Raw genomic sequence first — 55,974 nt, forward strand, 5'->3', positions numbered from 1 at the left:
GAAATGGCCGGTGGCTCTTACGACCTGGTCGCCACCATCGCAACCCCAGCCAGCCAGGCCTATGTCAACCAAAAGTCTGATACCCCTCAGGTCTTTATTGCTGTTTCCCAGCCGGTCAAGGCCGGGCTCTTGGCCAGCATGGAAAAACCGGATAAAAACGCCACCGGGACTCAAAACCCCATTCCTGTAGAAGGGATCTTCAACCTGGCCAAGGCATTAAAGCCGGAAATTGAAACTGTTGGCATCCTTTACAGCGCCAATGAAGTCAACTCCAATGCCACTGCTAAAGACGCCAAGGCCCAACTGGAAAAAATGGGCTTAAAGGCTGTCGAACGGACCGTTTCCAACTCCAGTGAAGTGAAGCAAACCGCTGATTCTATGGCCGCCGAAGTGGATGCCATCTTCGTGCCCAATGATAGCCTCATTCAAGATGCCATTGCCCTCGTTGTCGATGCCACCACCGCCCACAAGATTCCTATCCTGGGGAGCTCCAAGGTCATGGTCGATGCCGGTGCCCTCCTGTCAGTTGCCATTGATGACGTAGACACCGGGGCCCAAAGTGCCCGCCTGGCCATTGAGGTCTTAAATGGGAAAGCCGTTGCCGATGTCCCGGCCATTGCCATTGCCGGTGACATGGTCGACATCAACATGGCCACTGCAGAAAAATTAGGCATCACTGTACCCCAGGATGTCCAGGATAAAGCCCATTCCTTAGTGAAGTAGGAGGAATTCATGTCATTACTTGTCGGCTCCATTGAGCTGGGTATTATCTATGCCCTGCTCGTTTTGGGGATCTATATCAGCTTCCGCATTTTAGATGTACCTGACTTAACGGCCGATGGCAGCTTTACCTTCGGGATGGCTGTCATGGCCATGAGCGTAACCGCCGGCCACCCCTACCTGGGGGTCTTCATCTCCCTGGGGGCCGGGGCCCTGGCCGGCCTGGTGACCGCTCTCTTGCAAACCCAAATGAAAATCCAGCCGATCTTGGCCGGGATTTTAACCATGACGGGCCTGTATTCCATTAACCTCATGGTGATGAAGGGGACCAGTAACGTGGCCCTCCTGGATACGCCGACCCTCTTTTCCGCCTTTAGCCAGGTCATTAGCCATGAAGTCACCCGGAAGGTCCTTTATTCCGCCCTGATTGTCCTGGTGGTGATCATCCTCCTGGATATTTTCTTCAAGACGAACTTTGGCCTATGCATCCGGGCCATTGGGGACAATGAAAAGATGGCCCGGGCCTCTTCCATGAACGTGAACATGTACAAGATCACCGCCTTTATGATTTCCAACGCCCTCATCGGCCTGTCCGGCGGCCTCATCGCCTGCGACCAGGGCTTTGCCGATATGAACAGCGGGGTTGGGATGCTGGTTGTCGGCCTGGCGGCGGTCATCATCGGGGAAGCGGTCGTCCGCAAAAGAGGCGTCTTCTTCGGCCTGATCAGCTGCCTGGTCGGGAGCATCGCCTACCGGATTATCCTGGCCATTGCCATAAAAAGCGACTTCTTCCCGGCCTATGCCATGAAGCTGATTTCAGCTGTCGTGGTGGTCCTGGCTCTGGCCCTGCCGGCTTGGCAGAACTACCGGGCCAATCAGAAGTTACGGAAAGGAGACCCCCATGCTGGTATTGAATGATATATATAAGTCCTTTCCGAAGGCAGACGGCAACCCCATCCAGGTCTTACGGGGCCTGGATCTGACCGTCGAGACCGGGGAATTTGTCACTGTCCTGGGGAATAACGGGGCCGGGAAGTCGACCCTCTTCAATATTATCGGTGGCGCCCTCTGGCCCAACCGGGGGAAAATCACCCTCAATGACCGGGATATCACCTTCCTGCCCGAGCATAAGCGGTCTCACTTTATTGGCCGGGTCTTTCAAAATCCCCAAATGGGGACGGCCCCCAACCTGACGGTGGCAGAAAACCTGGCCCTGGCCTATGGCCGACAGAACCGGAAACTCTTTAACCGGGCCATCACCAAGGACCTCCGGCGGATTTTTGCCGAGAAGCTCAGTGAGGCCGGCATGGGCCTGGAAGACAAGCTGGACAACCGGATGAACGAACTCTCCGGCGGTCAGAGCCAGGTGGTGGCCCTCATTATGAGCACCCTCCGCCCGCCCCAGCTCCTGCTCCTGGACGAGCACACCGCTGCCCTGGACCCCCAGATTGCCAAAGATGTCCTGGACTTTACCTGCCGGCTGGCTGAGCGGGACAAGCTGACAGTCATTATGATTACCCATAACCTCCAGGATGCCATTGATATCGGCGACCGGCTGATTATGCTGGATAAGGGGAAAATTGCCCATATCTTCGCTGCTGAAGAAAAGAAGGCCCTAGTCCCCGATGACCTTCGCAAGCTCTACCATATTCCTTAAAACGAAAAGCGCCTTCCAAAAGGAGGGCGCTTTTTTGATGACCGGGCGGGGCCCGGATGGTTTGTGGTCAAACTAACTCAAAAGGTTGGTCCTGGCCTGCTCAGCGGCCTGGCGGAGGGCCTGGCGCAAGTGGCTGGTCAGGTCTTCAGCCAGGTGCCGGGCTGTCTCCGCCTGGGGAGCGGTGGCATAGATCTGAGCCTGGAGCCGGCGGCCGGCGGGGTCAGCGGCCAGGCTGATGTGGCTGCCCCCGGGGAAAACATACTGGAGCAGGGGGGTTGGGGCCAGCCAGAAGGTCCCCCGGCGGTAGTCTAAGACTAGGCGGACAGGCCGGCCGAAAACCTCCTGGGCCGGCATATCGGCTAGGGCGGCCAGGGTTTGGTCACTCAGGTTCTTGGGGAGGGCCATGGCCGGTTCATAGTCGAAGTGACGGTCTGTCCAGTAGCCGTAGTGGGCGTAGAGGAGGTCCAGCTGGTCCACCAGAGTTCGGCCGAAGGCCTTTAAACGCCGGGCGACCAGGGCCAGGGCGACCGCTGCAAAGACAGCGTCCCCTTCCCGGTTTAAGTTGCCGCCGACCAGGGCCCCATCGTCATAGGCCAAAAAGAGCCTGCCCCCGTCGGCGACGATGTCCCGACAGCCCTGGCCAATGCCGGCCAGGCCCTGGGGCAGGTCCCGGACCTGGAAGCGGCGGTTGAGGGCCAGCCGCTTGGGGAAGGGCGACCCGGCCAGGGGGGCCAAGATCACCCCGTTGGTCGGCTGGGGAAGGAGCTGGGGCAGTTGGTCGATGAGGAGGGCGGTGATTTGTGCCGGCGTCAGAAGGACGTAGTCGCCCTTGTGACGGACGGCGCAGCCAATCCGCCGGGCTGGTGGATCGCTGGCTAAGATCAGGTCTGTGCCCATGACATAGCCTAGCCGACAGGCCTCATCCAGGGCCTGGGCATCGCTGGGATTGGGCCGGGTCAGGTCGGGAAAGGTCCCGTCCGGTTGGGCCTGGCTTTCCACTTCCCGGAAGTCGTTAAAGCCGCATTCGGCCAGGGCATCGGGAATAAAGTTGCCCCCGGCCCCATGGAGGGCGGTATAAATAATCGAGAGGGGGCCGTCATCCTTCTGCCGGTCCTTGAGAAGCCCTTCGCCATAGAGGAGGTCGGCCAGGTAGAGGTCCCCCATATGGGGATCGACGACCTGCATTTGACCGGCCAGGTCAGCTGAGGTCAAGTCATCGATGGGCTTGGGGTCCTGGCTATTTAAGAAGGTCTGGTAGCGGTAGGCCAGGTCTTCGTCGTCATTGGTATTCAAGGGGGCCCCTTGGGCGGTGTAGCAGGTGATTCCGTTCCAGTCGGCCGGGGCCGCATCGGCGCCGATGTAAATCCCCCCATCGGCCCGGGCATAGCGGATGGCCCAGGATAGGACCGCAGCCGGGATGGGGTCCTGCCAGATGGCTACATGGTGGCCATAGGCGCAGAGCTGGCGGGCGATGATTTCTATAAAGGCATCGGTGTGGAGTCGGACCTCTCCGCCTAAAATGAGGAGCCCCTTGTCGATGCCTTTATCGACCAGTTGGGTGGCTATGGTGGCGGCCAGCCAGCGGGCGGTGCGGTCATTCATATGGGCGGGGCCGTCTCCCAGCTTACCGATTAACCGTCCGCCCTTTAAGGTCAGGGGTTCCCCAAAGGCCCGTAAAAAGGCCTCTTTGTTATCGGCCAGCCGGTAGAGGCGGCGCCGCTCCTGCATGGAGAGGGAGTCATCAGATAGCCAGCGTTGGAAACGATCATCGGCGCGCATCAAATCATCCTTTCTCTGGAGGGTAGAGGGCCTTGCTGAGCTGGGCGAATTCATTGACGGACAGGGTCTCGGCCCGGCGGGTCGGGTCGATGGCACAGGCCGCCAGAGCTCGGTCCAGGTGGTCGGCTGCCAGGCTGGTGGCCTTGAGGCTATTGCGGAGGGTCTTGCGCCGCTGGCTAAAGGCGGCCCGGACCGTTTGCCGGAAGGCGGTCGGGTCGGTAGGTATTTCCGGGGGCCGACGCTTGAGCCGGACCACCGTGGAATCCACTTCCGGCGGTGGGGTAAAGGCCTTCCGGCCCACCTGGAGGGCCAGGTCCACCTGACAGCGGTATTGGACGGCTACCGTCACCGCCCCGTAGCTTTTACTGCCCGGCTGTGCAGCCAGGCGGTCAGCGACTTCCTTTTGGACCATAAAGATCATATCTTCAGCCCCCTGGTTCTCTTCGACAGCCTGCATGAGGAGGGGGGTGGTTATGTAATAGGGTAAATTGGCCACAATGGCGTACTGGCTGGCGCCCAAGTCGGCCATGTAGGCGTCAAAGTCCAACTTTCGGGCATCGGCAAAGGCCAGGTGGACATGGTCACAGCCAGCCAGGTTAGCTTCCAAGAGCGGGGCCAGGTCCCGGTCAATTTCCAGGGCAGCGACCAGGGGGAAGCGGTTGGCCAGGGCCCGGGTCAGGGCCCCGGCGCCGGCGCCGATTTCCAAAGCGGCCGGACCCGGCGGGCAAAGACGGGCGATTTTATCTAATAAGGCCGGGTCAGTGAGAAAGTTTTGGCCGAATTTTTTCTTATGACGGAAAGAACGTTGCATCAAGGCTGCCTCCTTAGTTGTTAGGGTGTATATAGCTGAGGGCCTGGGCCGGGGTCAGGTCCAGGGCATTTAAGTAGGCCGCCAGCTGGGGGGCCGTTGCCTGGGGCAGGCCCAGGGCGTCGGTGAGGGCCTGGCGGTTCCGGGCCCCGGTTGGGCCACCGCCAAAGCCGGCCTGGATCAACTCGCTTAGGGTATCCGCCGGCGGGGCCGGTCGGCACCGGCAGCCGGCTGCCAATAGGGCTTTCCGGATGGCGGCCGGGTCGGCAAATTGGATGCCCAGCCGGCCCCTGGGCCCCCGGCAGGCCTTGGTTGGTAACTGGGCCTGGAGGGCGGTGGGGTAGGCGGCGGTGATCTTGGTCCGGAGTCGGTCACCGGGGCCATCGGGATCGGTTAAAATGACCAGGCCCCCGTGGGCAGCAAAGGGGGCCCAGCCGGTCAGGTCGGCCCGCAGGCCATTTAGGCCCCGGGTTTTAAAAACGAGGGCGGCCACCGCCTGCAAAACAGCCTGCTGGTCCCGGTTACCCTCAACAATGATGGTTTCTCTTATGTATAGCATAGGCCCTCCCCTCTCCAGTATAGCTATTGGGGGCTTTCTCTTCAACGGCAGAGACAAAAAAAGACCCGCAAAGGGTCTTTATGGCAGTTGGCAGTACCTGTCGGCATAGTAGATGGATGACAGCGGTTCTTGCCATACTGCTACTTTATAGCATAGCTAATAATCGGAGAAAAAGAAAGAGTAAAAGTGAAAATGGTCTATTGAATTCATCAATAGGTCTTATCTTTTTCAACGGCCCCTCGTCACTAGGTCCTTTTATTGGCCTGCCGGTCATGATACAATAGGTTATAGTCTATATATTCTAACAACAAGGAGGCAAGACAATGCGTTATGATATCGTAGTGATTGGTGGCGGCCCGGGCGGGTATGATTGTGCCCTGGACCTGGCAGCTGGCGGCAAGAAAGTGGCTCTCGTTGAGAAAAGCGGTTTAGGGGGCACTTGCCTGCAGCGGGGTTGCGTACCGACCAAAACCTTGCTCCACGAAGCGGCCAAGGGTATTAAGGATGGCCCTGCTTTAAATAGTCGCAAATCAGCCGTAACAGCCCAGCAGGAAAAGGGCATCGCCGGCCTTTTAAAACGGGCCAAGGTAGACGTTTTTGAGGACCAGGCCCGCCTCCTGGCCGGCCCCCAGGTGGCCCTGGCCGGTGGTGACACCCTGGATACAGAAAAGGTCATCCTGGCCGTTGGGGCCAAGCCTCGCCGCCTGCCCATTCCCGGCGCCGACTTGCCCGGGGTGGTGACCTCTGATGAAATGTTGGTCGTCGATGACCAAATCCCCGCCCGACTGGTCATTATTGGCGGTGGGGTCATTGGGGTGGAAATGGCTGCCCTATACCAGGCCCTGGGGACAGACGTCACCGTCCTGGAGGCCCTGCCCCAGTTACTCAACAATATGGATAAGGAAATCGGCCGGAGCCTGGCCGCTCAATTTAAACAAATGGGGATTAAAGCCGTCACCGGGGCCGGGGTCCAGGCCATTGAAGCCGCTGACGGGGCCCTGGCGGTGACCTACGAAGCCAAGGGAAAGAGCGAAACCATCCCGGCTGATAAGGTCCTGATGGCAGCCGGTCGTCAGCCGGCCACCGATGACCTTTTTGCCGAAGATTACCAGCCGGAGATGAACCGGGGCTTTGTCCTGGTGGATGAGACCTATGCCACCAGTCTAACCAATGTCTACGCCATCGGCGATGTCATTGGCGGCATCCAGTTGGCCCATAAGGCCACAGCAGATGGCCGTGCCTTGGCGGCCCGCCTCCTCGGTGAAGACGCCCGGCCGGTCGACCACATCCCTGCCTGCGTCTATACCCTGCCTGAAATTGCCACCGTTGGCCTGGATGAAGGCCAGGCCAAGGAAGCCGGCTATGACCCGGTGGTTGGCAAGGCTGTCATGGGCGGGAATGCCAAGACCGTCATCGATGAACTCCCTCGGAGTTTTATGAAGCTGGTCTTCAACAAGGAAGACGGCATCCTGCTCGGTGCCCAGCTTTATTGCGGCCGGGCCAGTGACCTGATCACCGCCTGTGCCTTTGCCCTCCGGGGGCAGCTGACAGCCAAGGATATCGCAACGACGGTCCTTCCCCATCCCAGCTACGGGGAAGCCTTTATTGATGCCGCCCTGGCAGCCTTGGCCAGCATGAAAGGACGATGAAGAGATTGCCAATCGATAGTCAAGAACCATTTCCCCTAGCGGCTGACCAGTGGCGGGCAGATGAGCCTATGGCCAAGCACACCACCTTTCAAATCGGTGGTCCGGCCGACCTCATGGCCTGGCCGGCCGGCCCGGAAGACCTGGCCCTGGTCTTAGCCTGGGCCAGAAAGGAAGGGGTACCGGTTTTTATCCTGGGTCTGGGGTCTAACCTCCTGGTTAGCGACCGGGGCATGGACGGCCTGGTCATCAATATGGCCCGATTCAACCAGCTGACCTGGCCGGAGGGAACCCTCTGCCTGGCTGCCGCCGGCCTTCCCCTGGCCGAAGTCAGCCAGGCGGCCCAGGCCAAGGGGATGACCGGCCTGGAATTTGCCTGTGGTATTCCCGGCAGCCTGGGGGGCGCCGTCTTTATGAATGCCGGCGCCTATGACGGGGAAATGCGGGATGTCATTGAATGGGTTGAGGTCATGGATGGCCAGGGGCGGGTTCGCCGCCTGACCAATGAAGAAATGGCCTTTGCCTACCGGCACAGCCGGCTCAAGGAAGAGCCCCTGTATTGCCTGGCTGCCGCCCTCCGGCTCAAGCCCGGCGACCCGGCGGATATCGCCCTCCGGATGGCCGAGCTCACCCACAAAAGAGAGAGCCGCCAACCTCTGGACATGCCCTCTGCCGGTAGCGTCTTTAAGCGGCCACCCGGCCACTTTGCCGGCCCCCTCATTATCGAAAGCGGCCTCCAGGGCTACACCCTCGGCGGGGCCCAGGTATCTATGAAGCACGCCGGCTTTATTGTGAACATCGGCGGGGCCACCGCCCAGGACGTTTTGGATTTAATTAGCCATATCCAGCAGGTGGTCGCTGAAAAAACCGGCATTACCCTGGAAACCGAGGTCCGGCCGGTCGGTCGTCCCATGGATGGAGCCCCCTCAACAAAAAAATAAAAAAACAGCTTTTGGCCCTTTACAGGGGTAAGCATATCTGATATAATCCGTGTCAATCTCAAATGAGATCATTTATCAAGAGTGGTGGAGGGAACGGCCCTGTGAAACCCGGCAACAGCCTTCGGGTGATGTGCTAAATCCGACAGACGAACCGTCTGGGAGATAAGTGGAGAGAAAAAAGACAAGCCATTTCACCTCCCTGGGTGAAGTGGCTTTTTTTTCTACCGACAGATCACTCCCGGTATAAAGGAGGAACCCTTATGACAAATGATGAATTACGCCAGCTGGCCTCTGACACGCGATGCGTGCAGGCCGGCTATATCCCCGGCAACCATGATCCCCGGATCATGCCGATTATCCAATCGACGACCTACAAGTTTGATACGGCAGAAGACCTGGGCGATGCCTTTGACTTAAAGACCGATAGCCCCATGTATACCCGTTTGGGCAATCCCAGCCTGTCCTGGGTAGAGGAAAAGGTTGCTGTTTTAGAAGGCGGGGTCGCCGCCCTGTCCACCTCCAGCGGCCAAGCGGCCAACTTCTTCGCGGTGGCCAATATTGCCAAGGCCGGCGACCATGTCCTGGCCATGAGCAACCTCTACGGCGGGACCCATACCCTTTTCGCTTCCCAGCTGAAAAAGTTCGGCATTGAAGTGGAATTTGTCGACCCTAAGCGCTCCTTAGAGGAACTGACAAGCCACCTGCGGCCTGAAACCCGCTGTGTCTTTTCAGAAATGATTGGGAACCCGGCCCTGGACGTCCTGGACCTGGAAAAGGTCGCTGCCTTAGCTAAAGCCGGCGATGTTCCCCTCATTGTGGACAATACCTTCCCGTCCCCGGTCCTTTGCAATCCCTTAAAGTGGGGGGCCAACATTGTGACCCACAGTGCCACCAAGTACTTAGACGGCCACGCCACCTCTCTGGGCGGCTTCATCGTCGATGGCGGGACCTTCAACTGGAATAACGGCAAGTACCCTGAACTCACCGAACCGGACCCGGACTACCATGGCATTGTTTACACCGACCAGTTCGGCCCGGCCGCCTATGTGGCTAAGATGCGGGCCGGCCTCCTCCGGGACTTTGGGTCCACTATGAGCCCCTTTAATGCCTTCTTAATTAATGTAGGGATTGAAACCCTCCACCTGAGAATGCAGCGGCACAGTGAAAATGCCCTGGCCATTGCAGAGCACCTGGCCAAGCATCCGGATGTGGCCTGGGTCAACTACCCCGGCTTAAAGGACAGTCCCAACTATGACCTGGCCCAGAAATACCTGCCCAAGGGTCAGTCCGGTGTCGTTTCCTTTGGTCCCAAAGGCGGCGTTGAAAGAGCCCGCCAGGTCATCAACCATATCAAACTCATTACCCTGGTCACCCACGTTGGTGATCTCCACAGCCATATGATCCACCCGGCTTCCACCACCCACCGCCAGCTCAGCGACGAAGACCTGAGAAAGGGCGGCGTATCCCCGGATATGATCCGCTTTAATGTAGGGATTGAAGCCATTGAAGATATTATTGCAGATGTTGACCAGGCCCTAGCCGCCACCCGGTAAAGGCCTCATATAAACTAGAAGGAGATGCAGCTGTGCCGGTTATTATACCCAAGTCGCTTCCTGCTGCGGAAGCCCTGGCTGAAGAATACATTCAAGTTATGCATGAGTCCCGGGCCCTGCGCCAGGACATCCGTCCCTTGCGGATTGCCCTCTTAAACCTCATGCCCCTTAAAATTGTAACCGAAACGCAGTTCCTGCGTCTGATTGGGAATACCCCCCTCCAGGTCGATGTTGATCTCCTGATGGTTTCCCACCATAAGAGTAAAAACACCCCGGAAAAGCACCTGTTTAAGTTTTACAAGCGCTTTGAAGAAGTCCGGGACAAGCGCTACGATGGCCTCATCATCACCGGCGCCCCGGTGGAAATGATGCCTTTTGAATCCGTCAGCTACTGGCAGGAACTGACAGAGATCCTCGACTGGGCCAATAGCAATGTCTATTCCACCGTTTTTATTTGCTGGGCAGCCCAGGCCGCCCTCTACCATTACTACGGTATCCCAAAAGTCCTGTTGCCGGAAAAACTCTTTGGCGTCTACCGCCACCGGCTCATCCGGAACCGGGATATCACCCGGGGCTTTGATGATGAATTCGAGGCCCCCCATTCCCGGCACACCACCAACCGGCCGGCAGATATTGTCGGCGAGAAGGACCTCAAGGTCCTGGCCCAGTCCGATGAAGCAGGCGTCCTGCTCTCTTCAACCCTGGACCAAAGGCAGTACTTCATTGCCGGCCACCTGGAGTATGACCCCCTGACCCTCAAGGGCGAATACGACCGGGACCTGGCCAAGGGGATGGACAATGTTCCTCTACCGAGAAATTACTTTCCGGGAGATGACCCGGGCCTGGCCCCGGTGGTCACCTGGCGGAGCCATGCCAACCTGCTCTTTTCTAACTGGCTCAACCACATTGTCTATGCCCATACCCCCTATGATTTATCCCGCCTGCGGCCCCGTCACGGGCTAGAGCGGGAAAAGGAGTGATTTGATTGGCAGCTTCTGCTTCAGACGAGCTCATCCGCCTATATGATTTATCCAAGTCCTTTCGTCTGAAAGGCAATACCATTACCGCCCTGGAAAACATCAACCTTTCCATCCATGAGGGGGAAATATTCGGCATTATCGGTATGAGCGGGGCCGGTAAGTCCACCCTGGTCCGGTGCATTAACTTTTTAGAACGGCCTACCGCCGGTGGCGTCATCTTTGACGGCCAGGACCTGGGGACCCTATCCCCGGCGGCTCTCCGCCAGGTCCGCCGGCAGATGGGGATGATCTTTCAGCAGTTCAACCTGCTCATGCAGCGGACTGCCCTGCAAAATGTTTGCTTTCCCTTGGAAATTGCCGGCATTAGTGGCCAGGAAGCGAAAAAAAGAGGGCTGGAACTTTTAGAAATCGTTGGCCTGAGTGAACGGGCCAACGCCTACCCGGCCCAGCTATCCGGGGGGCAAAAGCAGCGGGTGGCCATTGCCCGGGCCCTGGCCTCTGACCCCAAGGTCCTCCTCTGCGATGAAGCCACCTCCGCCCTGGACCCGGAAACCACCGACGCCATCCTCAACCTCTTGAAGGACTTATCCAAGAGGATGGGGCTGACAGTCATTGTCATTACCCATGAAATGCGGGTGGTTGAAGAAATCTGCTCCCGGGTGGCCGTCATTGCCGACCACCAGATTGCAGAAGTGGGGACGGTGAAGGAGGTCTTTACCCAGCCCAAGACAGAGGCGGCCCGCCGCCTGGTCTACCGGGTAGAGGGAGACCCCATCAATTTCCAACAAACCGAAGGCACCCAGCTCCGGATTACCTTTGAAGGCGGCGATGCCTTTGAACCGATCCTGGCTGAACTCATTTTAGAAACCCGGGAACCTGTCAATATTCTCCACGCCGACACCCGGACCATTGACGGCTGTATTTACGGGCAGATGGTCATCCAGCTGCCACCCCGGTCAGATGTCTACCGGGTCAGTGAGTACCTCCGGGGTCAAGGGGTAGCTGTAGAGGAGGTGGCCGCCCATGTTTGATGCTCAATACATTCAAATGCTCTGGGACAACACCCTGATCACCATCGGGGTCACCCTGGCCACCACCCTCATTTCCTACCTGATCGGTATCCCCCTGGGCGTATTCCTGATCACCAGTGCCAGAGATGGGATCCACCCCCTGCCGGCTCTCAATTGGTTGGTCGGCGGCCTGGTGAATGTCCTCCGGTCCGTCCCCTTCCTCATTCTCTTTATCGCCATCACCCCCCTGACCCGGGCCGTGGTCCAAACCACCATTGGCCCCAAGGCCATGACCTTCGGCCTGGTCGTCAGCGCCGCCCCCTTTGTGGCCCGGCTCGTTGAACAGAGCCTCCTGGAAGTGGATGCCGGCGTCATTGAAGCGGCCCAGTCCATGGGGGCCTCCAATGGACAGATTGTCCGCAAGGTCCTCCTGGTGGAGGCTGTGCCCTCCCTGATTACCGGGTCCCTGGTGGCGGCAACAACCATCCTAGGCTATTCCGCCATGGCCGGCTTTGTCGGCGGCGGCGGCCTGGGGGACGTGGCCATCAAGTACGGTTACTACCGCTATGAAAATGTCACCATGATCATTACCGTGGTCATCCTGGTCCTCCTGGTCCAGGCCATCCAAAGTATCGGCATGCGGATTGTCAAGAAGAGCGATAAAAGAAGTAAAGAATCTGCTTAGCTCTAAACCATACCGGGTATAAAATAGAAAATTGTTTTGCAAAAAGTTGTGCAAAAATAAGGAGGAAAAAAACATGTCTTTTAAGAAAACCCTAGCCAGTTTTTTAGTTGCGGCCCTGGCCCTAGGCACCCTCGCCGCCTGCGGCGGCCAAGACCCGGCCGGCAGTGAAGCCGGCTCCGCCCCGGCTGCCTCTAGCGATGATAAGGTCATCACCATTGGCGCCACCCCGGCCCCCCACAAGGAAATCTTAGATGCCCTGGCCCCGGAATTTGAAAAAGAAGGCTACACCCTGAAAATCCAGGAATTCACCGACTACGTCCTGCCGAACAAGGCCTTAAACGACGGTGAAATCGATGCCAACTTCTTCCAACATAAGCCTTTCCTTGATGACTTCAACAAAGAAAATAAGACCGACCTCAAAGATGTCGTTTTCGTTCACTACGAACCCATGGCCATCTTCCCCGGTAAAGTCACCACTCTGGATGCCTTAAAAGAAGGCGACAAGATTGCCGTCCCCAACGATACCTCCAATGAAGCCCGGGCCCTCCTGCTGCTTCAAGAAAACGGTTTAATCACCCTGAAAGAAGGGGCCGGCCTGACCGCTACCGTGCGCGACATCCAAGACAACCCCAAGAAACTGGAAATTGTTGAAATGGAAGCTGCCCAAATCCCCCGGGCCCTGCCGGATGTGGCCCTGGCTGTCATCAATGGGAACTTCGCCATCGCTTCCGACATTGACTTCACCGGTAACCTGGCTGTAGAAGACCCCAACTCCATCGCCGCCAAGGCCTATGCCAATGTCGTAGCCGTCCGGACAGCAGATGCTGACAGCGACAAAACCAAGGTCCTGGTCAAGGTCCTAAGCTCCGATGCCGCTAAGAAACTCATCAGCGACAAGTACCAAGGCACCGTCATCCCGGTTAACACCGCCGATGTCCAAGCCTATTTTGATGAAGCCAAATAAGTGACGGCTTAAATAAAAAAAGCCTCATCCAATCCTCTGAGAGGACTGGATGGGGCTTTTTGCTCGGCTTGAAATAGGAGGAGGGGGTAGGCCAAAGCGCATTCAACCTTTAACCAGCGAGTGGTTGGACAAAAAGACCCAGCTGACCTGAGAAAGAGCTAGGTCAGCTGGGTTGTTTTATTCAAGAGTCTGGTTAGCTGCTCAGCCCGGGCGCTGGTCAACCAGGGCGGCGCTTTCCTGGACGATCCGCCGGGCTTCGGGGAGAAGCTGGAGGGCGGCTTGGGTCCGGAGGTAGGTCTGGTCCAGGGCGGCTTCGCCAAAGCGGAGCCGGTCCAGGGCATCGGCGTCTTTTAGGAGCCGCCAGACGGTGCGCTGGTTTTCGGCATCCGGGGCATGCTGGAAGGCCTTGAGGGCCAGGGCGTCGTCCCGGTCATGGAAGGCGATGGCGGCGTAGACCGGCCGGCTGAAGGGGCGGCGGTGGGCGTTGGTGTACTGGCGGTAGTAGTGGGCGGCCCGGAGGCCGTGGCCGACGTCAAAGCCATCATCCAGCCGGCGACTATCGTGAAAAACGGCGGCCAGGGCGGCGTCATGGATCCGGTCTTCGGCCAGGCCCTCTAGCCGCCCAATCATCAGGGTGAAGAGGAGGACCCGGGCGCAGTGGTGGTAGGTATGGTCCCGGCTGCCGGTCCAGCCGAACTGGACTTCTTCCCGTAAAAAACGGTAAAAAGCCCTAAATGAAGGGGCGAAAGCCTTGGGGCTTTCAGCTGTAAGGTAGTGGTCAAAGGCAGTGACAGGCGCTTGTAGTAGGATACTCATGGGTCCCCCTTCTGGTCGTATGGTCTCGTCTCTCTTTAGGATAACGTAAAGCCGGGCCGGACAAAAGGGCTTTGGGGCCTCCCATCAAACTTTTACAAGGGCCATATCTCTTATAAACCTGCCGGCGGGTGTATTTCACGCTGAGGCTAAGTGTGCTACAATATGAGGGATATGATCACATGTAAAGAGAGGTTACAAATAATGCGGAAAAATTGGCTGGTATGGGCTGAAAGAGGGGCTATAGCCCTAGTAGTCCTGGCCCTGGTTCTGTCCTCGGTGGTGGCGGTTAAACGCTTGTCCGTAGAGGCAGGAGACAAGGCTGTAAATATCATTGTAAATGAAACGGATGTCCGAACCCTGGCCAGCGGGAATAAAAAAGACCTGCCGACCATGTTGGGGATTTTAAAAGACCATGGGGTCAGCCAGGTCCTCTTTAAGGAGGAATCCCTCCGGGGCTTGGCCGATGAAGGGAAGGTTGGCATTTACCAGGGGCAGAATGTCCGGGATGCCCGAGACCCTAGCCGCCTGCCGGCTTTTACCCCCAATGATGCCATGCGGTATATTGTTATTTATGATGACGCCTGGCGGGACCAGATTAAGAGAGAGGTCCTGGCCAAGGTCCGCGGGGCCATCTTCATTGGCGGCGGGGCGACCGGTTACGATGTTATTGCTGTGCCGTCTATGATTACCCAGAATAAGCAGGAAGAAGAAATGGCTGCCGAGGCCGTCGATACCATTGGTGTCGGCTATGACCAGGCCTTTATGCAGACCGTTGCAGACCAGGCTATGGGGGTCGTGGTCCAAGTCCGGACCTGGCGGGGCAATGATGACCTGGCCTACCGGCAGCTGCGGGAAGACCTGGAAGCGGTGCCCAACCTGGTCCTGGTCTTGATGAACGACAAGGTGGTCCCGGGCTTCCCGGATGACCTGGACAAGCTCTATGCGGTACTGACGGATGACCAGGGCGTGCCTAAGGTCCCCCTGGGGATTGTTGAATTTTCCAAGCAGGCGGGCCTGGAAAAACTGGGCGTCCTCCTGGACAAAGAGGTGGTTCGGGTCCATACCATCTCCAATGCAGAGATGAGCCAGTTCCAGGGAGATACTGAAGAAGAAAGACTCCAAGGGGAGAAGCAGGCTTTGGACCGGTGGAACTTGGCCGTTCGGGAGCGGAATATGCGGGGGCTCCTGGTCCGGTTTTTTGATATTGCAGAACCGGGCTATGCCCTGGACATGAACCTCAATTACCTGGACGCCCTAGGCAAGTCCCTGGAAGACGATGGCTTTAAGCTGGGTCAGGACTATGCCGGTCTCCAGCCTATTGAAACGCCGGATTGGCAGCAGGGGCTCATTGGCCTGGGGATTGTGGGCGGTGTCTTTCTCCTCTTGCGCCGGTTGCGCTTGGAAAAGATGGCTGCCTTGGCAGCTCTGGTCCTGGCCGCCGGGTGGATTGCGGGCCTGGTGGTTGCACCGGTCCTAGCCCTTAAGGGGATGGCCTTTATCAGTGTGGTAACCTTCCCGACCCTATCCGCCCTCCTTCTCCTCAATTATGGAACAGATCGCTTTAGCCGGGCGGTTGGCCGCCTACTCTTGATGTGTGCCCTGAGCTTTGTTGGGGCGGTTCTCATGGTGGGCCTCCTGTCCTCCCAGCTTTTTATGCTCAAGCTGAGCGAGTTTGCCGGGGTTAAGCTGGCTCATGTCATCCCCCTCCTGGTAGTGCCGGCGGTCCTCTTTATCTGGGACCAGCCCGACCCCTGGGGTCGGGTCAAGGCCCTGGGTCAAAAGCTGGTCGACTACCGCTACCTGGTCCTCTTTGGGATTTTGGCAGTGGCCCTGGTCATTTATGTGAGCCGGACCGGGAACAGCTCAGCAACTATCAGTGATACGGAAATGGGCTTCCGCCAATGGCTGACGGATATCCTATCTGTCCGGCCCCGGTCCAAGGAATTCCTGATTGGATATCCCTTTACCCTGGCCTGGTTTCTCCTGGCCCGCAAGCGGGCAGGCTGGTGGCTCATGTGCATTCCGGCCTTAATTGGCCAGGTCTCCCTGGTCAACACCTACGCCCATATCCATACGCCCCTGGCTGTGAGCCTCTGGCGGAGCGGCAACGGGCTCTTAGTGGGGATTTTACTGTCAGCCCTTTTATGGGGACTTTTCCGCCTTGTCCAACGGGGTTGGGCAAGTTACCGGACGAAACAGGCGACCTTAAAAGGAGGCGGCAGATGATGCGGATTACCTTAAGCGGCTACTACGGCTTTAACAATGCCGGTGACGATGCCGTCTGTGAATCGATTATTGCGGCCCTGGCCAAGGAAATGCCGGAAGCTGACCTAACCCTCCTCTCCAATGCGCCGGCTGACAGCCGGGCCCGGTTTGGGGTCGAGGCCGTCAACCGCTGGCAGGTCCGGGGCGTTTTAGGGGCCCTTTTGAAAAGTGACCTCCTCATTTCCGGTGGAGGGAGCCTCCTCCAGGATGTGACCAGTAAGCGGGGCTTTATCTACTACCTGGCGGTCATTGCCTTAGCCCGCCTTTGCCGGGTGCCTGTCCTGGTCTACAGCCAGGGGGTCGGCCCCTTAACCGATGGCCTCAACCGCCGGCTGACCGCTGCAGTTTTAAACCGGACCCAGGCCATTACGGTTCGGGACCGGACTAGTCGGCTCCTGCTCAAGGAGATGGGGGTCCGGGTGCCGGTCCTCATTGCAGCAGACCCGGTTCTGGCCTATGAGGGGACCGGCGGCCGGCCGGTCCGAACCCTTCTGGCCCAGGCGGGTATTTATGAGGCAGACAAGCTGGTCATCTGTGCCCCCCGCCCCTGGCAGGGGGTGGACCGGGTCAAGGCCTTTTCAGAAGGCTTGGATGTCCTGGCCCGGCAGGGCTACAAGGTGGCCCTCCTGCCCATGCAGCCGGAGGCGGACATGGCCCTGTGCCAGGCCATTGCCGGGCATATGACCGAGCGGGCCTATGTCCTGGAAGGGGACTATCCTTTAAATGAACTCTTTAGTCTCATGAAAGCCGCTGACCTGGTGATTGCCATGCGGCTCCATGCCTTAATTATCGGGGCGGTTTGTGACTGTGCCCTCCTGGGCCTCCCCTACGACCCTAAGGTGACCGCCTTTATGCAGCGGGTCGGCGGTGGCGAGCTTCTTCCGTTGGAAAAAATGACCCCAAGCAGCTTAGCGGACGGGGCCCAGGCAGCCCTGGCCAAGGGGGCCTGTGCCCCTAAACGGGTGGCCACCCTCAAGGGGCTGGCCCACCTGCCGGCAGCTCTGGCAAAAAAGATTATAAAAGGCCGGCAATAGCTTGAAATAGCCTTAAAATACCTTTACAATGCCTATATGGAGATTACGATAATGGAAGTGTTGCAATGATATCAGACAGCCTTTTAATAAATATTTTATGGGTGGCGGTCGGGGCCTTTTTATTGACGGCCTTTCTGGTTCCCCTGGTCAAACTCCTGGCCCTGCGGATCGGGGCCGTTGATAAGCCCAACCAGCGGAAGGTCCATACCAGGATTATGCCGCGGATGGGGGGGCTGGCCATTTATGCTGCCTATTGGGTGGCTACCTTTATCGCCCTGCCGACCGACCGGTCCCTGGTGGTGGTCTTCCTCGGTGCAACACTGCTCGTCTTTGTAGGCATTGTCGACGACATGACTGACATGCCCGCCAAGCTCAAGCTCCTGGGCCAAGTGATTGCAGCCGGGATTGCCTGTGCCGGTGGGGTCCGGATCCAGTTTGTGACCGGCTTTATTGGGGCAGAGGTCTTTAACCTGGCCTGGCTGTCTGTGCCGGTATCCATCATCTGGATTGTGGCCATTGTCAACGCCATCAACCTCATTGACGGCCTGGATGGCCTAGCCGGTGGGGTTGCAGGCATTGCCGCCCTGAGCATGACCATTGTGGCCCTGCAAAATGGCGACCTGTCGACTGCCCTGATGGCCATTGGCCTAGCCGGTGCCTCCCTGGGCTTCTTACTCTATAACTTTCACCCGGCCTCTATCTTTATGGGGGATACCGGGAGTATGTTCCTGGGCTACATGCTTGCCATTATCTCTATCCACAGCGCCTCGAAGGGGCTGACGGTGGTTTCGGTCTTTATTCCGATTCTTATCCTGGGGGTGCCTATTTTTGATACCCTCTTCGCCATTGTCCGGCGGTCCTTGGCCGGCCAACCGATTTTTGAAGCGGACAAGGCCCACCTCCACCACTGTCTCTTGCGGATGGGTTTATCCCACCGCAACACCGTCCTGCTGATTTATGCCATCAGTGCCGGCCTATCCGGGGCGGCCTTGATTGTCAATTCTTTAACAACGGCCAAAGGATTTTTGGTCTTTGTGCTGGTTCTTCTCGGGGTCCTCTATGGCGCTCACCGCCTGGGCATCCTAGGGAAAGCATATCAAATCAACCAAAAGGAGCAGAAAAAATGAAATTGAAAAACGTTCTTATTGCTTTAGCCATTGCCGTTGTCGTTGGCCTGGCCCTAGGGAGCATTATTGCCTATACCAGCGGTGCTCTCTTTGGCCCGAAAGACCCCCTCGTGACCACCTCCTCTTCAGATGTGGAAACCTCCCTGGTCAATGCCTCTGAACTGGAAGATCAGCAAAAGAAAGAAGACCGGGCTAAGGCAGAAAAAGCCCTGTCTGACGCTGAAAAGGAAAGCAAAAAAGCTGACCAAACCAGCTCTGAAAAGAAAACCAAGACCCAAAGCACTGAAAGCGCCACTACCCAGGCTCAATCCCAGCAAGCAGCCAACACCCAGGCAGCTGCCCCCCAGCAGCAACAACAAACCCAGACGGGTGGCGGCAGCGCAACCATTAATGTCCAAGGGGCTGACCTGAACATGCGGGCCGCTGCAGATCCTTCTGCAACTATCGTCGGTAGTGTATCCAACGGGACCCAGGTTACTGTCTTAGACCGGGCCAACGGCATGGTTCACATCCAAACCGGTGACGGCCGCCAGGCTTGGGTTGCCCAAGACTATGTTAACGGCTGATTGAACCCTGATGCGATTTAACCATAATAAAACGCCTTACCCAACCGGGTAAGGCGTTTTTGATATCTCGGTCTTTAGGCCGGCAAGAGGGCCAGGAGGTCTTGGCTGCTTAGGCTGTCTTCAGCGAGCAATTGGTATTCAATGCCGGCATCCTGCCAGATAAGGATGGCATTGCGGGTTTCGGTAATGGTATCTCCGCCAAAGGCGATGTTTAGCCGGCCGGCCTTTTCTAAAGCCAGGTCTTCCTCGGTTTTTTCATAATTCACCGGCACCACCCGCTGAGTATAGTCGACCAGCTGGTATTGGATGCCCTTTTGGGTCATGACGGTATCTTCCGGATCGATTGCCAGGGGGTTCAGGGCCGGACTGGCGAAAAGATTGAGCCGGGTCCCAGCCTTGTCTTGATAACTGGCGATGAGGTCTTTGACGGTAACTTCCTTATTGCCGGCCTTATCCTGGTAGGTGCTCTCGCCAATACTGGCCTCGCGAAAGGTAAAGGGGCCCAGGGCTTCCGGTAGTTGGGGGATAAAGCCCAGGTCGGCCTTTAGGGTGTCGGCGTCGGGCAGGCTGTGGTAATCGGCGAAGATGCTGCTATGGCTGATGATGCCGCCCTCGCCGAAGACGCCGGTGGCGTATAAGCTGCCGACAGAGAGGCAGAAGATAGCTGCCGCTGCCATGCCGGTAACCAGCCGGCGTCGGCCCTTACGGGCTTTTTGCTTTCTCTCTTGGGCCGGCAGCCTGCCGGTCAAGCGGTCGGCAAAGTCAGCCGGGGGCACTTGCTTTTCAGCTGCCTCTTGAAATAGCTGGGTGAGTGCTTGGTCTTTGTAGGTGTTCATGATGTGCCTCCTTATTCGTTTGATGGGCTGGCGGCCTTGGCGGCTAGTCGGGTGGGTTATCGCTTAAGAGTAGGGCCCGTAACTTCTTCCGGGCATGGAAGAGGCGGGACTTGACCGTGGCCTGGGGAACCTGGGTCATGGCGGCGATTTCTTTAACGCTGAAACCGGCGTAGTAGTAGAGGCTGCAGGCATCCCGTTGGGCATCAGGCAATTGGCCAAGGGCTGCCTGGAGGCGGTCGCTGTCAGTCATTGCCTGGTTAGGCCTTGAGCTGGCAAAGAGGGGGTCCATATTATCCTGGGGGACCTCTGCTTGCCTTCTTTTGATGTAGTCAAGGGCGGTTCGGCGGAGGATTTGGTAAAACCAGCTGCGAAAGGCCCTTGCCTGGCGCAACTGGGGTAATTTCTGCCAACAGGTGAGGAAGGCCTCCTGCAAAATATCCTCGGCCCCATCACCGGCCCAGAGCCAGGCGGCCCGGTAGCCCTCTGCCTGGAAGTGGCGGACCAGCTCGGTAAAGGCCGCCTGGTCGCCGGCCTGGGCCTGCTTGACCCAGGGGATCCATTGCTTTGAAGAAATCATATATGTGCTCCTTTCCGGAAGGGTCTTCACTTATAAGAGGGCAAAAGGGGGCCAAAGGTTTAAAAGCGGCCTGTATAAAAAAAGCCACCAACCCGGGAAAGGGGTTGGTGGCATGGGTATAGGTGGTTTTTATTCGGTCTTGCCCTTGGCCAGTTGGGCGGCTTCAATGACCTTTTCTGCAATGCTGGCCGGCACTTCTTCATAGCGGATGAAGGTCATGGTAAAGGTGCCCCGACCCCGGGTCATGGCCCGGAGGTCAATGAGGTAGTCGAACATTTCCGCCTGGGGGGCTTCAGCAATGAGGAGCTGGGTGCCGTCAGCCTCCTGGTCCATGCCCAGGATCCGGCCTCGGCGTTTGCTCATATCGCCCATGACGTCCCCGAGGTTTTCTTCCGGAATGGAGACTTCCACCTTGCAGATGGGCTCCAGGAGGACCGGCTGGGCTTCAGCGGTCCCCTTGCGGAAGGCCAGCTGGGCGGCCAGCTTGAAGGCCATTTCGTTGGAGTCGACATCATGGTAGGACCCATCATAGAGGGTGGCCTTGACCCCGGTCATGGGGTAGCCGGCCAAGGGACCATGTTCCATGGCGTCCTTGAGGCCCTTTTCAACGGCCGGGAAAAAGTTCCGGGGGACGGCGCCGCCGAAAATTTCTTCGGCAAAGACAAAGTCCTCATCGCAGGGTTCGAAGCGGACCCAAACATCCCCGTACTGGCCGGCGCCGCCGGATTGCTTTTTGTGCTTGCCCTGGACCTCGGCCTTGGTGCGGATGGTTTCCTTGTAAGGGATGATAAAGGGGACCCGGTTGACCTTGACCCCAAAGGAATCCTCCAATCGTTCGATGACAACGTCCAACTGGGTATCGCCCAAGCCGCCGATGGTCAGCTGGTGGGTTTCCCCGTCCCGGCGGACGATAAAGCTGGGGAATTCTTCCGAGAGGCGTTGGAGGCCCTGGGCCAGCTTGTCTTCATCGTTTTTAGCAGCGGCTTCAATGGCATAGTAGATAACCGGACTGGGGAATTCGACCCGTTTGTAGACCACCGGATGGGCCTTGTCGCAGAGGGTATCCCCGGTTTCGGTGTGCTGGAGCTTGGTTACACAGCCAATATCCCCGGCCTGGAGTTCAGCAACCTCCAGCTGGTTCTTGCCCCGTAAGGCCGACACGGTACCGAATTTCTCAGTGGTATCCTTGGAGGCGTTATAAATATCGGAATCCTTGCTGACCTTACCGGAGAGGACTTTGAAGATGGACATCTTGCCCAGGAAGGGGTCAATGATGGTCTTGAAGACCACTGCGGAGAAGGGGTCAGCCGGGTCGACCCTGCGTTCTTCGCCGCTTTCATAGCGGAAGCCGATATTGGCTCGGTCATCATTGGGGGCCGGCATGTAATTGACAATCATATTTAAGAGGATGTCAATGCCGATACCCTTTTCGGCAGACCCGACCAGGAGGGGGACCGCATCCCCTTCCAGGAGGGCCGAGGTCACCCCGCGCAGGAGGTCTTCCCGGGTGAATTTTTCTCCGGCGAAGTATTTTTCCATAAGGACTTCGTCGCTTTCCGCAACGACTTCGGCGATTTCTTCATACATCCGTTCAGTGGCCTTGACCTGGTCATGGGTCAGGTCTGTTTCCAGGGGCATGCCGTCGGTGTACTTGAAGCCCTTTTGGAAGATGACGTCCGTCACCCCGACAAAGGACTCCCCTTCGCCGATGGGGACGGAAAAGGGAATAACCTTTTTACCGAAGGCTTCTTCTAACTCTTCCATAATCTTCCGGAAGCTGACGTTTTCCTCGTCAATCTTATTGACGAAGATTAGTCGGGGCAGGCCGATTTTTTCACAGTACTTCCACATCCGTTCTGTGCCGGCCTGGACCCCGCTGGTGGCATCAATGATCATGAGGGCGCTTTCAGCGGCCCGTAAGGCACTGTAGGCTTCGCCAATGAAGTCCATATGCCCCGGGGTATCGATGATGTTTATTTTCAGGTCCCGCCATTCGACAGGAATGACAGAAACGCCAATGGAAGCCCCCCGGGCCATTTCCTGTTTGGAAAAATCCGACAGGGTGTTTTTATCTGCGGTCAGGCCGATTTTCTTCGTGGCACCGGACTGGAATAACATGGCTTCAGTCAGGTTGGTTTTTCCGCTACCGGAATGGCCGACCAGGGCGAGGTTACGCACTTTCTCTGTGGGATAAACGTTCATGCAAATCTTCCTTTCTATGGGCATGGGACAGGTGGTCCGTCCTTAGGTCTACCTGACCAGTGCCTTTATCGTTCCTATTATCTAAATAGTACATTAGTTGTAAAGATTAAGAAAGTCTTTTTTTGCACAAATACGTGAATTTGGCTGATTTTTCAATAAAATACCTGTTTTCAGCGAAAAGGCCCGTCGGTTTGACAGTCGGCCGGGGATTTTTTACAATACAGCTAGAGAAGCTTATAAGGAGGATGACTATGCCAACTCATATTCCCATGATCGGTGATCCGGCACCGGTCTTTTCTGCGGAGACGACCCAGGGGACCATTTCCTTTCCGTCAGACTATACCGGTCAGTGGGTGATTTTATTTTCTCATCCCGGTGATTTTACCCCGGTTTGCAGTACAGAATTAATGGCCCTGGCCCGGATTTATGACCAGTTCGAAGCCCTGGATTGTGAGCTGATCGGCCTGTCGGTGGACTCCCTGTCTTCCCATATGGCCTGGCTGCGGACCATGGAGCAGATGCGCTGGCTTAATGGCGAAGAGGGGCAGGCCATACCCTTTCCGATTATTGCGGATATCCGGCGGGAGGTCGCTGAGGCCTACGGCATGATCCATACCAGCAATCCTGACGTGACCGTCCGGGCTACCTTTGTCATTGACCCGGCTGGGGTCATCCGGGCCATCCAGTATTATCCGGAAAGCACCGGCCGCAACATGACCGAGCTCCTTCGGCTGGTCAACGCCCTCCAGCGGGTGGACCGCCAGGGGATCAGGACGCCGGCCGACTGGCAGGTGGGGGATGACGTCATCATGGCGCCCCCGGACCAGTGCATGCTGGCAGACAAGCCGGAAAAGGAAGACCACAAAAGTCTGGCCTGGTTTCTGAACTTCACCGGTGACCAGGAGGCCTAAAGCTGGATGATTTCACAGCCCCTGCGGGGGCTCTTTTTTTATCGATTGACCGGCCCGGCTGGGGCCATGCATGAATAAAGTCATAATAGGGTATAATGAGCTAAAGCGCCGGGGCAGGCCCCGGCTATTGGCATGCTTGACGAAGAGGGAGGCAGGTTATGTCTGATCATCAATCACCATCCGGTCCCTTTCATATGGGGATGCGGATTTATAAAACGGGTCTGGCAGCACTGATTTGTCTGCTCTTCAGCCGGGGCCTGGGGGGCTACCCCTTCTTTGCTGTGATTGCGGCCCTCATCTGCATGAAACCGACCTTTGAAGATAGCCTGAAGGTTGGGCTCAACCGGGTCCTGGGGACCATTATAGGCGGTTTTGTGGGTATGGGGATCCTGGCCGGGGTCACAGCCCTGGGCCTTGACCAGGGGGACCTTGTTTACGATGTCCTGGTCGCCCTGGGGGTCATGGTCTTAATTAAGCTCATTGCCCTGATCAACCGGTCGCCGGCAACGGTGATTACCTGTGTCACCTTCTGCTCTATTTTGCTGATGCCGGTGGGCCAGGCCCCGATTGTCCAGTACTCTCTCATGCGAATCCTGGACACCCTTCTGGGGGTCTTTGTGGCCCTGCTCATCAATGAGCTCCTGCCCAAGTACCGGCTCAGTGCCCAAGAGGCCGCTGACCTGGAAACCAAGCTGGAGGCCCAGATTGAGGCCCGGGTCACAGAAACCATGGATGAAACCATGGCCGATGACCTGCGGCGGGCCGAGGCCGGTCAAGAGCGGGATAAGCCGGATAAAGGCCAATAAAGAAGAACCGTTTGCCTACTGGCAGACGGTTCTTCTTTTTATGATGATTGGCGGGGCCCCAGGTCAAAGAGGTCACGCAGGTCCTCAGGGGTCAGGCTGGAGAGGAGGCCCTTGCTTTCGCCGACAATTTGGTCAGAGAGGCTGGACTTCTTCTCCTTTAAGGCCATGATTTTTTCTTCAATGGTGTGCTTGCAGATGAGCCGGATGACATGGACGGTCCGCTTCTGGCCAATCCGGTGGGTCCGGTCTGTGGCTTGGTCTTCCACGCTTTGGTTCCACCAGGGGTCAAAGTGGATGACCGTATCGGCGGCGGTCAGGTTGAGGCCGGTGCCCCCGGCCTTCAGGCTAATCAGAAAGACCGGGACGGTTCCACCCTGGAAGCGGCGGATGAGGTCCATTCGTTCATCGGCCTTGGTTTGGCCGGTGAGGATCAGGTGGTCAATGCCATGGCGGTCCAGGGCCTCGCTGATGAGGTCAATCATAGAGGTGAACTGACTAAAGAGGATCATCCGGTGGCCGTTTTGCTGGCGCTCCATGATGGTCTCCACCGCTAATTTGAGCTTGGAGGAAGGCTGGTCAAAGCTGGGCAGGAAGAGCCTGGGCGAGCAGCAGACCTGGCGGAGCCGCATGAGGAGGGCCAGGATTTTAATCCGGTTCTGGGGCAGGCCCTCATTGGCCAGGGCCTGGATGACTGTTTCCTTGGACAGGGCCAGCTGGCTGTCGTAAATCCGCCTTTCCTCGTGGCTGAGCTCGGTGTAGAGGGTGGTTTCGATTTTTTCCGGGAGCTCGGTGAGGACATCGCTCTTGACCCGCCGTAAGAGGAAGGGGGCCATGAGAAGGCGGAGCCGGTAGAGCCGGCTTTCATCTTCGTAGCGGCTGATGGGGATGTCATAGACATGGCGGAACTGCCGCCAGCTCAAGAGGTAGCCGGGCATGCAGAAGTCCATAATACTCCACAGGTCGGCCAGGGCATTTTCCATGGGCGTGCCGGTCAGGGCAAAGCGGTGGCGGGCCGGCAGGCTTTTGAGGCTCTTGGCGTTCTGGGTGTAGCTATTTTTAATAAACTGGGCCTCATCGGCAAAGATGGTGTCAAAGGTGAAGTGGCTGTAGAGGGGGTGGTCTCGCCTTAAGGTGGCATAGCTGGTGACCAGGACCGACCCGACCGGCGCCGCCTGGATGGCCTCCCGCCGTTCATCGGCGTTACCGGTGATGATCCGGTAGGGGAGGCTGGGGGCAAACCGGGCCAGTTCATCTTCCCAGTTGTAAATCAGGGAGGTGGGTACCACAATCAGGGCCGTGGCTTCCGGGTCCTGGCTCTTCCGGTAAAGGAGGTAGGCAATGGCCTGGATGGTCTTGCCCAGGCCCATGTCATCAGCTAAAATCCCGCCCATGCCCAGCCGGGACAGGCCCACCAGCCAGCGGTAGCCCTGGACCTGGTAGGGCCGGAGGACGGCCTGGAGGCTTTCCGGCGGGGCGATGGGCTCTTCTGTCAGGTGCATGAGCCGGTCGGCCAGGGTCCGGAGGTCATCGGACAGGTGGAGGTTCAGGGGGCTTTCATCGACCAGGGCCTGGAGGCGGACGGCCCGGTAAGTGGGCAGTTCGATGGGGTCCGGCTCCGTTAAGTCTTCCGGGTCCAGGTCCAGGTCATTCAGGAGCTGGTCCAGCTCGGCCACAGCCGGGTTGACCAGGTTGATGAATTGGCCGTTTTTCAAACGGATGTAGCGGCGACCGTGCCGGTAGGCCTTTAAGAGGTCGGCCAGGGCCGGAATATCTACCTCGCTATCGTCAAAGGAAAGCTCAATGGTCCCATGGTTGATGCTGGAACTCATCTGGGGGATGACCGGGTTCTTCGGCCGGATTCGGCGGAGCCTTTCTTCGATATCAACGGTGGCCAGGGCCATGAGTTGGGGCAGGCCCTCCAGAAGGAAGGTGTAAAGGGCCTCCTCGCCGACCAGGAGGAGCTCATCTTCGTTGACCGAAAACCGGTAGGCCCGGAGGAGGGCAAAGAGCTCTTCTTCGGCAACCAAGTCCCGTAAGGCCTCATTTTCGCCCTGGGCCGCCAGGGGGTTAAAGCTGATGTTCCCGTAGCGGAAGGTCAGGAGGCCGGACAGGCAGTCCTCAGCCGGGTAGGAAATAAGAATATGGGCGTGCAGGGGCTTTTGGGCAAAGCGCTGGCGGAGGGCCTGGGAAAGCTCCACCTGGAGGAGGCCGGCCAGGGGGGTCAGGGCATTGGCACAAAAGGCGGCGGCCTCTTCCTCGGTGAGGATGAGGGTCTTGGCCTCGTGGCCATCCAGAAAGTCATAAAGGGGCATGACATAGCGGTTGTAAACCGCTGACGGCCGGACGATGCTTTCCTTGGTCATGAGGTAGCGGTAGCGGCCACCGGGCTTTAAGGGGGTGTAGCTGGCATCCAGGCTCAGCTGGTAGCGGCCATCCAGCCGCTGGCGGAGGGAGAGGGTGTCCTTGGGGTCGGCATAGGTCAGGGTTCGGGTGCTGCTGGCCTTGCCGTTGGCCTGGACGTCAACCCTGGGGTCCTCACTTTGGGCGATAAAGTCAAAGAATCGGTCAAACTGTTCCGGGGTTAGATACAAATAGCGTTTGACCGGCGGGGTCCCGCCGGCTTCCCGGTAGAGGGCCAGGCTGGTCATTAAGAGGTCGATATAAAACTGGGCCCCTTCTGAGAAGTAGCGCCTGTCATGGACCACTTCCAGGTACTTCCCATACCGGAAGACTTCTTTCTTGGCCAAACGGTCTACAAAATCAGTCAGGTTTTTTATGATATAATGGCTTTCATCTCTGGCTATGCGAAAGGTGAGGGCAAAGCGGGCGGTATACGGATCAAAGTCAAGGGTAGGTAATAGTTGGAGGGGGCTTTCTCTGGATAGGGATAGGTCGGCCTCGTAGGCCGCCAAAAGCTGGTCGGCATCTAGCTGCCGCTTTTCTTCATCAACAGTTACCTGGGCCATGTTGAGGGCGTCAAAGGTGGCCCTGAGGAGGGCCACCTGGTGCCGGCAGAAACCGGTCGCTTCCGCAGTCCGATAGATTTCACAGGTACAGTAGGTTTCCGGGGCGGCCCCTTCAATAATGGCCAAGCGGGGGCGTTCACCGTTGACGGTGCCGTCGGCAATGATGGCCCTTTCGAGGGTATCCGGGTCAAACCGGTCCTCCCAGTGGAGGTCCTGGACCCCACCGGTCAAGTGGGCGGCAATCCCGGCAGACATTTCATCGGTATTGATGACGTATTCGGTAATCAGGTCCCTTAAACTCATTTCGACTCCTTTCTTCCACATCTTTATCAGATGATTATACCACGTTTGTGGAAAAAATGTCAGCGGGGGCAAACTTTTATATAGCCGACATCTTCTTAACAAAGCCTAGATGGAACCGTAACTTTTCACACACGAAAGGCCCGTCGGGGACGGGTATACTATATACAGGAGGCAAGACATGCACTACATATCCTTGGCGTCGTCCAGCAAGGGCAACGCCGCTTATTTGGCAACAGCCGCCGGTGCCTGGCTCATTGACTGTGGCATATCCATGCGGCGGATGGGGCAACTCTTAGCCGGCTGGGGCGAGTCCCTAGACCGGGTCCGGGGGATCTTTCTTAGCCATGAACACCGGGACCACATCGCCGGCCTGGGCCCCCTGCTCAGACGCTACCCCGTCCCCTGTTACGCCACGGAAGGCACCTGGGCCGCCCTCTTGGCCGGCCAGGGTCTGGGGACCTTTGACCGGGGCCTGGTCCATATTTTGCCGGAGGGAGCGCAGACTATTGAGGACCTGTCAGTCACGCCCCTGGGCCTGTCCCATGATGCCGCCCAGCCCATTGGCTTCAGCTTTGCAGCCGAGGGCGTCCGGCTAACCCAGGTCACCGATACCGGCCGGACCAGCAGCGACATGGCTCGCTACCTGGCGGCCAGCGACATGGTGGTCCTGGAGGCCAACCATGATGTCGACCTGCTCAAGACCGGTCCCTATCCCTTTTATTTGAAAGAGCGGATCTTGAGCCCCTATGGCCACCTGTCCAACGCGACAGCGGCCCGCCTCCTGGCAGACCACCTGGATGACCGTACCCGGTTGGTGGTCTTAGCCCATTTAAGTGAGAAGAACAACCGACCTGAACTCGCAAGGAAGACTGTTGTAGACGCCCTCGCGGCCCGTGCTGACCGCCTGCCGATTCTGGTGGCCGGCCATGACCCGGTGGATGTCCACATATGAACCATTAAGGAGGCATTTGATGTTTGAGGATAAGAATAACCCCTTTAACCCGGCCAACCGGCCCTCTGACGGCCAGGAAGGACCGGACCAGCCGACCATAGATGTGACCGGCCGGCCTACTGACGCGGACCAGGACCCAGTAACTGACCGGGTCCTTCCCCGGACCCATGTCCGGGTCAATGACCAGCGGCAGAGGCCCCGGACGGAAAAGCCGAAAAAAAATACCGGCATGACCCGCTTTATTGCCACCGTCCTCATCGCCCTGATTGCCGGTGGGGTAGGGGGCTGGGCCGGCAATGCCCTCTTTAACCACCAGGCCCAGACCGGCGGCACCATCCTAGCCGGGCCCAAGGCAACGGCCACCAAGACCGTCAGCAGCACAGGAACCTTCAGCGTGGCCGATATCGCTGAAAAGGTGGTCCCGGCTGTGGTAGGGGTCAATAACTTTGGCAAGCAGACCACCATCTTTGGCCAAACCGGGGAAATGAACCAGGCCTCCGGCAGTGGGGTCATCATCCGGGAAGACGGGACCATGGTCACCAACTACCACGTCATCAGCGGGTCCACCCGGCTGACCGTGACCCTGGCCGATGGGAGCACGAAAAATGCCAAGGTCATCGGCTATGACCAGGAAAGTGACCTGGCCGTTTTAGATATTGAAGGCAGCGGTTATCCGACCGTCAATATCGGCGATTCCGATGCCCTGCGGGTTGGCCAACTGGCCGTCGCCGTCGGCAACCCCCTGGGCCAGACCTTCTCCCAAACCGTTACCGATGGGATCATCAGCGGGATCAACCGGGAAATTCAGATGGGCAACCAAACCTATAACCTCCTCCAGACCAACTGCGCTATTAACCAGGGCAACTCCGGTGGCGCCCTCGTCGATGGCCAGGGCAAGCTCATTGGGATCAACAGCGTCAAGGTCCAGGCAGAGGGGGTCGAGGGCCTGGGCTTCGCCATCCCGGTCAATAATGTCATGCGGATTGTCGATAAAATCGAAAAGGGCGAATCCCCTTCCGCCCAACCCTTCGTGGGGATTTCCGGCTATAGCCTGACCGCAGAAATGGCCGCCCAGCTCAATATTGACCAGGAAAGTGGCCTCCTGGTCGTCCAGACCGTTGAAGGGAGCCCTGCTGACCAGGCCGGGATCCTGCCCGGGGATATCATCACCGGGGTAGACGGGAAGACCCTCAAGGGCTACGAGGACCTACAAGCTATCTTAAAAAATCATAAGGCTGGCGATACCCTGACCCTGGACGTCATGCGACGGAACAAGCAGGGTCAGGCAAAAATTACCCTAGGTGAGCAAACCGGCGTACCGGCTTAAAGGTATAAAGAAGGACCCCGCACATGTGTGCGGGGTTTTTTAGCAGGAGTAATTGAACCTATAGGTAGCCTTCATAGGCTAGGGTATGACGGAGGTGTAAAAATAGTATATAATGAGAAGGACAGCATAAAAAGAATACCCCTCAGGCCATCTGAGGGATCAACAATCCATCAAGAAAAATGGTATAATTAATGACCATGGAGGGTATATAATATGATACTTTTATATAAAGCGCCGGCCGGCAAAGACCTGGACCTGGCCCTGGCCTTCTTTGACCGGGTCAAGCTGGCCTACCGGCTCTTGGACGATGAGGCAGCCGGCCACTCGCTCAATGCCTTAATCGAAGGGGAGAATAGCCCCAGCGGCCAGACGGCCGACCAGTCGGCTATTATTTTTAGCAAGGACTACAGTGAAGAAGAGGTCCGGCGGATCCTAGACCTAATCCTGGCCACCGGCCTCCGTCTCCAGGTGCCCATCCTGGTCACCGAGGCCAATGGACCCTCCAGCCTAAGCGAGGTCCTGGAAGATATGGCTGCCCAGCAGGCCTTTATCGCTACCCTGACCCACCTCCAGCAGCTGATTGATGCCACCGGCCGGTTAAAGGAAGAGGACTATGACCCGGACAAGTGGAGCGAGATGAAGATTGCTATTGCTGATGCCAACGATGTTTTAGCGGACTTAGTGGGGGAAGACGCCCAGGCAGCAGCCCAGGCCAGAGCGGCCATTACTGACAAAAGGGATGCCCTGGCAGCCAGCATGGAGCGCTTGCTGTCTTACACCGGGCCCAGCCACTAGAGGAAGATGTATAAGGAGGAAGAGGCTTGTTAAGCTTAACAAAATTATTAACCGGCGATGCCTACTTTGGGGATAGCCTGAGATATACAGAGAAAAGTCGGAACCAAATGCACGGGGTATCTGAAGGCCGGGGCCCGGTCGTGGCCTGGAACTATACCCGGACCTGTAACTTAAAATGCAAGCACTGCTATGCCCATGCAGAGGCCAAGCAGTATGAAGGGGAACTGACCACTGAAGAAGCCAAGGCCTTTATCGATGACCTGGCTGACTTTAAGGTGCCGGTTATCCTCTTTTCCGGTGGCGAGCCCCTGGTCCGCAAGGACTTCTTTGACCTGGCCGCCTATGCCCGGGAAAAAGGCATCCGGGCCACCCTGTCGACCAATGGGACCCTCATTACCCCGGAAGTGGCCCAAAAGATTAAGGACCACGGCATCGGTTATGTAGGGATTTCCATTGACGGCCTACGGGAAACCAACGACACCTTCCGGGGTGTGGAAGGGGCCTTTGATGCAGCCATGGCCGGTATCCGCAACTGCCGGGCTGTTAACCAGCGGGTCGGCCTCCGCTTTACCATCAGCCGGTCCACCATGGATGACGTCGACGCCGTCCTGGATATGCTGGAAAATGAAGACATTGACCGGATTTGCTTCTACCACCTGGTTTATTCCGGCCGGGGGGAAACCCTGGTCACCGATGACCTAACCCATGAAGAAACCCGGGCCATTGTCGATAAAATCTGCGACCGGGTTGTGGAATGGGATGAGCGGGGCCTGAAAAAGGAAGTCCTCCTGGTGGACAACCATGCCGATGGTCCCTACATGTACTTGAAATACAAGGACAAGGACCCGGCCCGGGCCGCCAAAATTTGGCAGCTCCTCTCGATGAACGGGGGCAACCGGAGCGGGATTGCCTTCGGCGAAGTGGACCACCTGGGCCATGTCCACCCAGACCAGTTTACCCAGCACCATGACTTGGGCAGCGTTAAAGACCGGCCCTTCAAGGAAATCTGGACCGACATGTCCAACCCGATCTTAGCCGGCCTCAAGGACCGGAAACCCCTCCTGGATGAAAAATGCCAGGCCTGTAACTGGCTGCCTATTTGTAACGGCAACTTCCGGGCCCGGGGTGAAGCGGTGACCGGCGACTTCTGGGGCTTTGACCCGGCCTGCTACCTGACCGATGAAGAACGGGCCATGCCCAACCCCCTTATGGAAGGTGATGCCGAATGAAGATCATGAGTTGGAACACCACCAATGACTGTAACCTCTTTTGCGCCCACTGCTACCGGGAGTCGGGCCAAAAGGATACCGGGGAACTTTCCACTGACCAGGGCAAGGCCTTAATTGACGGCGTGGCCCGGGCCGGTTTTCATATTATGATTTTCTCCGGCGGGGAGCCTATGGCCCGTCCGGATATTTATGAACTCATTGCCTATGCCAAAGAACAAGGCCTGCGGCCTGTTCTGGGGTCTAACGGGACCCTGATTGATGAAGAAGCTGCCCGCCGGTTAAAGGAAGCGGGCCTCATGGCAGCCGGCATTTCCCTGGATAGCCTGGATGCCGCCAAGCACGACAAGCTCCGGGCCAAAGAAGGGGCCCATGCCGCGGCCATCCGGGGCATGGAAAACTGCAAAAAAGCCGGCCTCCCCTTCCAAATTCATACCACCGTCATGGATTGGAATGAGGGCGAAGTGACAGACATCATGGACTTTGCCGTCGATATCGGCGCCCGGGCCCACCATATTTTCTTCCTGGTCCCGACCGGCCGGGGTGAAGACATTGTCGACATGGCCCTGGACCGGGAAGCCTATGAAGGGGTCCTGACCCGGATCATGTCCAAGGCCAAGGAAGTCCCCATTGAAGTCAAGCCCACCTGTGCCCCCCAGTTTATCCGGGTGGCCGATAAGGTCGGCCATGACCAGCGGTTTCGCAAGGGCTGCCTAGCCGGGATCACCTACTGCATTGTCAGCCCCAAGGGGGATGTCCAGCCCTGCGCCTATATGAAAATGGCCATCGGCAATGTCAAAGAGAAACCCTTTGATGAAATCTGGGCCGAGAGCTCGGTTTTCAAAACCCTCCGGACCGAAATCTACAGCGGCCAGTGCGGCCAGTGTAAATACGGCGCCAGCTGCGGCGGCTGTCGGGCCCGGGCGGCCTACTACCACAAAGGGGACTTTATGAGTGCCGACCCCCTGTGTATTTTAAATCAGGAGTGATACAAGCATGGTTCAGATGGATGATTTAGACCGGGCCATTTTAATGATCTTACAGCGGGGAATCCCCCTGACCCACCGGCCCTATGCCGACATGGCTGAAGAAATCGGCAATACCAGTGAGAAAGAAGTTATTCACCGGATTGCCCGCTTAAAAACCGACAATATTATCCGCCGCATGAGTGGCTTCTTTAATTCCCATGCCCTGGGCTACCGGTCCATGTTGATCGCGGTCCGCCCGGCGGAAGGCCACTTTGATGAAGCGGTCCAGGTGATCAACCGCTACCCGGGCGTGACCCACAACTATGAGCGGAGCCATGACTTTTGCATCTGGTTTACCCTCATAGCCATCAACCAGCCCACCTTGGACCATATTCTGGATACCATTGAAGCAAGCCCCTATGTGGCAGACATGCTCCGCTTTGAAATGAGCAAACGCTATAAAATAGATGTGACCTTTGATGTGACCAAGGCCGATGACAAGGGAAAGGAGGAGGTCTAATGTCCAGCCCTGTAACAGAACGGGAACGGGCCATCGTCCGGGCCCTGCAGAATGACCTGCCCCTGGTACCCGAACCCTACGCTGCCCTGGCTGAGGAAATGCAGATCAGCGAAGAAGAGCTCATGGCCGGCATCCAATCCTTAATGGACAAGGGCTGTCTCAAGCGGATTTCCATCGCCCTCCGCCATAAAAACGTGGGCTTTACCATCAATGTGATGGTGGTTTGGGATGTGCCGGATGACCAGGTCGATGCCATTGGCAAGGAGGTGGCGGCCCATCCGGCGGTGACCCATTGCTATCGGCGGAACCGGGACCCCCGCTTCCCCTATAACCTTTACACCATGGTCCACGCCCGGACTGATGAAGAATATGACCAAATCATCCAGGAACTCCTGGGGATTATCGGTAAGGATACCCCCCACGATGTCTCCTTTGATGCCCTTCGGTCCATGCGGGAACTGAAGAAAATTGGGATGAAGTACTTTATCGAAGACCCTGAAGATGTGATTGAAGATGAGGACTGAGGGACCGGACAGGGGGGATGAAGGGCTCTTCTTTGGCCGGCTTGGCCGTGACCTGGCCATCCTGGGCGCCCTCCTCCTGCCCTTGGGCATTGGGGCTCTGGCCGGCTTTTTAGTGGCCCTGACACCCAAGGCTTTTGCCCCGGGGGTCATCTGCCTGGCCCTGGGCGTCTTTAATATGATTGCCCTGGCCCTTTTGGAATTATCCGGCCAGTTAGAGGGAGTCTTGGTTCGGGTCGGCTACCAGCTGGCCTTTATCATGGCCCTGGTGGGCTATGCCGGCATTTATCTCAAGGCCTTCGGTCTCCTATAAGAGACACTTGTTGTCCAAACAGGTGTCTCTTTTTTTATTTGCAAACGTATTAGTTTTTTTTATTTTCATAATTCCCTGCCAGCCTGTACAATAATCGTTAAAAAATAATGAAATGGAGGCGTGGACAATGACTTTGGGCATTGTAGTGGTATATATGGCTGTCCTCCTGGGGGTCTCCTGGCTGGCAGCCTTATTCCAACGGGGCAAGAGCTCAGAAGCCTTTCTATTGGCGGATAAGCAGCTGCCCTGGCCCCTGGTTGGGGTTATGATTGCCGGCCTGGCCATCGGCGGGGCTTCGACGATTGGGGTGGCGGAAAATGCCTATGAGAGCGGGCTTTCGGCCGGCTGGTATAATGTGGCCTGGGCCTTGGGTCCCATCCTGGTCGGCTTCTTTCTAGCGGCCCGGGTCCGGATGACCAACCAGAAGACCGTCAGCCAGATGCTCGGGTCGGTCTTTGGCCCTTCCTTTGAGCTCCTGGCGGCTGGGGTCCAGGTGGTCATCAATACGGTAATCATCGCCCTGCAGATTATTGCCGGCGGGGCCATCTTGAGCGTTATCTTACCCAATGTTTTTACGGAAACCACCGGGATTATTTTCTCGGCGGTGATGTTTGCAGCGGTGGCGGTTATGGGTGGCCTCCTGGCAGCGGGCCTGTCCAATGTGGTCAATATGCTGGTCATCTATCTCGGAGTGGTACTGGGGGTGGTCTACCTTCTCCATGTTAATGGTGGGGCGGCCGGTCTCCAGGCCCTGCTGCCGGCCGGCATTAGTGGGGACGGGAGCCACTGGTTTTCCTTTGTCAAGGGGATGCCGGCGGCTGTTATTATTGCCTGGTGTGTGACCATGACCCTCCAGTGCCTGCCCAATACCGGGATTATGCAAAACTTTATCGCCGCCCGGACGCCGGCAGATGCCCGCCGGGGGGCCTTTTTCGGGGCGGCCATTATGATTCCCTGTGGCTTTTTGAGTGCCATTTTCGGCATTGCCTGCCGGGCCCACTTTCCGGACCTGGTTAACACAGCGGCGGCCCTGCCCACCATGGTCATGACCCTGCCGCCTATCCTATCCGGCCTGCTCCTGGCCGGGCTTTGGGCGGCAGATATATCGACAGCGACGGGTCTCTTGGTCGGGGTCAGTACCATTTGCACGGAGGATGTTATTTTTAAATACCTGGTCTCCGATAAAAACCGCCGCCACCGGCTGGTTATCACCCGGTTGGTGGTCCTGCTGGTGGTCCTGGTGGCCACCCTGGCGGCCCTGCGCCTGTCCGGGATCTTAAGTACCATCATGGTGGCCCTGGCCCTGTACGCCCCCTATACCATTCTTCTGACGGCCCTCTACCTTTTCCCGGGAGCCCTCCGCCGGTCCAGCGGCTGGCTCACCTTCCTATTTGGTGCAGTGGCCCTGGTCGTGGTACAATGGGTGCAGCCGGCCTGGCGGCTCTTTGACCAGGCCATTTACTCGGTGTTATTATTTTCTTTACTGGGTTTTTGCCTGGCCCTGCTGGACCGCCGTCCGGTAGCGACAGAAAACTTATATGTCAACAAAGCAGTAGAGTAGATTTTTTGGAGGTGGGGGTATGGCCATACTGGTTAACCCGGAACAACCGCTCAGAGAGCGGTTAGATGAAACGATGAATAATGCCTTTACACGGGAGGCAACGGCCCTGGCGCAGGATAACTTCAATGCCGGCCGAGAAGCATACACAAGCAAGAAAAAGGACTGGCAGGCCATTAAAGACTATGCCGCAGCCATCCGGGCCCATACCCTGGACCACTTAGATGACTACCTGGCAACCTTTATTGACCATGCCACAGCCAATGGCAGCCAGGTCCACCTGGCTAAGACCGATCAAGAGGCCCGGGATATTGTCCTGGGGATTATTGAGGCCGTTGGCGGCAAAAGCGTGGTCAAGAGTAAGTCCATGATGAGCGAGGAAGTGGGCATTAACCCGGCTCTCCAGGCCGCCGGCATTGAGGTGACGGAAACCGACCTGGGGGAATGGATCCTGGAGCTGGACGACTGGGATACCCCTTCCCATATCCTGGCCCCGGCCATGCACAAGGACCGCTACCGGATCCACGAACTTTTTACTGAGTACGGCTACACCGGGACGACAGATATCCCGGAAATGACCCGGTTTGCCCGGGAGTCGCTGCGGAAAAAATTCCTGGCGGCCGATGTCGGCATGACCGGCTGCAACTTTGCCATTGCCTCCACCGGGTCCACCTGCATTATGACCAATGAAGGCAATGGCCGGATGGTGACCAGCCTACCCTCTACCCAGATTGTCCTCATGGGCATGGAACGGATTGTCCCCAATATGAGCGACCTGGATGCCATGATGCAGGTCCTGCCCCAGTCGGTCCTGGGGCTGACCACCTCCAGCTACCTGTCCTTTACCCACGGTCCCCGACGGGCAGATGAAATCGATGGGCCGGACCAGGTCCACATTATTATTATTGATAATGGCCGGTCCGATATCCTGGGCAGTCCCTTTCACGATATGCTCCGCTGCATCCGCTGTGGGACCTGCCAAAATGTCTGCCCGGTCTACCGGCACATCACCGGCCATGGCTACGGGTCCATTTACGAAGGCCCCATGGGCATCGTCCTAACCCCGCTCTTGGCCGGCAAGGACCAGACCGGCCACCTGCCCTACCTGTCCACCCTCTGCGGCGAATGCACCGCCAACTGTCCGGTGGAAATCCCCCTGCATGAACTCATCCTGAAGCACCGGGAAAGCCTCCATGACCGGGCCCAGCTTACCCCTGAGGCCGCCATCTTCAAGGGGGCCGGCCTGGCCCTGGGCAGTTCTCTGACCTATAAGGCTATGCTGGCCTTTGGCCGTCCCCTCATGCGGGGCCTGGCCCTGGTCCAGGGCTCTGGTGACCACCTGGACGGCCGGAATGTCCTGCCTGTTTTATCCAACTGGACCAAGGGTCGGAACCTGCCTCTCTTGGCCAAGCCCTTCCATCAAGTAACGGCCCGTCAGCTGAAAGGAGATGGTTCTCGTGACTGAGACCAGTCGTCAAGCCTTTTTAGGGGCCGTAACCGGGGCCCTAAAAAACCATAAGAAAGCAGCCAGACCGGACCCGGCCACCAGCCCCGCCTACCACCGGCTGGCTGACCTGGGCCCGGAAACCCTGGTTGACCACTTTCTGAGCCAGGCCCCCATCCGTCACTTTACCGGGGACCGGGTCCAGACCGCCCAACTGGCTGAGGCCTTAAAGCCGGTCCTGACCCGGCCGGGCATGGATAAGATTGTCATCTGTGATGATGACATGACCCGGGCCCTGGACCTGGAAGGGGCCCTCAAGGCTGCTGGCAAGGCCCCCCTGGTCTACCGGCCTGAGGACCATGACCATGCCAGCCTGGTGGACCTCTTAAAAGACGCCAACCTGGGCTTTACTGTCCCGACCTATGGTCTGGCCGATGTGGGGGCCGTTATCGAGATGGCCTCCCGGGCTATTCCCAAAAGCTTTAGCCTCCTGCCTCCGGTCCATATCAGCCTCCTGCCCTTATCCAGGCTCTACCCCTCCATGAGCCAAGTGGCCGACCTCTTGGACGCCCGCTACCAAAAAGAGGGGTTGACCTCCGGCATGAACCAGATTTGCGGACCGTCTTCCACCGGGGACATTGAAAGTTACTTGGTGACCGGGGCCCATGGACCGGTTGAAGAACACGTCTTTATTATTATGGATAAATAGTCCTTTCTTGAGGCGCCGTCAGGCGCCTTTTTTGTGCCCTGAAAGGGCTGGCTGAGCTCCTTCGACAGGTGAGTTAGCTAATGCTGAAAAAACCTTGCAGGACAGATGACCTGGGCCTATACTTATAGTAGGTTTTGAATATTACATTTGCCTGGATACGCCAGACCCTTGGGGACTGGCCATCCAGCTGGCATTTCAACTAAGAAGGGAGGACTTATGAGCCTTAGCTATCGCCTGCTGGCCGGCTTGGTGCGGCTATCAGGGGTCAAGCGGGTCTTCCGTAAGCCGGCGGCTGAGATCCTGGCCTATGCCACCAGGCAAAATGAGCGAAAGCCCTTCCGGCCGGACCGGCTCCGCCGACGGGCGGCCAGGAAGGGCTATACCTGTCTGTTGGAGGATATCGCCGGTTACCCCTGTATCCGCTTTCAGCCTTGCCAGTCCCCTCAAGCCGAAGCCATCCTGTATTTGTATGGCGGCGGCATGATTACCGGGCCGGACCGGCTGGACTTTTCCCTGGCCGAGCGGCTCATGGCCCGGACCGGGAAGGATGTCTGGCTGCCCCTTTACCCCCTCTGCTTGGACCAGAGTGTGGCCCGGGCCTACACCGTCAGCCTGGCGGTCTACGAAAGGATGCTGTCGACCTATCCGGCAGGGGGAATCCGGGTTCTGGGCTTTTCCTCCGGGGCTGCCCTGGCCCTGGGTATCTTCCTCTTAAACAATGACCGAGGCCAGCCCCTGCCCATGCCCCAAGAGATCATTGCTGTGTCGCCGGGCGGCCTGCCCGACCCCAGCCGGCCGGAAGACCAGGCCCTGCTGGCTGACTTGGCCCGGTATTCGGAGCGGGATGTGCTGATTGATGCCGCCTACTTCGAAACGGCCCGGCAGATTTTAAAGCGGGGGGAGGACCTGCCGGCCTTTATGCTGGACGGCTGCCGCGGCGATTTTAGAGACTTTCCTCCGACCTGTTTCTATTATGGGTCCCATGAATGCCTCTATGCCTATGCCCCTTACTTTAAGGCTGCCTATGACCGTTACCGGCGGCCCTGCCAGGTCATCGTCGGCCCGGGCCTCTGCCATTGTTATCCCCTCCTGCGCTTTTTTAAAGAGGGAAGGCAGGCACAAGAAGAAATCATTCGGCGGCTCAAATAGGCCTTCTGGCGAGACAATAAAAGCCCTAGCGGACAAGCAGTCCGCTAGGGCTTTTGTGTGCTTTTTATGTGTCCGGCAGGCCAAGCAAAAAGCCACCGGCGGGCCGGTGGCTTGGGACGTTCAGTGCTCACGGACGGTTCAGCTGTTTCTCATCAGGTAGTTGTAGGCACCTAGGGCGGCAGTGGCGCCGCTGCCCTGGGCAATGACAATCTGCTTGAAGCTGGTGTCTGTACAGTCGCCGGCAGCATAGAGGCCGGGGATATTGGTGGCGCCGACGGCGTCGGTGATGATTTCACCGACGCCATTTTTCTCAACGTTGCTGATCCAATCGGTAGTCGGGACCAGGCCCACCTGGATAAAGCAGCCATCGATGGCTTCTTCAATGCTTTCCCCGCTGACCCGGTCGACATAGCTGATTTTTTCCAGCATCTCGTCGCCGGTGAGGGCCTTGGTTTCGGCATTGGTGACCACCCGGACATTGTCCAGGCTGGCCAGTTTTTCCTGGAGGACGGCGTCTGCCTTGAGTTCGGGCAGGAATTCCAGGACCAGGACTTCCTTGGCCAGGCCGGCCAGGTCAATAGCGGCTTCAATACCTGAGTTGCCGCCGCCGATGACGGTGACCTTCTTGCCGGTAAAGAGGGGGCCGTCGCAGTGGGTGCAGTAGGCCACCCCCTTGTTGCGGAATTCGATTTCGCCGGGAATGCCGATCAACCGCCACTTGGCCCCGGTGGCAATGACCACCGTCCGGGCCGAGAGCTGGCCGGCATCAGTTTTGACCGTCAGGGGTGATCCTTCAGCGATATCTTCAACGGTGACCTCATCCAGGATATCCACCTGGTACTTGACCAGCTGGTCCTTGACATCAGCCATGAACCGAGGCCCTTCGGTATAGGCCAGGCCGGTGATGTTTTCGATGGCCAGGGTTTCCTTGACCTGGCCCCCGAAGTCCTTGGCGACCAGGCCGGTGGTGATCCCCTTCCGGGCGGCATAAATGGCAGCCGTTGCCCCGGCCGGGCCACCGCCAATGACCAGGAGGTCATAGACCGGTTTATCTTCCAGGTGGCGGTCGGCCTTGGTTCCGGTGACCTGGTCCAGGATCTGGCCCAGGCTGATTTTCCCGTTGTAGAAGCTTTCCCCGTTGAGGAAGCAGGCCGGAACCGCTAAGACACCCAGGGCGTTGACGTGGTCCTGGAACATAGAGCCGTCAATCATGGTGTGGCTGATTTTAGGGTTCAGAACGGCCATGATGTTGAGGGCTTGGACCACTTCCGGGCAATTATGGCAGCTCAGGCTGGCCACTGTTTCAAAGGCCAGGTCCCGGTCAATGGCCTGGATCCTTTCTTTCTCAGCCGGGGCAATTTTCGGCGCCCGGCCGCCGACCTGGAGCAGGGCTAGGACGAAGGACTCAAACTCATGGCCCAGGGGAATGCCGGCAAAGATGACACCACCGGCACTGGCTGAAGACAGGCTAAAGCTGGGGGTAAACTTGAGGGACCCTTCCTCAACCTTGAGCCGGTCAGACAGGCTGACCAGGTCATCGATGAAGACCCGCATCTTTTGGGCATTTTCAGATTCGTCGAGGCTGAGGGTGATGAGGACATCTTCTTCCAGCAGCTGGAGGTAGTCTTTAACCTGGTTTTTTAACTGGGCATCCAACATTAGATTTTACCGACAAGGTCCAGACCCGGGGTTAGGGTTTCGCCGGATTCTTTCCACTTGGCCGGGCAAACTTCGCCGGGGTTTTCACGGACAAACTGGGCGGCCCGGATTTTATCGTAGATCTGGCTGGCATCCCGGCCAATGCCGTCGGCATTGACTTCAACGGTTTGGATGATGCCGTCCGGGTCGATGACAAAGGTGGCCCGCTGCGCCAGACCGGCTTCTTCGTCTAAGACGTCGAAGGACCGGGTGATGGACTTGTGGGGGTCAGCCAGCATGGTGTATTCCAGCTTGCTGATGGCATCTGAATGGTCGTGCCAGGCCTTATGGACAAAGTGGGTATCGGTGGACATGGAGTAAACTTCTACACCCAGTTCCTGTAACTTGGCGTATTGGCTCTGCATGTCTTCCAATTCGGTGGGGCAGACAAAGGTAAAGTCTGCCGGGTAGAACATTAAAACGGTCCATTGGCCTTCAAAGTCCTTGTTGGAGACTTGGACAAATTCTTCTTTTTTAGGGTTATATCCATCAGCAATAAATTCCGGGATTTGTTTTCTGACTTGAGACATAATAAGTTCCTCCTTAAAATTTCTTGCTAGTAGTTAGTTGTAGGCAACTACTTATAGTATACCCAACTTCATCAGAAATAACAAGTTTGACAAAAGTAACAAAAGGAACCCGACCTGAAGCCGGACTTCAGGTCGGGTTCCCTACTTATGCAATGCTTATAAAGAGGCTATCTGCCTGACTGTTTTCCTGGGCATAGGTTTGCAGGTGGAGGCTGCCGTCGGCACCGGGCCGGATGGCAGAAATCCGCCTGGTATTGGGCCGGTCTTTACTGGCGTTAATGAGGGGGAGGGCCCCTTCATTTAAGGCCAGGGGGGCCAGGGTGCCGGTTTTTAGGTCGAGGACAGAAAGCCTGGTGAAGGCCTGGTCGTCCCCGGTTCGGTCAACGGGGAAAAGGGCCAGGTAGTGGTCACTAAAGAGGACCTTCTGAATGAAAAAGGACTTGGACTGGGGCAGGAGGTCCAGGGTCGGGTCCAGCCGCCAGGTCCAGCGGCCGGCGTCAAGGTCATAGTGCCAGACCTCTTCGGTCCGCCCCTTTAGGGTTCGCATTTCCCGGGAGGCTACGAGCTGGTTGTCCTTGAGGACGGGGTCGCGGAAGGCATAGCCTTCGGAAATCATCTTGGCCGATCCGGGCTTAGTTAAGTCACAGAGGACCATGCTCTCAGACAGGCCTCCCTGGCCGATGGTCCAGACGACCCTGTCTTGGTCCAGCTGGACATCCAGGTAGTAGCGGTGGGGGTCCTTAAGGGTGTCAAGGACCTGGTAGTCGCCGGTCTTTCGGTTATAGGCTCTGAGTTGGGCGGAAGCGCCGGGCTTATCCTTTAAGCCGGTGGTATAGACAATCCAGTTTTCATTGGCGGCTAGCTTATCGATGTCCGGATAAAGCTGGTCGGCAATGAGCCGGGCCTGGCCGGGGTTAGCCAGAGGCGCCTCATAGAGGTTAAAGGGCATGCCGCCGGGGCTATCTGTGGAGGCCGTTTCCTGCCAGACCAGGCGGTCAGCGGTGGGAATCAGGGTCGGATTGGTGAGAACGCCCAGTTTGTTCTTGCCCGTTAGGATGACCCGACCCCGGTGGTAGAGCTTGCTGTAGCCGCCGCTGTTGAGCTGGGCATCACCGGTCAGGAGGCTACCGTCCGCCAGTCGGTCGATGACCTTGTCCACCTGGGGCGCCTCGGCCTTCAGGGCCGGGGTTGGCCCGGTGACGGACAGGGTCTTGTCCGGCTTGAGGACCTTGGTCGGGGTGAGGATGGTAATGCTGCGACTGTCAGGGCTCCAATTCACTGTGCCGACGGTCTCCACCAAGGCCCGGAGGGGGAGGTAGACATAGGGCCCGTCCTCATAGGGGGCGGCCGGGGCCTGGGCCGGGTTTTGGTTAACCATGTAGGTGGTTTGGTCCAGGGTCCACTGGCTAGTGGTACCGGTTAAACTGGTGACGGTCACGGCATGGCCATCACGAATGGCGGAAAAATGGAGCCGGGGCAGGAGCCGGTCGCTGATCATGGTTGTATTATCCACCAGGCTGATGCCGGCGGCCTGGTCTCCCGGGCTAAGGGCCTGGCCATTTACAATGACCTGGCTATCGGTTGGGGCCGGCTGGACCACCTGTTTGTCGGCCGGGACCTTGGCATTGGCGGTCGCCGGGGCGGGGTTATCCTGGGCCAGGGCCGGCGCCCCGGCAGCTAGGGCCAGGAGACAGGCCAGGCCCACAAGGATGAATTGGGTCTTCTTAAACATGGTAGACTCCTTTCTTGACTGGTGTAGCGAATGGCCCTTGCAAGAAGGGTCGGAACTTAGTTTAAGTATAGCAAAAATAAGCCCGTAAAGCTATAAACATTCATTTAAGATGGACTTTTGTCTTTTATATAAACGACTTTCAACCAGCCGGGTCAGATATCCGTAATAAGTAACAATTTGTTATTTTGATAATCAAACTATTTACTTTGATATTCAAACTATCTATAATAAGAGGCAATTGCTTTGATAATCAAAGTAATCAAATGCTGATGATAACCTGAGGAGGTATACAAAATGATTTTTGACAAAGTAAAAGACGCCATTGTAGAAACCCTGAACTGTGATGCTGAAGCGGTCACCATGGAAGCCCGCCTGCGGGAAGACCTGGACGCAGACTCCCTCGATGCAACGGAACTCATCATGAACCTGGAAGAAGCCTTCGGCCTGTCCATTTCCGATGAGGAAAGCCAACAACTCACCACCGTTGGGGATATTGTCAAGTACATCGAAAAAGCGCAGCAGTAATTAAGGGCAGGGCCATGACGATTGATGAGATTGAACGTTTACTGCGGGCCTTTGACCGGAGCGGGGTTGCCCAGTTAACGGTGAAAACCGCTGACGGGACCGTCAAACTGAACAAGGCCCCGCTGGTGCAAGTGGCTTCGCCCGGCCCTCAAGGGCCTCTTCCGGTGCCCGTAGCGGCAGCAGAAGGGGCAGCCGGCCCTCTTGAAGAGGAACCGGCCTTTGCCACGGTGGAAGCCCCCCTGGCAGGTACTTTTTATGCGGCACCGGCTGAAGATGCCGATGCCTTTGTCCGGGTCGGTGACCACATTGAGGTCGGGCAAACCATTGGCATTATTGAAGCCATGAAGGTTATGAATGATATCCCTTCAACGGTCAGTGGCCAGGTGGTTGCCATCTTACCGGCCAACGGTACGGTGATTGGGTATCACGATGTCATCTTACAGGTGGAAGCGGATGTTTAAAACAGTATGTATTGCCAACCGAGGCGAGGTGGCCGTTCGGATTATCCGGACCTGCCGGGATATGGGCATTAAAACCGTCCTTCCCTATGCTGAGCCGGATGCAGGCAGCCTGGCTGTAGCCCTGGCAGATACAGCCGTCTGTATTGGCCCGGCGGCCCTCAATGCCTCTTACCTAAATGCAGATGCTATTTTATCCGTAGCCTTGGCCTGTGAGGCCGAAGCGGTTCATCCGGGCTACGGATTTTTATCTGAAAACGCAGACTTTGCCCGCCAGGTTGCTGACCAGGGCCTGGTCTTTATCGGGCCGCCGGCAGAGGTCATCACCCAGATGGGGGATAAGATTGCGGCCCGGCAGCGGATGCGGGCAGCCGGGGTCCCGGTTATTCCGGGGTCCGATGGGCCGACAGCCAGTCTGGAAGAGGTCCTGGCGGTAGCTGAAGAAGGAGGTTACCCCCTGCTCTTGAAGGCAGCAGCCGGCGGTGGTGGCCGGGGCATGCGGCTGGTGGAAGCAGCAGAGGGGCTGGAAGAGGCCTTTTTGGCTGCCCAGCGGGAGTCGGAAGCGGCCTTTGGCGATGGCCGGCTCTATGCGGAAAAGTACTTGACCGGGGCCAAACACATTGAGGTGCAAATTGCCTGCGACCAGGCCGGGCACTGCATCCACCTGGGCGAACGGGACTGCTCCCTCCAGCACCGCCACCAAAAGGTCCTGGAAGAGACGCCCTGCCAACGCCTGTCGGCCGGCCTGCGGGAGGCCATTTGCCAGGCGGCGGTCCAGGCCGCCCAGGCAGTGGGCTATGTAGGGGTCGGGACTGTTGAATTTCTGGTCACCGCTGAGGGCGACTGGTACTTTATGGAGATGAACACCCGTCTCCAGGTCGAGCACCCCATTACCGAATGGGTGACCGGCATTGACCTGGTTCGGACCCAGCTGCGACTGGCTGAAGGCCTGGCCCTGGAATGGGCCCAGGAGGATATCCGCCTCCAGGGTCATGCCATCGAGTGCCGGATCAATGCCCAGGACCCGATGACCGGCTTCCGGCCCTCTGTGGGCCGGGTCGAATCCCTTCACCTGCCTGAGGGGCCCTTTGTCCGGGTGGACTCGGCCCTCCTGCCGGGGGAGGAGGTCTCGCCCTTTTATGACTCCCTCCTGGCCAAGGTCACCGTCTGGGGGGAAAGTCGGCAAATCGCTATCCGGCGGATGCGGCGGGCTCTGTCTGAGATTATTATTGAGGGCCTTGATACCACGACCGACTTACACTTTATGATCCTACACCACCGGGATGTCATCCGTGGTGCCTATACGAGCCAATTTTTAGATGATCACCTGAAGGAACTGGTGGATTTATTATGATGAGAGATGCTTTTTCCCAGCGGAAGGACCGGCTCAAGGTCTTTCAGGCTGCCCGGGAGCGGCTCCTGCGCCGCCCGGCGCCGGATAGGGATGATTTACGAAATATCAACTGCCCACTGTGTGGCGGGCGAATCCTCATGGCCGACCTTCGGGCGGCCCTTTATGTCTGCCCGGCTTGTGGCCAGACCCTGCCTATGCCGGCCCATGCCCGGTTGGAAAACCTGCTGGACCCCGGCACCATGAAAGAGCGGCAGGAGGGGCTTAAGACGACTAACCCCCTAGCCTTTCCCGGCTATAGCGACAAGTTGGACCGGGCCCGGCGGCAAAGCGGGCTGAATGACTCGGTGGTGACCGCTACCGGCCGGATTGACGGCCTGGCAGTGGCCATTGCCTGCATGGACAGCCGCTTTATGATGGGCAGCATGGGGGTGGTCTGTGGGGAAAAACTGGTGAGCCTGATTGAACATGCCACCAAGCGCAAGCTTCCCCTGGTTATCGTCGCCACCAGCGGCGGGGCCCGGATGCAGGAAGGCATTTTATCCCTGATGCAGATGGCCCGGACCAGCCAGGCCCTCAACCACTTCCATGCCGCCGGCCTCTTATACATCGTGGTCCTGACCGATCCCACCACCGGTGGGGTCATGGCCAGTTTTGCCAGCCTGGCGGATATCACCCTGGCCGAGCCCGGTGCCCTCATCGGCTTTGCCGGCCCCCGGGTCATCCAACAAACAGTCGGCGGTGACCTGCCGGAAGGCTTTCAGCGGGCAGCAGCCCAGCTGGAGAACGGCTTTATTGACGCCATTGTGCCCCGGGAAGACCTGCGCCGGGAATTACAGTTTTACTTAACCATCCACCGAAAGGAGGGTCGCCTGTGACCGCTTATGAAACCGTCCGCCTGGCCCGGAGCCAGGGCCGGATCAATGGGAGCCGGCTTTTACAGGCCATTATCGATGACTTCCATGAGCTGCATGGCGACCGGCTGACCGGCGATGACCCGGCCATTATCGGGGGGCTAGGCTACTTAGATGGCCAGGCCGTCACCGTCCTGGTCCAGGAACGGGGCCGGACCCTGGAAGAAAATGAACGGGTCCGTTTTGGTATGCCCATGCCGGAAGGCTACCGGAAGGCTATCCGGCTTATGCGCCAGGCGGAAAAATTTGGCCGGCCGGTCATCACCCTGGTGGATACCCCCGGGGCCTACCCGGGCATTGAGGCAGAAAACCGGGGCCAGGCGGCAGCCATTGCTGAGTGCCTGGCCACTATGCTCAGCCTCAGGGTTCCGACCCTGTCTTTGGTCATCGGAGAAGGGGGGTCCGGCGGTGCCCTGGCCCTGGCCGTCGCTGACCGGCTCTACATGATGGAGCACAGCGTTTTCTCGGTCATATCGCCGGAGGCCTGTGCCAGTATTTTATTCAAAGACCCCAGCCGGGCGCCGGAAGCGGCGGAGGCCCTCCACTTGCAGGCGGCCGACCTCCACGATATGGGCATCTGTGACGGGGTCTTTGGCGAAGCCGGCCAGGATATTACCCAGCTGGCGGCCAGCATCCGGCAGACCTTCTCTGACAGCCTGAAGCGCTTGCGGAAGGTGAGTGACCGGGACCTGCCGGAAAACCGTTACCGGCGTTATCGAAAGGTGGGGATGAGCCATGTATTCAGTGGATGAAAATCAGGCCAAAGAAACAATGAATCGCTTTTTAGTGGATATTTTTAACCAAATTCTGGGCATTGAAGAAGACTGGCTAAAGGACCGGTTTGACGGTGATATCACCGTCGCTGAGGCCCATATGCTGGTGGCCATTGGCGAGCGGGAGCACGGGGCCATGAGTGATGTGGCCCGGCACGCCGCCTTGACCAATGGCACCGTGACCACAGCCGTTAAAAAATTGGAGAAGAAGGGCTATGTCCTCCGGACCAGGGATGAAGAGGACCGGCGCAAGTTGCGGGTCCGCCTGACTGCGTCCGGCCAGGCCGCTGTCCAGGCCCATGGGGCCTTTCATACCGCCCTCTGTGACGGGATCTGGCAAAACCTAGATGATCAGATGCGGACCCCCTTTATCAAGGGGCTGTCTGAAGCGATTGCCGTCCTCAAGGGGATGCGGGAGGATTTGAAATGATGCCCGGCTTACGGATTATCGGTACAGGGGCCCGGGCCGGCAGCCGGCGGGTCAGCAATGCAGACCTCTGCACCCGGCTGGATTCCAGCGATGAATGGATCCGGACCCGGACAGGTATCTGCGCCCGCCACCTGGCCGGTCCTGACGAAAGGGTCGAGGACCTGGCTGCGGCAGCGGCCCGCCAAGCCCTGGACCGGGCAGCCATTGCCCCGTCCTCTATCAGCCTGGTCATTGTGGCCACCTTCAGCCCCGCCGGCCGGATGCCGGCTGTGGCCACTGGCCTGGTTGGGGCCCTGGGCCTGGGCGAAGGGGTCCTGGCCTTTGACTTAAATGGGGCCTGTACCGGCTTTGTCCAAGCCCTGGACTGTGCCCGGAGCTTTTTGGCCACCCGGCCGGCCGGCCAACGGGCCCTGGTCGTCGGGGCGGAAATTATCTCCCACTGGGTCGACTGGTCTGACCGGGGGACGGCCGTCCTCTTTGGTGACGGGGCCGGGGCCCTTATTGTGGAACAGGCGCCGACCCTGTATGTAGCCCAGTTCGGCGTCCGGACCCAGCCGGAGGCTCTGACCGTCCAACCGGATGCGACCGGCCAATCGGTGGTCCGGATGGATGGCCAGGCCATCTTCCGCTTTGCCCTGCGGCAGGTCCCGGCCCTGATCCGGGACTTGACTGACCAGGCCGGCCTTGCACCGGACGGGGTCAGTCATTTTATCCTGCACCAGGCCAACGGGCGAATCCTGGACAAGGTTGCCCAGCACCTGGACCTGCCGAAGGATCGTTTTTACTTAAATATCGGCGAGCTGGGGAATACCTCAGCCGCCTCTGTACCCTTGGCCTTAGACCAATGGATAACAGAAAAACCGCCCGTAGGCGGAGAAAAAGTTGTATTGGCCGGCTTTGGGGCCGGGCTCACTTGGGGAGGAATCATTTTTGAATGGTCATAAATTAACAGAACTGCTAAATATCCGCTATCCTTTCATCCAGGGCGGAATGGCTCGGATTGCGACCGGGACCTTTGCGGCCCAGGTATCCAATGCCGGGGGCCTTGGGGTCATCGGGTCGGGCAGCATGGAAGTCCAGCACCTGGAGGCCAATATCCGTGACTGTAAGGCCCTCCTGGAACCGGGCCGGACCTGGGCGGTCAACCTCATGATGATGAACCCCCACTGTGATGACTTGGTTGAGGTCATCATCCGGGAAAAGGTCCCGGTGGTCACGACCGGGGCCGGGAGCCCGGCGGCCTATGTGAGCCGGCTCCAGGAAGCCGGCTGCCAGGTCTGGCCGGTTATCGCCTCCCCCCTGATGGCCAAACGGATGGCCCGGTTGGGGGTCAATGGCCTGATCGCTGAAGGCTGTGAGGCCGGTGGCCATGTCGGTTCCTTTACGACCATGTCCCTCCTGCCCCAGGTCATTGCCGCTGTAGACCTGCCTGTGGTGGCAGCCGGCGGCATTGTCACCGGGCGCCAGGCCCTGGCGGCCTATGCCCTGGGGGCTGTCGGTTTCCAAATCGGGACGGTCTTACTGGCCGCCGAAGAATGCCCCATCCATGACAATTACCGCGAACGGGTCCTAGGGGCCCGGCTGGAGGATGTGGTGACCATTGGCCGGATTGGGGGCACAGCGACCCAAATGCTCAAAAACCCCATGACCCGGGCCTACTTAAAGATGGAACGGGAGGGGGCTGACTGGGAAACCCTGGAACGGTTCTCCCTGGGTGGCCTGGCCAAGGCTGTTTTACATGGGGACAAAGACAACGGGGCCATGATGGCCGGCCAGAGCGTCGGCCTGGTCGACCAAGTGCGCCCCCTCAAGGATATTTTCGCAGGCCTCATGGCAGACATGGACCAAGGCCTGCATGACCTGCTCGCAGACTGGGAGGCGGAAGGACCATGGAAATCAACGGACACCATTTAGACCGCCCTCTGGCCCAGGGCGGCATGGGGATTGGTATCTCTCTGGATGGCCTGGCCGGGGCAGTGGCCCGGGCCGGTGGCCTGGGGGTCCTGTCCTCTGCCTACGCCGGTCTCCACGAGCCGGGCTTCTGGGATGACCCCAAGGGGGTCAGCCTCAAGGCCCTGACCCGGCGGATTCGCCAGGCCCGGGACCGGGCCGGCGACCGGGGGCTCGTTGGGGTCAATATCATGCGGGCAGTGAGTGATTATAAGGAACAAGTCCAGGCAGCCCTGGCCGGCGGTGTCGATGTGATCATCTCCGGCGCCGGCCTGCCCCTGGAATTACCTAAATTGGTCGGCAAGGCCTCGGTCCTCTTGGCACCGGTGGTCTCCGGCGGCCGGGTGGCCAACCTTATTTGCCGCTACTGGCTCAAGCACGCTAATCGGCTACCGGACCTGGTCGTTGTCGAAGGCCCCTTTGCCGGCGGCCACCTGGGCTTTAAAGACGAAGAATTAGCGGCTGACCGGGAACCGGCCCTGGCTGACCTGGTCAGAGAGGTCCGGAAGGCCCTGGCCCCTTACGAAGAAAAAAAGGGCCGGCCCATTCCCATCATTGCCGCCGGTGGCCTGGTCGACCGGGCTGATGTCCAGGCGGCCCTGGAAGTGGCCGATATTGCCCAGCTGGGCACCCGCTTTATCGCCACCGATGAATGTGATGCCGACCAGGCCTTTAAGGACCGGATTATCCAGGCCCGGGACGAAGACGTCATGGTCATTGAAAGCCCGGTCGGGATGCCGGGCCGGGCCCTAAAAAGCCCCCTGACCCTGGCCATTGCCCAGGGGGACCGGCGTCCACCGGCGACCTGCTACAAGTGCCTGGGCCCCTGTAACCCGGCCACGACCCCTTATTGTATATCTCGGGCCCTGGTGGCCTCTGCCCAGGGGGACTGGGAAAATGGCCTCTTCTTTAGCGGGGCCCATGTTGGAAAAATTAACCGGCAGACCCCGGTCGCCGATGTCTTTACGGAAGTCCTCAGGGAAGGAGGGACCCTATGATCTGTCTACTTTACGCCGGTCAAGGGAGCCAGGCGGTCGGCATGGGTCTGGACTTTTATGAAGCCGACCCGGACGCCAAGGCCCTTTATGATCGCTACCCTCAAATCCGGGAGGCCTCTTTTTACGGCCCCCAGGAAAGTCTGAATGAAACGGCCATGACCCAACCGGCCATGGGCCTTTTTGCCGCCGTGGTGACCGATTACCTGACCACCCGCGGTCTTGCCCCGGATATGGCTATGGGCCTGTCCCTGGGCGAATACAGTGCCCTTTATGCTGCCGGCAGCTTTTCAAGTGACCAGCTGGTTCAACTGCTCGAGGTCCGGGGGGCTGCCATGCAGGAAGCGGGCCAGCTGAGGCCCGGCGCTATGGCAGCCGTCCTCGGTCTGGACCGGGACCGGGTCGGGGCTATTTGTGCCGACCTGGCAGCTGAGACCGGCCAGGTCATTGCCCTGGCCAATGATAACGCCCCGGCCCAGCAGGTCATCGGTGGCGAAAAGGCCGCCCTGGAAGAGGCGACCCAGCGGCTCAAGGCCGCCGGCGCCCGGCGGATTGTGCCCCTGCAGGTGAGCGGGGCCTTCCACACCCCCCTCATGGCCCCGGCTGCAGAAGCCCTGGCCAAGGCCCTGGCCCAGACCCCGCCCCGGGCCCCCCGGATACCGGTGCTGGCCAATGCCTCAGCTGGCCGGCTGGCCGATGATGGGGTGACAGAGAGCCTGCTTGCCCAGCTGACCTCCCCCGTCCGCCTGGTGGAGAGCTTTGAACAAGCCGCCGCCCTGGGGGCCCGGACCTTTATTGAAATTGGCCCGGGCAAGGTCCTGACCGGCCTGGTCCGGAAGGCCCTGGGCCGGGACCTGGCGGTGTATGCTGTAGAAACCCTGGCAGAGGCAGATGACCTACTGGCCTATTTAGGAGGAAAAGATGACTGAAGCAAAGAAAACCGTCCTGGTCACCGGGGCTACCGGTGACATCGGCCGGGCCATTGTGGCAGCCTTAACTGAAGCGGGCTGGCAGGTCCTGGCCCACTACCATGCCAACCAAAAAGCCGCTGATGACCTGGTCCAGACCTATGAGGCCATCCCCCTTCAGGCTGACCTGAGCCAGCCCGGAGCAGCCAGCGACCTGGTAGACGCTGCCCTGGAGGCGGTGGGCCATATCGATGCCCTGGTCAATAATGCCGGCGTCACCAGAGATGGCATGCTGATGAAAATGACCGATGAAGACTATTTCACCGTCATGAATGCCAACCTCTACTCCGCCTTTGCCACCTGTCGGGCCCTCTGCCGGCCCATGATGCGCCAGCGCCATGGGCGAATTGTCAACATGGCCTCGGTGGTCGGCCTGACCGGCAACAGTGCCCAGGCCAATTATGCCGCCAGTAAGGCCGGCCTCATCGGCTTGACCAAGAGTCTAGCCCGGGAACTGGCCCCGCGGGGCATTACCGCGAATGCGGTGGCACCGGGCTTTATAGAAACCAAGATGACCGCGGTCCTCCCGGGAGAAGTCAAAGACAAGAGCCTCAACCGGATTCCCCTGGCCCGCTTTGGCCAGCCGGAAGACGTGGCCCAGGCCGTGGCCTTTTTACTGGACGACCGGGCTGCCTATATCACTGGCCAAGTGCTGGCGGTAGATGGCGGCATGGTCATGTAGGAGGAATTATGAAAAGACGAGTCGTCATTACCGGTATCGGTACCATTAATAGCATTGGCAAGGATGCAGCCAGCACCTGGTCGGCCGTGGTAGAAGGCCGGCATGGGGTGGCCCCCATCAGCCATTACGATACAAGCGGCCGCCGGGTGACCCTGGCCGCCGAAGTGAAAGACTATGACCCGGAAAACTACTTTTCCGGCAAGGAGGCCCGGCACCTGGACCCCTATATCCAGTTTGCCCTGGTGGCGGCCCGGGAGGCCTTGGCAGATGCCGGGGACCTGGCTGTAGACCCCTACCGGCTGGGGACCATTATCGCCTCCGGTATCGGGGGCCTTTCCACCATTGAAAAGGAAGACCGCCGGGTGGCCCCGGACAATAAGTTTGACCGGGTAACCCCTTACTTTATTCCTATGGTTATTTCCAATATGGGCGCGGCCCATGTCGCCATGTTGGCCGGGGCCAAGGGGCCCTCTATGTCCGTTGCGACCGCCTGTGCCTCTTCAACGACGGCAGTGGGCCAGGGCTTCCGGATGATCCGGGACGGCTACCAGGATGCCATGTTGGTCGGCGGTTGTGAGGCCAGCATTACCCCCCTGGCCATCGGGGGGTTTACCGCCATGCGGGCCCTCCATATGGGGGCGGACCCTGACCGGGCCTCAATCCCCTTTGACCAGGACCGGTCCGGCTTTGTCATGGGGGAAGGGGCGGCTGTCCTGGTCCTCGAAGAAGCCGACCGGGCCCAGGCCCGGGGGGCCAAGATTTATGCAGAGCTGGTCGGCTATGGCGAAAGCTGTGATGCCCACCATATTACCGCACCGGCAGAAGACGGCGAGGCCGCTGCAAAAGCCATCCGCCAGGCCCTTGATGAAAGTGGTCTGACACCGGCAGATGTAGACTATATCAATGCTCACGGCACCTCGACCCCCTTAAACGATCAAATCGAAAGCCGGGTCTTTAACCGGGCCTTTGCAGGGCAAGTGCCCCTGGTTAGCTCCACCAAGGCCCTGACCGGCCACCTGCTCGGGGCCGTTGGGGCCCTGGAGAGCCTTATTTGCGCCCAGGCCCTGGTCCATAATTACGCACCGGGCCAGTTCGGCACAGCCCAGCAGGACCCGGCCTGCCCAGTTCCCCTGGCCAAGGGGGGAGAGCCGGTGGCTGCTGCCCTCACCAATACCCTGGGCTTTGGCGGCCATAACGCCTGCCTGGTCTTGAAAAAATGGGAGGGCTGCCATGCTTGATTTTGAAGCCATCCAGGCCATCCTTCCCCACCGGGCCCCCTTCCTGCTCATTGACCGGGCTTTAGAGGTCAACCCTGGCCAGTCGGCCAAGGCCCTCCGGGCGGTCAGTGGGAATGAATGGTTTTTCCATGGCCACTTTCCCAGCAAGGCCGTCATGCCTGGGGTCCTTATTATTGAGGCGCTGGCCCAAACTGGCGCCCTAGCCATTTTACAGGGCCCAGACCAGGGGGGGATCGCCCTCCTGGCCGGGATCAATAAGGCCCGCTTCCATACCCCGGTCCGGCCGGGGGATACCCTGACCCTTTCCGTTGAGTTGACCAAAAGGCGGGGCCCTATCGGCATGGGCCAGGCCCTGGCTGTCAATCAAAAGGAGGAGAAGGTGGCCTCCTGTGAACTGATCTTTGCCGTTGACCAGGAAAATAAAAATAACTAGCTATACAAAGAAACCAGTCGACCTGGATCCAGGTCGACTGGTTTCTTGATGATAAAGGATAGGTCCGATACCCTTAAAAGAGCTGGCTGGCCGCCACAAGCAGTAAGAGAATCCCCCCAACCCATTCAGCCTTGTTGCCTAAAAATCGGCCCAGGGGCCGGGCCAAGAGGACGGTTAGGGCTACCAGGACAGCCGTTGTGGCCCCAATGACCAGGACATAGACCAGGGGGGTGCCGGCAGCCCCGAAGGAGACTCCGACAAAAAAGGCATCAATGGCTGTTGCCACCGCCTGGCTGGTCAGGACCCAGAGGCTCAGGGTCTGTAAGTTGCAGGCGGCCTCGCCCTTGCGGGCCTCGCGCAGCATATTGAGGCCGATTAAGGCCAGGACAGCGGCCACCACATAAGAGCCATAAGAGCCGATGATATGGGCCAAGCCAATGCCCGGCCCGTAGCCCAGGGTGGGCATAAGGGCCTGGAAGGCCCCAAAGAAAACAGGCATCAGCCACAGGCGGCGCTGGTCGCCGCCGGCCAGGCCTAAAATATTACATAGGGCGACGGCACAGGCATCCATCGACAGGCCTGCCCCAATTAAAATAACCTCAAAAATCCCCATAAGTCCTCCTTATTCCCTTGCACCTCTACCTGCCAGTATACCATAGGTTCGGAAAAATATAAAAGAAGGTATAAATCCTTGTAAGCAGCTCCGATCGGGCTTATACTAAAAATAATAATAGCCAGCCCCTAGCGGGCGGAAGGGAGTCTTTTATGCTAAAAAAAATCATTGCCGGCTGCCTGGTCCTGGGCCTCTGCTGGCTACCCGGTCCGGCCAAGGCCGATGGAGACCTGGCGCTGAGGATCAACGGTGACCTGATTGAGGCCAGTCCGGACATGGGCGCCCCCTTTATTAATGCCGATAACCGGACCATGCTCCCCCTGCGGATGGTTAACAACTACCTCAGGCTGGACACCGCCTGGTCTGAAGGTGGAAAAATCGTCGTCAGCGGCAGCAATGGCGTCTCCCTCACCTTGCAGGTCGGGCAAACCAGTTACCAGGATCAGGGGGAGACCAAGACCCTCTACAGTGCCCCGGTCATCAAGGATGGCCGGACTTACCTGCCGGCCCGGAACCTGGCAGAAATCTACGGCAGCATCCAGTGGTCGGAGGGAACCGTTTCCATCTATCCCGGGCAAAAGAACCCGCCCAGCTACCAGGTGGACGCCAGCGGCCAGGTGGCCCGCAGCCTGGCGAGCGACCGGACCCTCCTGCCCCTGTCTGATGGAAGAACTCTGTCACCCATCCAGGACTTTATTGTTAAGCAGAAGGTCATCCGGGGAGAGACCTACCTCCTCATCAACTACAACCACGTCCACTCCAACATGAGCACCCTCTATAAGGACACCGGTGACCGCTTGGTTAAAATAGCTGACCGGGTCAATGCCACGTCATCCTTTACCTTAAATGACCGCTACCTCTATTATACAGACGGGACTTCCCAGGGCCCCTGGTCATCGGGCATCCGACCGAATGTGGTCTACCGCCTGGACCTTCAAAGCGGCCAGGGCCCGGTGGAAAAAGAACTGCCATTTGATGTCAACAAGGCCGTTTTAGAATGGACAGACCAGCAGCTACATGCCCTGACCCCGGACGGCAACCGGCTTTTTATCGCTTAAAAGTAGCGGGGAAGAGAGACGAATACCTCCTCAGCCTGATTGTCTGTTGGCAATTGGGCTGAATTTTCGTATAATAGACCCAAGAGATACAGGTAATACTGGAACGGATCGGAATCTGAAATGGAGGTAGTTTATCATGGCGTATATGTCAGTGAAACAAGCGGCCGAAAAATGGCAGATTGACGAAGACCTGGTGGTTGAATTCTGCCAAGACGGGTCCCTGGTCGGCGTGGTCAAAGAAGGACGGACCTTCTTTATCCCGGAAGAGGCCATCTGCCCGGTCATCCCCCCCAACCTGGAAGCCCGCCCCTCTTCACCGGAATATGAAGACCTGATTGGCCGGATTGATGAGAAAAATGAAGCCCGCAAGGCCTGTGAAGTTAAAAATCCGGAAAAAATGGCCGCCTTTGAAAAAGACTTCAAGACCACCTTT

At 58.2% G+C, this 55,974-nt stretch carries 55 protein-coding genes and 1 riboswitch (2 of these 56 cut by a window edge); of the genes, 43 read left to right on the top strand and 12 right to left on the bottom strand.

The window, feature by feature from the left end; genetic code table 11:
* The 3 genes in view from ACKQTC_RS03310 to ACKQTC_RS03320 are tightly spaced (at most 9 nt apart) and all read left to right on the top strand, a layout consistent with a single transcriptional unit that may run on beyond the window.
* Positions 1-723, top strand: the 3' portion of a protein-coding gene (locus ACKQTC_RS03310; protein ID WP_408977006.1) for an ABC transporter substrate-binding protein. Its footprint begins 294 nt before the window's first position; only the last 723 of its 1,017 coding nucleotides appear in the window; its start codon lies beyond the left edge, outside the window; its stop codon occupies positions 721-723.
* Between the two features lie 9 nt (positions 724-732).
* Positions 733-1,638 (top strand): ABC transporter permease, encoded by a 906-nt coding sequence (locus tag ACKQTC_RS03315; RefSeq protein WP_408977007.1) that lies wholly within the window; start codon positions 733-735, stop codon positions 1,636-1,638.
* A complete protein-coding gene (locus ACKQTC_RS03320; RefSeq protein WP_408977008.1) occupies positions 1,622-2,377 on the top strand; it encodes an ABC transporter ATP-binding protein in 756 nt (251 codons plus the stop codon). Before ACKQTC_RS03315 ends, ACKQTC_RS03320 begins: the two co-directional genes overlap by 17 nt.
* 72 nt (positions 2,378-2,449) lie before the next feature.
* Here the strand turns inward: ACKQTC_RS03320 and ACKQTC_RS03325 are convergent, their stop codons facing one another.
* From ACKQTC_RS03325 to ACKQTC_RS03335, 3 genes are read right to left on the bottom strand one after another with little or no spacing between them, the layout of a single operon-like run.
* Complete coding sequence (locus ACKQTC_RS03325; RefSeq protein ID WP_408977009.1) at positions 2,450-4,156, bottom strand: phosphohexomutase domain-containing protein; 1,707 nt, start codon at positions 4,154-4,156, stop codon at positions 2,450-2,452.
* A gap of 4 nt (positions 4,157-4,160) precedes the next feature.
* Positions 4,161-4,967, bottom strand: coding sequence for a 16S rRNA (adenine(1518)-N(6)/adenine(1519)-N(6))-dimethyltransferase RsmA (rsmA, locus tag ACKQTC_RS03330; protein ID WP_408977115.1), 807 nt, complete (start codon positions 4,965-4,967; stop codon positions 4,161-4,163).
* A gap of 13 nt (positions 4,968-4,980) precedes the next feature.
* A complete protein-coding gene (locus ACKQTC_RS03335; RefSeq protein ID WP_408977010.1) occupies positions 4,981-5,523 on the bottom strand; it encodes a toprim domain-containing protein in 543 nt (180 codons plus the stop codon).
* A 323-nt stretch (positions 5,524-5,846) separates the two neighbouring features.
* Here ACKQTC_RS03335 and ACKQTC_RS03340 point away from each other — a divergent pair, with 323 nt between their 5' ends.
* From ACKQTC_RS03340 to ACKQTC_RS03370, 7 genes are all read left to right on the top strand, one after another.
* Positions 5,847-7,172, top strand: a complete 1,326-nt coding sequence (locus tag ACKQTC_RS03340; RefSeq protein ID WP_408977011.1) for a dihydrolipoyl dehydrogenase family protein — start codon at positions 5,847-5,849, stop codon at positions 7,170-7,172.
* On the top strand, positions 7,169-8,110 hold the full coding sequence (gene murB / locus ACKQTC_RS03345) for a UDP-N-acetylmuramate dehydrogenase (RefSeq protein WP_408977012.1): 942 nt from the start codon (positions 7,169-7,171) through the stop codon (positions 8,108-8,110). The genes ACKQTC_RS03340 and murB overlap by 4 nt, the downstream gene beginning before the upstream one ends.
* A 69-nt stretch (positions 8,111-8,179) precedes the next feature.
* A riboswitch (SAM riboswitch) is annotated at positions 8,180-8,279 on the top strand.
* A gap of 91 nt (positions 8,280-8,370) precedes the next feature.
* Positions 8,371-9,663: an O-acetylhomoserine aminocarboxypropyltransferase/cysteine synthase family protein gene (locus ACKQTC_RS03350; protein WP_408977013.1), complete on the top strand. Its 1,293-nt coding sequence runs from the start codon at positions 8,371-8,373 to the stop codon at positions 9,661-9,663.
* Positions 9,664-9,695: 32 nt separating this feature from the next.
* The gene (locus ACKQTC_RS03355; protein ID WP_408977014.1) at positions 9,696-10,643 is read left to right on the top strand and encodes a homoserine O-succinyltransferase; all 948 of its coding nucleotides are present in this window, start codon (positions 9,696-9,698) and stop codon (positions 10,641-10,643) included.
* Between the two features lie 5 nt (positions 10,644-10,648).
* Positions 10,649-11,674 carry a methionine ABC transporter ATP-binding protein gene (locus ACKQTC_RS03360; RefSeq protein WP_408977015.1) on the top strand — a complete coding sequence of 342 codons (1,026 nt, stop codon included), beginning with the start codon at positions 10,649-10,651 and terminating at the stop codon, positions 11,672-11,674.
* Complete coding sequence (locus ACKQTC_RS03365) at positions 11,667-12,338, top strand: methionine ABC transporter permease (RefSeq protein WP_408977016.1); 672 nt, start codon at positions 11,667-11,669, stop codon at positions 12,336-12,338. Before ACKQTC_RS03360 ends, ACKQTC_RS03365 begins: the two co-directional genes overlap by 8 nt.
* A gap of 73 nt (positions 12,339-12,411) precedes the next feature.
* Positions 12,412-13,302, top strand: coding sequence for a MetQ/NlpA family ABC transporter substrate-binding protein (locus tag ACKQTC_RS03370; RefSeq protein ID WP_408977017.1), 891 nt, complete (start codon positions 12,412-12,414; stop codon positions 13,300-13,302).
* A 201-nt stretch (positions 13,303-13,503) separates the two neighbouring features.
* Here ACKQTC_RS03370 and ACKQTC_RS03375 read toward each other — a convergent pair whose 3' ends face one another.
* Positions 13,504-14,118, bottom strand: coding sequence for an HD domain-containing protein (locus ACKQTC_RS03375; protein WP_408977018.1), 615 nt, complete (start codon positions 14,116-14,118; stop codon positions 13,504-13,506).
* 201 nt (positions 14,119-14,319) lie between these two features.
* Between ACKQTC_RS03375 and ACKQTC_RS03380 the strand changes: the two genes are divergently transcribed.
* The 4 genes from ACKQTC_RS03380 (at position 14,320) to ACKQTC_RS03395 (ending at position 19,110) form a co-directional block, all read left to right on the top strand.
* Positions 14,320-16,344: a DUF5693 family protein gene (locus ACKQTC_RS03380; protein ID WP_408977019.1), complete on the top strand. Its 2,025-nt coding sequence runs from the start codon at positions 14,320-14,322 to the stop codon at positions 16,342-16,344.
* Complete coding sequence (csaB, locus tag ACKQTC_RS03385; RefSeq protein ID WP_408977020.1) at positions 16,341-17,417, top strand: polysaccharide pyruvyl transferase CsaB; 1,077 nt, start codon at positions 16,341-16,343, stop codon at positions 17,415-17,417. Before ACKQTC_RS03380 ends, csaB begins: the two co-directional genes overlap by 4 nt.
* Before the next feature lie 122 nt (positions 17,418-17,539).
* Positions 17,540-18,544 carry an MraY family glycosyltransferase gene (locus tag ACKQTC_RS03390; RefSeq protein ID WP_408977021.1) on the top strand — a complete coding sequence of 335 codons (1,005 nt, stop codon included), beginning with the start codon at positions 17,540-17,542 and terminating at the stop codon, positions 18,542-18,544.
* Positions 18,541-19,110: an SH3 domain-containing protein gene (locus ACKQTC_RS03395; protein WP_408977022.1), complete on the top strand. Its 570-nt coding sequence runs from the start codon at positions 18,541-18,543 to the stop codon at positions 19,108-19,110. The genes ACKQTC_RS03390 and ACKQTC_RS03395 overlap by 4 nt, the downstream gene beginning before the upstream one ends.
* 74 nt (positions 19,111-19,184) lie before the next feature.
* On the opposite strand, the gene ACKQTC_RS03400 is transcribed toward ACKQTC_RS03395, so the two are convergent.
* The 3 genes from ACKQTC_RS03400 to fusA all read right to left on the bottom strand — a co-directional run bounded on the left by ACKQTC_RS03400 (position 19,185) and on the right by fusA (position 22,725).
* Complete coding sequence (locus ACKQTC_RS03400) at positions 19,185-19,946, bottom strand: hypothetical protein (protein ID WP_408977023.1); 762 nt, start codon at positions 19,944-19,946, stop codon at positions 19,185-19,187.
* 43 nt (positions 19,947-19,989) lie between these two features.
* Entirely contained in the window at positions 19,990-20,523 is a 534-nt protein-coding gene (locus ACKQTC_RS03405; RefSeq protein ID WP_408977024.1) for an RNA polymerase sigma factor, read from the bottom strand.
* Positions 20,524-20,652: 129 nt separating this feature from the next.
* Entirely contained in the window at positions 20,653-22,725 is a 2,073-nt protein-coding gene (fusA, locus tag ACKQTC_RS03410; RefSeq protein WP_408977025.1) for an elongation factor G, read from the bottom strand.
* Positions 22,726-22,976: 251 nt separating this feature from the next.
* Between fusA and ACKQTC_RS03415 the strand changes: the two genes are divergently transcribed.
* Both ACKQTC_RS03415 and ACKQTC_RS03420 read left to right on the top strand, forming a co-directional pair.
* Positions 22,977-23,636: a peroxiredoxin gene (locus tag ACKQTC_RS03415; protein ID WP_408977026.1), complete on the top strand. Its 660-nt coding sequence runs from the start codon at positions 22,977-22,979 to the stop codon at positions 23,634-23,636.
* A gap of 158 nt (positions 23,637-23,794) precedes the next feature.
* Positions 23,795-24,442, top strand: coding sequence for an FUSC family protein (locus ACKQTC_RS03420; protein WP_408977027.1), 648 nt, complete (start codon positions 23,795-23,797; stop codon positions 24,440-24,442).
* Positions 24,443-24,480: 38 nt separating this feature from the next.
* On the opposite strand, the gene ACKQTC_RS03425 is transcribed toward ACKQTC_RS03420, so the two are convergent.
* Entirely contained in the window at positions 24,481-27,711 is a 3,231-nt protein-coding gene (locus ACKQTC_RS03425; RefSeq protein WP_408977028.1) for a DEAD/DEAH box helicase, read from the bottom strand.
* A 178-nt stretch (positions 27,712-27,889) separates the two neighbouring features.
* Here ACKQTC_RS03425 and ACKQTC_RS03430 point away from each other — a divergent pair, with 178 nt between their 5' ends.
* The 12 genes from ACKQTC_RS03430 (at position 27,890) to ACKQTC_RS03485 (ending at position 39,193) form a co-directional block, all read left to right on the top strand.
* Complete coding sequence (locus tag ACKQTC_RS03430) at positions 27,890-28,663, top strand: MBL fold metallo-hydrolase (protein ID WP_408977029.1); 774 nt, start codon at positions 27,890-27,892, stop codon at positions 28,661-28,663.
* Positions 28,664-28,682: 19 nt separating this feature from the next.
* Positions 28,683-29,990, top strand: coding sequence for a S1C family serine protease (locus tag ACKQTC_RS03435; protein ID WP_408977030.1), 1,308 nt, complete (start codon positions 28,683-28,685; stop codon positions 29,988-29,990).
* Between the two features lie 213 nt (positions 29,991-30,203).
* Positions 30,204-30,785, top strand: coding sequence for a hypothetical protein (locus ACKQTC_RS03440; protein WP_408977031.1), 582 nt, complete (start codon positions 30,204-30,206; stop codon positions 30,783-30,785).
* Positions 30,786-30,811: 26 nt separating this feature from the next.
* Positions 30,812-32,014: a radical SAM protein gene (locus ACKQTC_RS03445; protein ID WP_408977032.1), complete on the top strand. Its 1,203-nt coding sequence runs from the start codon at positions 30,812-30,814 to the stop codon at positions 32,012-32,014.
* Positions 32,011-33,000, top strand: a complete 990-nt coding sequence (gene nirJ2 / locus ACKQTC_RS03450) for a putative heme d1 biosynthesis radical SAM protein NirJ2 (RefSeq protein WP_408977033.1) — start codon at positions 32,011-32,013, stop codon at positions 32,998-33,000. Before ACKQTC_RS03445 ends, nirJ2 begins: the two co-directional genes overlap by 4 nt.
* Positions 33,001-33,007: 7 nt before the next feature.
* On the top strand, positions 33,008-33,499 hold the full coding sequence (ahbA, locus tag ACKQTC_RS03455; protein WP_408977034.1) for a siroheme decarboxylase subunit alpha: 492 nt from the start codon (positions 33,008-33,010) through the stop codon (positions 33,497-33,499).
* On the top strand, positions 33,499-34,023 hold the full coding sequence (gene ahbB / locus ACKQTC_RS03460; RefSeq protein ID WP_408977035.1) for a siroheme decarboxylase subunit beta: 525 nt from the start codon (positions 33,499-33,501) through the stop codon (positions 34,021-34,023). Before ahbA ends, ahbB begins: the two co-directional genes overlap by 1 nt.
* Positions 34,007-34,333, top strand: a complete 327-nt coding sequence (locus ACKQTC_RS03465; RefSeq protein WP_408977036.1) for a hypothetical protein — start codon at positions 34,007-34,009, stop codon at positions 34,331-34,333. The genes ahbB and ACKQTC_RS03465 overlap by 17 nt, the downstream gene beginning before the upstream one ends.
* 127 nt (positions 34,334-34,460) lie before the next feature.
* Entirely contained in the window at positions 34,461-35,894 is a 1,434-nt protein-coding gene (locus tag ACKQTC_RS03470) for a sodium:solute symporter family protein (RefSeq protein WP_408977037.1), read from the top strand.
* 19 nt (positions 35,895-35,913) lie between these two features.
* A complete protein-coding gene (locus tag ACKQTC_RS03475) occupies positions 35,914-37,356 on the top strand; it encodes a LutB/LldF family L-lactate oxidation iron-sulfur protein (RefSeq protein ID WP_408977038.1) in 1,443 nt (480 codons plus the stop codon).
* Positions 37,349-38,044, top strand: coding sequence for a LutC/YkgG family protein (locus ACKQTC_RS03480; RefSeq protein WP_408977039.1), 696 nt, complete (start codon positions 37,349-37,351; stop codon positions 38,042-38,044). Before ACKQTC_RS03475 ends, ACKQTC_RS03480 begins: the two co-directional genes overlap by 8 nt.
* Positions 38,045-38,260: 216 nt before the next feature.
* The gene (locus ACKQTC_RS03485) at positions 38,261-39,193 is read left to right on the top strand and encodes an alpha/beta hydrolase (RefSeq protein ID WP_408977040.1); all 933 of its coding nucleotides are present in this window, start codon (positions 38,261-38,263) and stop codon (positions 39,191-39,193) included.
* 138 nt (positions 39,194-39,331) lie between these two features.
* On the opposite strand, the gene ahpF is transcribed toward ACKQTC_RS03485, so the two are convergent.
* The 3 genes from ahpF to ACKQTC_RS03500 all read right to left on the bottom strand — a co-directional run bounded on the left by ahpF (position 39,332) and on the right by ACKQTC_RS03500 (position 43,153).
* The gene (gene ahpF, locus ACKQTC_RS03490) at positions 39,332-40,852 is read right to left on the bottom strand and encodes an alkyl hydroperoxide reductase subunit F (RefSeq protein ID WP_408977041.1); all 1,521 of its coding nucleotides are present in this window, start codon (positions 40,850-40,852) and stop codon (positions 39,332-39,334) included.
* Positions 40,852-41,421 (bottom strand): alkyl hydroperoxide reductase subunit C, encoded by a 570-nt coding sequence (gene ahpC, locus ACKQTC_RS03495; protein ID WP_408977042.1) that lies wholly within the window; start codon positions 41,419-41,421, stop codon positions 40,852-40,854. Before ahpC ends, ahpF begins: the two co-directional genes overlap by 1 nt.
* 145 nt (positions 41,422-41,566) lie before the next feature.
* Positions 41,567-43,153 carry a hypothetical protein gene (locus ACKQTC_RS03500; protein WP_408977043.1) on the bottom strand — a complete coding sequence of 529 codons (1,587 nt, stop codon included), beginning with the start codon at positions 43,151-43,153 and terminating at the stop codon, positions 41,567-41,569.
* Positions 43,154-43,447: 294 nt separating this feature from the next.
* On the opposite strand from ACKQTC_RS03500, the gene acpP reads away from it, so the two are divergent.
* The 13 genes from acpP to fabZ are packed head-to-tail and all read left to right on the top strand — an operon-like array spanning position 43,448 to position 53,870.
* Positions 43,448-43,678 (top strand): acyl carrier protein, encoded by a 231-nt coding sequence (acpP, locus tag ACKQTC_RS03505; RefSeq protein ID WP_408977044.1) that lies wholly within the window; start codon positions 43,448-43,450, stop codon positions 43,676-43,678.
* Positions 43,679-43,692: 14 nt separating this feature from the next.
* Complete coding sequence (locus ACKQTC_RS03510) at positions 43,693-44,139, top strand: acetyl-CoA carboxylase biotin carboxyl carrier protein (protein ID WP_408977045.1); 447 nt, start codon at positions 43,693-43,695, stop codon at positions 44,137-44,139.
* Positions 44,132-45,490: an acetyl-CoA carboxylase biotin carboxylase subunit gene (locus ACKQTC_RS03515; protein ID WP_408977046.1), complete on the top strand. Its 1,359-nt coding sequence runs from the start codon at positions 44,132-44,134 to the stop codon at positions 45,488-45,490. The genes ACKQTC_RS03510 and ACKQTC_RS03515 overlap by 8 nt, the downstream gene beginning before the upstream one ends.
* On the top strand, positions 45,487-46,365 hold the full coding sequence (gene accD / locus ACKQTC_RS03520) for an acetyl-CoA carboxylase, carboxyltransferase subunit beta (RefSeq protein ID WP_408977047.1): 879 nt from the start codon (positions 45,487-45,489) through the stop codon (positions 46,363-46,365). The genes ACKQTC_RS03515 and accD overlap by 4 nt, the downstream gene beginning before the upstream one ends.
* Complete coding sequence (accA, locus tag ACKQTC_RS03525) at positions 46,362-47,153, top strand: carboxyltransferase subunit alpha (protein ID WP_408977048.1); 792 nt, start codon at positions 46,362-46,364, stop codon at positions 47,151-47,153. The genes accD and accA overlap by 4 nt, the downstream gene beginning before the upstream one ends.
* Positions 47,137-47,604 carry a MarR family winged helix-turn-helix transcriptional regulator gene (locus ACKQTC_RS03530; protein ID WP_408977049.1) on the top strand — a complete coding sequence of 156 codons (468 nt, stop codon included), beginning with the start codon at positions 47,137-47,139 and terminating at the stop codon, positions 47,602-47,604. The genes accA and ACKQTC_RS03530 overlap by 17 nt, the downstream gene beginning before the upstream one ends.
* On the top strand, positions 47,601-48,548 hold the full coding sequence (locus tag ACKQTC_RS03535) for a beta-ketoacyl-ACP synthase 3 (protein ID WP_408977050.1): 948 nt from the start codon (positions 47,601-47,603) through the stop codon (positions 48,546-48,548). The genes ACKQTC_RS03530 and ACKQTC_RS03535 overlap by 4 nt, the downstream gene beginning before the upstream one ends.
* Positions 48,535-49,518, top strand: a complete 984-nt coding sequence (locus tag ACKQTC_RS03540; protein ID WP_408977051.1) for an NAD(P)H-dependent flavin oxidoreductase — start codon at positions 48,535-48,537, stop codon at positions 49,516-49,518. Before ACKQTC_RS03535 ends, ACKQTC_RS03540 begins: the two co-directional genes overlap by 14 nt.
* Positions 49,494-50,552 carry an NAD(P)H-dependent flavin oxidoreductase gene (locus ACKQTC_RS03545; protein ID WP_408977052.1) on the top strand — a complete coding sequence of 353 codons (1,059 nt, stop codon included), beginning with the start codon at positions 49,494-49,496 and terminating at the stop codon, positions 50,550-50,552. The genes ACKQTC_RS03540 and ACKQTC_RS03545 overlap by 25 nt, the downstream gene beginning before the upstream one ends.
* A complete protein-coding gene (locus tag ACKQTC_RS03550; protein ID WP_408977053.1) occupies positions 50,549-51,478 on the top strand; it encodes an ACP S-malonyltransferase in 930 nt (309 codons plus the stop codon). The genes ACKQTC_RS03545 and ACKQTC_RS03550 overlap by 4 nt, the downstream gene beginning before the upstream one ends.
* Complete coding sequence (gene fabG / locus ACKQTC_RS03555; protein WP_408977054.1) at positions 51,471-52,199, top strand: 3-oxoacyl-[acyl-carrier-protein] reductase; 729 nt, start codon at positions 51,471-51,473, stop codon at positions 52,197-52,199. The genes ACKQTC_RS03550 and fabG overlap by 8 nt, the downstream gene beginning before the upstream one ends.
* An 8-nt stretch (positions 52,200-52,207) precedes the next feature.
* On the top strand, positions 52,208-53,437 hold the full coding sequence (fabF, locus tag ACKQTC_RS03560) for a beta-ketoacyl-ACP synthase II (protein ID WP_408977055.1): 1,230 nt from the start codon (positions 52,208-52,210) through the stop codon (positions 53,435-53,437).
* Positions 53,430-53,870: a 3-hydroxyacyl-ACP dehydratase FabZ gene (gene fabZ, locus ACKQTC_RS03565; protein WP_408977056.1), complete on the top strand. Its 441-nt coding sequence runs from the start codon at positions 53,430-53,432 to the stop codon at positions 53,868-53,870. Before fabF ends, fabZ begins: the two co-directional genes overlap by 8 nt.
* Before the next feature lie 73 nt (positions 53,871-53,943).
* Here fabZ and ACKQTC_RS03570 read toward each other — a convergent pair whose 3' ends face one another.
* The gene (locus ACKQTC_RS03570; RefSeq protein ID WP_408977057.1) at positions 53,944-54,483 is read right to left on the bottom strand and encodes a manganese efflux pump MntP; all 540 of its coding nucleotides are present in this window, start codon (positions 54,481-54,483) and stop codon (positions 53,944-53,946) included.
* 152 nt (positions 54,484-54,635) lie between these two features.
* Between ACKQTC_RS03570 and ACKQTC_RS03575 the strand changes: the two genes are divergently transcribed.
* Both ACKQTC_RS03575 and ACKQTC_RS03580 read left to right on the top strand, forming a co-directional pair.
* A complete protein-coding gene (locus tag ACKQTC_RS03575) occupies positions 54,636-55,541 on the top strand; it encodes a copper amine oxidase N-terminal domain-containing protein (RefSeq protein ID WP_408977058.1) in 906 nt (301 codons plus the stop codon).
* Positions 55,542-55,686: 145 nt separating this feature from the next.
* On the top strand, positions 55,687-55,974 hold the 5' end (the start) of the coding sequence (locus tag ACKQTC_RS03580; RefSeq protein ID WP_408977059.1) for a Fic family protein. The gene runs 621 nt beyond the window's last position; the window shows 288 of its 909 coding nt (coding positions 1-288); its start codon is at positions 55,687-55,689; the stop codon falls past the right edge of the window.

The organism is Peptococcus simiae, from assembly GCF_046097595.1.
In the GTDB taxonomy this organism is placed as follows: Bacteria; Bacillota; Peptococcia; order Peptococcales; family Peptococcaceae; genus Peptococcus; species Peptococcus simiae.

Coding starts and splice junctions, on each gene's coding strand:
- ACKQTC_RS03315 (WP_408977007.1), top strand. CDS start 733: ATGTCATTACTTGTCGGCTCCATTGAGCTGGGTATTATCTATGCCCTG.
- ACKQTC_RS03320 (WP_408977008.1), top strand. CDS start 1,622: ATGCTGGTATTGAATGATATATATAAGTCCTTTCCGAAGGCAGACGGC.
- ACKQTC_RS03325 (WP_408977009.1), bottom strand. CDS start 4,156: ATGCGCGCCGATGATCGTTTCCAACGCTGGCTATCTGATGACTCCCTC.
- rsmA (WP_408977115.1), bottom strand. CDS start 4,967: ATGCAACGTTCTTTCCGTCATAAGAAAAAATTCGGCCAAAACTTTCTC.
- ACKQTC_RS03335 (WP_408977010.1), bottom strand. CDS start 5,523: ATGCTATACATAAGAGAAACCATCATTGTTGAGGGTAACCGGGACCAG.
- ACKQTC_RS03340 (WP_408977011.1), top strand. CDS start 5,847: ATGCGTTATGATATCGTAGTGATTGGTGGCGGCCCGGGCGGGTATGAT.
- murB (WP_408977012.1), top strand. CDS start 7,169: ATGAAGAGATTGCCAATCGATAGTCAAGAACCATTTCCCCTAGCGGCT.
- ACKQTC_RS03350 (WP_408977013.1), top strand. CDS start 8,371: ATGACAAATGATGAATTACGCCAGCTGGCCTCTGACACGCGATGCGTG.
- ACKQTC_RS03365 (WP_408977016.1), top strand. CDS start 11,667: ATGTTTGATGCTCAATACATTCAAATGCTCTGGGACAACACCCTGATC.
- ACKQTC_RS03370 (WP_408977017.1), top strand. CDS start 12,412: ATGTCTTTTAAGAAAACCCTAGCCAGTTTTTTAGTTGCGGCCCTGGCC.
- ACKQTC_RS03375 (WP_408977018.1), bottom strand. CDS start 14,118: ATGAGTATCCTACTACAAGCGCCTGTCACTGCCTTTGACCACTACCTT.
- ACKQTC_RS03380 (WP_408977019.1), top strand. CDS start 14,320: ATGCGGAAAAATTGGCTGGTATGGGCTGAAAGAGGGGCTATAGCCCTA.
- csaB (WP_408977020.1), top strand. CDS start 16,341: ATGATGCGGATTACCTTAAGCGGCTACTACGGCTTTAACAATGCCGGT.
- ACKQTC_RS03395 (WP_408977022.1), top strand. CDS start 18,541: ATGAAATTGAAAAACGTTCTTATTGCTTTAGCCATTGCCGTTGTCGTT.
- ACKQTC_RS03400 (WP_408977023.1), bottom strand. CDS start 19,946: ATGAACACCTACAAAGACCAAGCACTCACCCAGCTATTTCAAGAGGCA.
- ACKQTC_RS03405 (WP_408977024.1), bottom strand. CDS start 20,523: ATGATTTCTTCAAAGCAATGGATCCCCTGGGTCAAGCAGGCCCAGGCC.
- fusA (WP_408977025.1), bottom strand. CDS start 22,725: ATGAACGTTTATCCCACAGAGAAAGTGCGTAACCTCGCCCTGGTCGGC.
- ACKQTC_RS03415 (WP_408977026.1), top strand. CDS start 22,977: ATGCCAACTCATATTCCCATGATCGGTGATCCGGCACCGGTCTTTTCT.
- ACKQTC_RS03420 (WP_408977027.1), top strand. CDS start 23,795: ATGTCTGATCATCAATCACCATCCGGTCCCTTTCATATGGGGATGCGG.
- ACKQTC_RS03425 (WP_408977028.1), bottom strand. CDS start 27,711: ATGAGTTTAAGGGACCTGATTACCGAATACGTCATCAATACCGATGAA.
- ACKQTC_RS03430 (WP_408977029.1), top strand. CDS start 27,890: ATGCACTACATATCCTTGGCGTCGTCCAGCAAGGGCAACGCCGCTTAT.
- ACKQTC_RS03435 (WP_408977030.1), top strand. CDS start 28,683: ATGTTTGAGGATAAGAATAACCCCTTTAACCCGGCCAACCGGCCCTCT.
- ACKQTC_RS03440 (WP_408977031.1), top strand. CDS start 30,204: ATGATACTTTTATATAAAGCGCCGGCCGGCAAAGACCTGGACCTGGCC.
- nirJ2 (WP_408977033.1), top strand. CDS start 32,011: ATGAAGATCATGAGTTGGAACACCACCAATGACTGTAACCTCTTTTGC.
- ahbA (WP_408977034.1), top strand. CDS start 33,008: ATGGTTCAGATGGATGATTTAGACCGGGCCATTTTAATGATCTTACAG.
- ahbB (WP_408977035.1), top strand. CDS start 33,499: ATGTCCAGCCCTGTAACAGAACGGGAACGGGCCATCGTCCGGGCCCTG.
- ACKQTC_RS03470 (WP_408977037.1), top strand. CDS start 34,461: ATGACTTTGGGCATTGTAGTGGTATATATGGCTGTCCTCCTGGGGGTC.
- ACKQTC_RS03475 (WP_408977038.1), top strand. CDS start 35,914: ATGGCCATACTGGTTAACCCGGAACAACCGCTCAGAGAGCGGTTAGAT.
- ACKQTC_RS03485 (WP_408977040.1), top strand. CDS start 38,261: ATGAGCCTTAGCTATCGCCTGCTGGCCGGCTTGGTGCGGCTATCAGGG.
- ahpF (WP_408977041.1), bottom strand. CDS start 40,852: ATGTTGGATGCCCAGTTAAAAAACCAGGTTAAAGACTACCTCCAGCTG.
- ahpC (WP_408977042.1), bottom strand. CDS start 41,421: ATGTCTCAAGTCAGAAAACAAATCCCGGAATTTATTGCTGATGGATAT.
- ACKQTC_RS03500 (WP_408977043.1), bottom strand. CDS start 43,153: ATGTTTAAGAAGACCCAATTCATCCTTGTGGGCCTGGCCTGTCTCCTG.
- acpP (WP_408977044.1), top strand. CDS start 43,448: ATGATTTTTGACAAAGTAAAAGACGCCATTGTAGAAACCCTGAACTGT.
- ACKQTC_RS03510 (WP_408977045.1), top strand. CDS start 43,693: ATGACGATTGATGAGATTGAACGTTTACTGCGGGCCTTTGACCGGAGC.
- ACKQTC_RS03515 (WP_408977046.1), top strand. CDS start 44,132: ATGTTTAAAACAGTATGTATTGCCAACCGAGGCGAGGTGGCCGTTCGG.
- accD (WP_408977047.1), top strand. CDS start 45,487: ATGATGAGAGATGCTTTTTCCCAGCGGAAGGACCGGCTCAAGGTCTTT.
- ACKQTC_RS03530 (WP_408977049.1), top strand. CDS start 47,137: ATGTATTCAGTGGATGAAAATCAGGCCAAAGAAACAATGAATCGCTTT.
- ACKQTC_RS03535 (WP_408977050.1), top strand. CDS start 47,601: ATGATGCCCGGCTTACGGATTATCGGTACAGGGGCCCGGGCCGGCAGC.
- ACKQTC_RS03545 (WP_408977052.1), top strand. CDS start 49,494: ATGGAAATCAACGGACACCATTTAGACCGCCCTCTGGCCCAGGGCGGC.
- ACKQTC_RS03550 (WP_408977053.1), top strand. CDS start 50,549: ATGATCTGTCTACTTTACGCCGGTCAAGGGAGCCAGGCGGTCGGCATG.
- fabG (WP_408977054.1), top strand. CDS start 51,471: ATGACTGAAGCAAAGAAAACCGTCCTGGTCACCGGGGCTACCGGTGAC.
- fabF (WP_408977055.1), top strand. CDS start 52,208: ATGAAAAGACGAGTCGTCATTACCGGTATCGGTACCATTAATAGCATT.
- fabZ (WP_408977056.1), top strand. CDS start 53,430: ATGCTTGATTTTGAAGCCATCCAGGCCATCCTTCCCCACCGGGCCCCC.
- ACKQTC_RS03570 (WP_408977057.1), bottom strand. CDS start 54,483: ATGGGGATTTTTGAGGTTATTTTAATTGGGGCAGGCCTGTCGATGGAT.
- ACKQTC_RS03575 (WP_408977058.1), top strand. CDS start 54,636: ATGCTAAAAAAAATCATTGCCGGCTGCCTGGTCCTGGGCCTCTGCTGG.